This window comes from Candidatus Zixiibacteriota bacterium, from assembly GCA_019038695.1.
Taxonomy (GTDB): Bacteria; Zixibacteria; MSB-5A5; order GN15; family FEB-12; genus B120-G9.
Genome location: JAHOYZ010000010.1, coordinates 115,344 through 173,014 on the forward strand (window position 1 = coordinate 115,344; position 57,671 = coordinate 173,014).

The 57,671-nt window shown below is 51.2% G+C and carries 48 protein-coding genes and 1 riboswitch (1 of these 49 only partly in view); of the genes, 15 read left to right on the forward strand and 33 right to left on the reverse strand.

The window, feature by feature from the left end:
• Window positions 1–10 precede the first annotated feature (10 nt).
• From KOO62_04560 to groES, 14 genes are all read right to left on the reverse strand, one after another.
• The gene (locus KOO62_04560; GenBank protein MBU8933259.1) at window positions 11–2,518 is read right to left on the reverse strand and encodes a TonB-dependent receptor; all 2,508 of its coding nucleotides are present in this window, start codon (window positions 2,516–2,518) and stop codon (window positions 11–13) included.
• Window positions 2,519–2,601: 83 nt separating this feature from the next.
• Window positions 2,602–2,698, reverse strand: a riboswitch (TPP riboswitch).
• Between the two features lie 191 nt (window positions 2,699–2,889).
• Window positions 2,890–3,474, reverse strand: a complete 585-nt coding sequence (locus tag KOO62_04565) for a hypothetical protein (GenBank protein MBU8933260.1) — start codon at window positions 3,472–3,474, stop codon at window positions 2,890–2,892.
• 233 nt (window positions 3,475–3,707) lie between these two features.
• Complete coding sequence (locus KOO62_04570; protein ID MBU8933261.1) at window positions 3,708–4,673, reverse strand: tetratricopeptide repeat protein; 966 nt, start codon at window positions 4,671–4,673, stop codon at window positions 3,708–3,710.
• A 146-nt stretch (window positions 4,674–4,819) separates the two neighbouring features.
• On the reverse strand, window positions 4,820–8,209 hold the full coding sequence (locus KOO62_04575) for a hypothetical protein (protein MBU8933262.1): 3,390 nt from the start codon (window positions 8,207–8,209) through the stop codon (window positions 4,820–4,822).
• 4 nt (window positions 8,210–8,213) lie between these two features.
• On the reverse strand, window positions 8,214–8,591 hold the full coding sequence (locus KOO62_04580) for a BlaI/MecI/CopY family transcriptional regulator (protein MBU8933263.1): 378 nt from the start codon (window positions 8,589–8,591) through the stop codon (window positions 8,214–8,216).
• 329 nt (window positions 8,592–8,920) lie between these two features.
• Window positions 8,921–9,883: a DNA adenine methylase gene (locus KOO62_04585; GenBank protein MBU8933264.1), complete on the reverse strand. Its 963-nt coding sequence runs from the start codon at window positions 9,881–9,883 to the stop codon at window positions 8,921–8,923.
• Entirely contained in the window at window positions 9,849–11,195 is a 1,347-nt protein-coding gene (locus tag KOO62_04590) for a ParB/Srx family N-terminal domain-containing protein (protein MBU8933265.1), read from the reverse strand. The genes KOO62_04585 and KOO62_04590 overlap by 35 nt, the downstream gene beginning before the upstream one ends.
• Window positions 11,196–11,584: 389 nt before the next feature.
• A complete protein-coding gene (locus KOO62_04595) occupies window positions 11,585–13,708 on the reverse strand; it encodes an STAS domain-containing protein (GenBank protein MBU8933266.1) in 2,124 nt (707 codons plus the stop codon).
• A gap of 298 nt (window positions 13,709–14,006) precedes the next feature.
• On the reverse strand, window positions 14,007–14,657 hold the full coding sequence (locus tag KOO62_04600; protein MBU8933267.1) for a redox-sensing transcriptional repressor Rex: 651 nt from the start codon (window positions 14,655–14,657) through the stop codon (window positions 14,007–14,009).
• A 221-nt stretch (window positions 14,658–14,878) separates the two neighbouring features.
• Window positions 14,879–16,030: an alanine racemase gene (gene alr, locus KOO62_04605; GenBank protein ID MBU8933268.1), complete on the reverse strand. Its 1,152-nt coding sequence runs from the start codon at window positions 16,028–16,030 to the stop codon at window positions 14,879–14,881.
• Between the two features lie 624 nt (window positions 16,031–16,654).
• A complete protein-coding gene (locus KOO62_04610) occupies window positions 16,655–17,260 on the reverse strand; it encodes a GNAT family N-acetyltransferase (GenBank protein ID MBU8933269.1) in 606 nt (201 codons plus the stop codon).
• 253 nt (window positions 17,261–17,513) lie between these two features.
• A complete protein-coding gene (locus tag KOO62_04615) occupies window positions 17,514–18,269 on the reverse strand; it encodes an FAD-binding oxidoreductase (GenBank protein ID MBU8933270.1) in 756 nt (251 codons plus the stop codon).
• 148 nt (window positions 18,270–18,417) lie between these two features.
• Window positions 18,418–20,064, reverse strand: coding sequence for a chaperonin GroEL (gene groL, locus KOO62_04620; protein ID MBU8933271.1), 1,647 nt, complete (start codon window positions 20,062–20,064; stop codon window positions 18,418–18,420).
• 25 nt (window positions 20,065–20,089) lie between these two features.
• Window positions 20,090–20,383: a co-chaperone GroES gene (gene groES, locus KOO62_04625; protein MBU8933272.1), complete on the reverse strand. Its 294-nt coding sequence runs from the start codon at window positions 20,381–20,383 to the stop codon at window positions 20,090–20,092.
• Window positions 20,384–20,752: 369 nt separating this feature from the next.
• Between groES and KOO62_04630 the strand changes: the two genes are divergently transcribed.
• Together KOO62_04630 and KOO62_04635 are read left to right on the forward strand one after the other, a co-directional pair.
• Window positions 20,753–22,153, forward strand: coding sequence for a metallophosphoesterase (locus tag KOO62_04630; protein ID MBU8933273.1), 1,401 nt, complete (start codon window positions 20,753–20,755; stop codon window positions 22,151–22,153).
• Between the two features lie 51 nt (window positions 22,154–22,204).
• Window positions 22,205–22,582, forward strand: a complete 378-nt coding sequence (locus KOO62_04635) for a hypothetical protein (GenBank protein ID MBU8933274.1) — start codon at window positions 22,205–22,207, stop codon at window positions 22,580–22,582.
• Between the two features lie 29 nt (window positions 22,583–22,611).
• Here KOO62_04635 and KOO62_04640 read toward each other — a convergent pair whose 3' ends face one another.
• Window positions 22,612–23,289 carry a class I SAM-dependent methyltransferase gene (locus KOO62_04640; GenBank protein MBU8933275.1) on the reverse strand — a complete coding sequence of 226 codons (678 nt, stop codon included), beginning with the start codon at window positions 23,287–23,289 and terminating at the stop codon, window positions 22,612–22,614.
• Window positions 23,290–23,646: 357 nt separating this feature from the next.
• Between KOO62_04640 and KOO62_04645 the strand changes: the two genes are divergently transcribed.
• From KOO62_04645 to KOO62_04655, 3 genes are all read left to right on the forward strand, one after another.
• A complete protein-coding gene (locus tag KOO62_04645; GenBank protein ID MBU8933276.1) occupies window positions 23,647–25,077 on the forward strand; it encodes an alpha/beta fold hydrolase in 1,431 nt (476 codons plus the stop codon).
• 97 nt (window positions 25,078–25,174) lie between these two features.
• On the forward strand, window positions 25,175–25,666 hold the full coding sequence (locus tag KOO62_04650; GenBank protein MBU8933277.1) for an AAA family ATPase: 492 nt from the start codon (window positions 25,175–25,177) through the stop codon (window positions 25,664–25,666).
• A gap of 176 nt (window positions 25,667–25,842) precedes the next feature.
• Entirely contained in the window at window positions 25,843–26,721 is an 879-nt protein-coding gene (locus tag KOO62_04655; GenBank protein ID MBU8933278.1) for a serine protease, read from the forward strand.
• Window positions 26,722–26,939: 218 nt separating this feature from the next.
• On the opposite strand, the gene KOO62_04660 is transcribed toward KOO62_04655, so the two are convergent.
• Window positions 26,940–30,605 (reverse strand): vitamin B12-dependent ribonucleotide reductase, encoded by a 3,666-nt coding sequence (locus tag KOO62_04660; protein ID MBU8933279.1) that lies wholly within the window; start codon window positions 30,603–30,605, stop codon window positions 26,940–26,942.
• A gap of 671 nt (window positions 30,606–31,276) precedes the next feature.
• Here KOO62_04660 and KOO62_04665 point away from each other — a divergent pair.
• The 7 genes from KOO62_04665 (at window position 31,277) to thpR (ending at window position 36,741) form a co-directional block, all read left to right on the forward strand.
• Window positions 31,277–31,912 (forward strand): DUF2975 domain-containing protein, encoded by a 636-nt coding sequence (locus tag KOO62_04665; GenBank protein ID MBU8933280.1) that lies wholly within the window; start codon window positions 31,277–31,279, stop codon window positions 31,910–31,912.
• An 11-nt stretch (window positions 31,913–31,923) separates the two neighbouring features.
• Window positions 31,924–32,160 (forward strand): helix-turn-helix transcriptional regulator, encoded by a 237-nt coding sequence (locus KOO62_04670; GenBank protein ID MBU8933281.1) that lies wholly within the window; start codon window positions 31,924–31,926, stop codon window positions 32,158–32,160.
• A 319-nt stretch (window positions 32,161–32,479) separates the two neighbouring features.
• Window positions 32,480–33,067, forward strand: a complete 588-nt coding sequence (pgsA, locus tag KOO62_04675) for a CDP-diacylglycerol--glycerol-3-phosphate 3-phosphatidyltransferase (GenBank protein MBU8933282.1) — start codon at window positions 32,480–32,482, stop codon at window positions 33,065–33,067.
• 9 nt (window positions 33,068–33,076) lie between these two features.
• The gene (locus tag KOO62_04680; protein MBU8933283.1) at window positions 33,077–33,538 is read left to right on the forward strand and encodes a phosphatidylglycerophosphatase A; all 462 of its coding nucleotides are present in this window, start codon (window positions 33,077–33,079) and stop codon (window positions 33,536–33,538) included.
• A gap of 33 nt (window positions 33,539–33,571) precedes the next feature.
• On the forward strand, window positions 33,572–34,825 hold the full coding sequence (locus KOO62_04685; protein MBU8933284.1) for a competence/damage-inducible protein A: 1,254 nt from the start codon (window positions 33,572–33,574) through the stop codon (window positions 34,823–34,825).
• A gap of 18 nt (window positions 34,826–34,843) precedes the next feature.
• Complete coding sequence (locus KOO62_04690) at window positions 34,844–36,154, forward strand: HAD hydrolase-like protein (protein ID MBU8933285.1); 1,311 nt, start codon at window positions 34,844–34,846, stop codon at window positions 36,152–36,154.
• A 2-nt stretch (window positions 36,155–36,156) separates the two neighbouring features.
• Window positions 36,157–36,741, forward strand: a complete 585-nt coding sequence (thpR, locus tag KOO62_04695; protein MBU8933286.1) for an RNA 2',3'-cyclic phosphodiesterase — start codon at window positions 36,157–36,159, stop codon at window positions 36,739–36,741.
• Between the two features lie 5 nt (window positions 36,742–36,746).
• On the opposite strand, the gene KOO62_04700 is transcribed toward thpR, so the two are convergent.
• The 5 genes from KOO62_04700 to KOO62_04720 all read right to left on the reverse strand — a co-directional run bounded on the left by KOO62_04700 (window position 36,747) and on the right by KOO62_04720 (window position 40,270).
• Window positions 36,747–37,226, reverse strand: a complete 480-nt coding sequence (locus KOO62_04700) for a GNAT family N-acetyltransferase (GenBank protein MBU8933287.1) — start codon at window positions 37,224–37,226, stop codon at window positions 36,747–36,749.
• A gap of 119 nt (window positions 37,227–37,345) precedes the next feature.
• Window positions 37,346–37,984, reverse strand: coding sequence for a LysE family translocator (locus tag KOO62_04705; protein ID MBU8933288.1), 639 nt, complete (start codon window positions 37,982–37,984; stop codon window positions 37,346–37,348).
• 66 nt (window positions 37,985–38,050) lie between these two features.
• Window positions 38,051–38,824, reverse strand: a complete 774-nt coding sequence (locus KOO62_04710; protein MBU8933289.1) for a class I SAM-dependent methyltransferase — start codon at window positions 38,822–38,824, stop codon at window positions 38,051–38,053.
• 127 nt (window positions 38,825–38,951) lie between these two features.
• Complete coding sequence (locus KOO62_04715; GenBank protein ID MBU8933290.1) at window positions 38,952–39,734, reverse strand: enoyl-CoA hydratase/isomerase family protein; 783 nt, start codon at window positions 39,732–39,734, stop codon at window positions 38,952–38,954.
• 68 nt (window positions 39,735–39,802) lie between these two features.
• Window positions 39,803–40,270, reverse strand: a complete 468-nt coding sequence (locus KOO62_04720) for a GNAT family N-acetyltransferase (protein ID MBU8933291.1) — start codon at window positions 40,268–40,270, stop codon at window positions 39,803–39,805.
• Window positions 40,271–40,427: 157 nt separating this feature from the next.
• Between KOO62_04720 and KOO62_04725 the strand changes: the two genes are divergently transcribed.
• The gene (locus KOO62_04725; protein MBU8933292.1) at window positions 40,428–40,616 is read left to right on the forward strand and encodes an acyl-CoA dehydrogenase family protein; all 189 of its coding nucleotides are present in this window, start codon (window positions 40,428–40,430) and stop codon (window positions 40,614–40,616) included.
• On the forward strand, window positions 40,550–41,629 hold the full coding sequence (locus KOO62_04730) for an acyl-CoA dehydrogenase family protein (protein MBU8933293.1): 1,080 nt from the start codon (window positions 40,550–40,552) through the stop codon (window positions 41,627–41,629). Before KOO62_04725 ends, KOO62_04730 begins: the two co-directional genes overlap by 67 nt.
• A gap of 318 nt (window positions 41,630–41,947) precedes the next feature.
• Here the strand turns inward: KOO62_04730 and KOO62_04735 are convergent, their stop codons facing one another.
• From KOO62_04735 to KOO62_04745, 3 genes are all read right to left on the reverse strand, one after another.
• A complete protein-coding gene (locus KOO62_04735; protein ID MBU8933294.1) occupies window positions 41,948–42,838 on the reverse strand; it encodes a caspase family protein in 891 nt (296 codons plus the stop codon).
• 181 nt (window positions 42,839–43,019) lie between these two features.
• A complete protein-coding gene (locus tag KOO62_04740) occupies window positions 43,020–44,432 on the reverse strand; it encodes a T9SS type A sorting domain-containing protein (protein MBU8933295.1) in 1,413 nt (470 codons plus the stop codon).
• Window positions 44,402–44,980: an RNA polymerase sigma factor gene (locus KOO62_04745; protein ID MBU8933296.1), complete on the reverse strand. Its 579-nt coding sequence runs from the start codon at window positions 44,978–44,980 to the stop codon at window positions 44,402–44,404. The genes KOO62_04740 and KOO62_04745 overlap by 31 nt, the downstream gene beginning before the upstream one ends.
• Window positions 44,981–45,140: 160 nt before the next feature.
• On the opposite strand from KOO62_04745, the gene KOO62_04750 reads away from it, so the two are divergent.
• Window positions 45,141–46,001, forward strand: coding sequence for a CPBP family intramembrane metalloprotease (locus tag KOO62_04750; GenBank protein ID MBU8933297.1), 861 nt, complete (start codon window positions 45,141–45,143; stop codon window positions 45,999–46,001).
• Between the two features lie 138 nt (window positions 46,002–46,139).
• Here KOO62_04750 and KOO62_04755 read toward each other — a convergent pair whose 3' ends face one another.
• From KOO62_04755 to KOO62_04795, 9 genes are all read right to left on the reverse strand, one after another.
• The gene (locus KOO62_04755; GenBank protein ID MBU8933298.1) at window positions 46,140–47,030 is read right to left on the reverse strand and encodes a DMT family transporter; all 891 of its coding nucleotides are present in this window, start codon (window positions 47,028–47,030) and stop codon (window positions 46,140–46,142) included.
• Between the two features lie 72 nt (window positions 47,031–47,102).
• A complete protein-coding gene (gene glmS, locus KOO62_04760; protein MBU8933299.1) occupies window positions 47,103–48,929 on the reverse strand; it encodes a glutamine--fructose-6-phosphate transaminase (isomerizing) in 1,827 nt (608 codons plus the stop codon).
• 15 nt (window positions 48,930–48,944) lie between these two features.
• Window positions 48,945–50,303, reverse strand: coding sequence for a phosphoglucosamine mutase (gene glmM / locus KOO62_04765; GenBank protein MBU8933300.1), 1,359 nt, complete (start codon window positions 50,301–50,303; stop codon window positions 48,945–48,947).
• 184 nt (window positions 50,304–50,487) lie between these two features.
• Complete coding sequence (locus KOO62_04770; GenBank protein MBU8933301.1) at window positions 50,488–51,498, reverse strand: hypothetical protein; 1,011 nt, start codon at window positions 51,496–51,498, stop codon at window positions 50,488–50,490.
• Between the two features lie 178 nt (window positions 51,499–51,676).
• Window positions 51,677–52,024 (reverse strand): hypothetical protein, encoded by a 348-nt coding sequence (locus KOO62_04775; GenBank protein ID MBU8933302.1) that lies wholly within the window; start codon window positions 52,022–52,024, stop codon window positions 51,677–51,679.
• A 73-nt stretch (window positions 52,025–52,097) separates the two neighbouring features.
• Entirely contained in the window at window positions 52,098–52,841 is a 744-nt protein-coding gene (locus KOO62_04780; protein MBU8933303.1) for an inositol monophosphatase, read from the reverse strand.
• 54 nt (window positions 52,842–52,895) lie between these two features.
• Window positions 52,896–54,710 carry an ABC transporter ATP-binding protein/permease gene (locus tag KOO62_04785; GenBank protein MBU8933304.1) on the reverse strand — a complete coding sequence of 605 codons (1,815 nt, stop codon included), beginning with the start codon at window positions 54,708–54,710 and terminating at the stop codon, window positions 52,896–52,898.
• Entirely contained in the window at window positions 54,707–56,476 is a 1,770-nt protein-coding gene (locus tag KOO62_04790) for an ABC transporter ATP-binding protein/permease (protein MBU8933305.1), read from the reverse strand. The genes KOO62_04785 and KOO62_04790 overlap by 4 nt, the downstream gene beginning before the upstream one ends.
• A gap of 46 nt (window positions 56,477–56,522) precedes the next feature.
• A protein-coding gene (locus KOO62_04795) for a hypothetical protein (protein ID MBU8933306.1) crosses the window boundary here: on the reverse strand, window positions 56,523–57,671 show its 3' portion. It continues 1,107 nt past the right edge of the window; the window shows 1,149 of its 2,256 coding nt (coding positions 1,108–2,256); its start codon lies off the right edge, out of view; it ends in the stop codon at window positions 56,523–56,525.

Consider the following 57,671-nt stretch of genomic DNA (forward strand, 5'->3'; position numbering starts at 1 on the left):
GCGACGCCTGCTAAAACATCTCCAGCTTCACCTGCGCATAGAACGACCGTTCCGGAGCCACAAAATACGCCGCCCAGCCTTCCATTGTAGGTTGCGATTGGCCGACATCGCGCGTAGCCCAGTTCTCGGCATAGGAAGCAATAGCTTCGTATTTCTTGTCAAACATGTTATCAACTCTGCCGGAAAACGTGAGCCGTCCCAGATCAAGAAATTCGACCACAGTCGCAGAGATCGACAGCGATGCCACGAAGGTTGGATCAATAGACAACTCCTGACTGTTCCACAGGTCGGCATACTGGCGTCCGATCAATTGTCCGTGCCATGTTAACCGCAACCAATCGTGCTGGAAATCGGCCGTAACGTTGCCCAGGTACTCCGGGAAATTGGGCAACTTGCGATTCTTGTAGTTCACTACCCACATTTCGGTGATGGTCGGTTCAGAGTCAACATCGACTTCTATAGTGTCGGGGTAATCCTTGATGCGGTTTCGATTGTACGAGAAGTTACCGCTGATAGTAAATTCGTCCATCGGTTTGACAGCACCCGCTAGCTCTATACCCGAATGATAAGAACCATTAATGTTGATCGTCGCTTCACGGCCTTCGTGATTGCCGGCATACTGGACGATCTCATTTTGGAAATCCATGAAGAATAGATTGACGCCAAACGAACAACGCTCTTTCTGGAAGTGTCCGCCAAGCTCGAAATCGTAAACTCGTTCCGGATCGGCAACGGGATCACCAAACTTGTAGATAGTATTCGCGGACGTTCCCATCGAGTCGAGCACTTCCAGCGAGGGAAACTTACCGGGATCATTGGCATCATAGATATCGTCATCGGTCGGTGTCCGCGATGCAACGGCGGCATTCGCATACAAGCTAGCTTGATGGTTTAGCTGATAGGTCAGACCAATTCGTGGCGAGAAGAACAACCAGTCCACATCAAACGAATGTCCCACGAACTGACCAATCTTATCCTGATCAAGAGAATACCGGTCATACCTGATCTGGGCCGTTAACTGAGCAGCGAGCCGATCAGTCAGCCGGTAATACTCTTGCGCGAAGAACGACGCTACTTGCTTATCAGCCGCATGGCGGTAGTATGTATGCTGCGGGACAATAGCACTGGTGACCTGCTCCGCCCAAACAACCTGACCCCAATGTTCCGAATTGAACAAGTAGAATGATCCGCCCAGCGAATGCGTTCCGCGTTCGTGTTCGATATCCAGACGTGGATTCCAGCCGTACTGACTTTTTCCTACCCACTTCTGAAGCACTATGTCGCCGTACTCCACACCACCGGTAACGGACGCATCAATGTTGTACTCTGCATACTCGCGCCACAGCTTGAGTTGTTCATAGTAGCCGTTGCCACGAATGTAATACAGGGTGTTGGTCAGAGTAATGGCGTCGCTAATCTCATACCGGTTGTGCAGTTGGTAGTGCGGCTGGTTGAAATTGTCGGTGTAGTTGTTGTAGGTCAAGTCATCCCAACCAGCGATACCGAAGTTCGCTCGTCGGTCCTCCTCGAGTGTTTCACGTCCTGCACCATAATAAGCCAGGTGCGCGCGAACCGGACCGCCGTAGAAATGCAGCTCGGTGGTCATCCTCGGATCCAACCGTGCCACCGAGAAGTAGTAGGACCAGCCCCTATACCAACTGTTGTGCCGATAACCGCCTGTTTTCTGTTTGGAGAACCGCCCCCCAAACAACCAGCGACCATCAACAAGACCAGATGAGTACTCAAGGCTCTGTTTGTAAATATCGCTGACCGATTTCCCTCCAGAAGTGTATTCTCCATAGCCAGCCGTCATTGTTACTTTACGTTCACGATTAAAACCGGTCGTAACAATATTGATTGCTCCGCCAAAGGAGGCGTCACCGTACAATGAGTTCCCGACCCCACGCTGAACCTGAACATCAGTGATATTGGCTGCCAAGTCCGGCAGATCAAAGAAATACGTCGCGTGGTCTTCCGGATCGTTAAGCGGGACACCATTGATGTAAGTGGCAATGCGTTTGTCGTCAAAGCCACGTATCCTTATTGATGAATACCCCAGCGAAGACCCCGCCTCGGAATATGTGTAGAGGTTAGGAGTCATCTTCAGAAGCAGAGGGAATTCCCCAACTGTATAGTCGCGGTCGATTTCTTCCTCGGTCAGGTTTTCAAAAGCAATCGGTGTTATCCCGACTGTTGCCCGATCGGCCGTCACTATGATTGAGTCCTGTCGGTAATACTTCCTTTCCAGAACGACTGTGGCCGGGACTTCGCCAGCTTTGAACTGGCGCGACTGATAACCCACCGACGAAAACGTCACATGCTCTATCATTGGTTCCACTGCCAGCTCGAAAGCTCCCTCGGAGTCGGTGATTGTGCCAACACTTGGCACATTGGTGGAGACAGAAACCCTTGCCAGAGGATCGCCATCGGAATTGGTGACTTGCCCTGAGATAGTTTCTGCGGCGACGGGTGAGGTCAGTACGCCGAGCATTAGTAAAAGAAGAAGCTTGCTTCTCATGACAGTAACCTCGCGTTAAACATTAACGTTTCAGCAAGATTCCGTCCTGAATCGAAAGGCGTGTCGATTTCGACACTGGGATGCGGTCAACATCGCCGTTTCCCTACGCCGGTATTACCCGGATCAGGTCGAGGGGGTATGTTCTCAGGCCGTGGCTTTGGGCCACCCCCAACGGAACGTCTATTTCAGGTGGGAATATCGCGAAAGATATGAAGGAAGGCAAGGGGTTTTGTGGATCACAGTTCAACACGGAGCGAAAGAGCAATCGGTCATTGGACTCGCAGAAAATAAAAACCGCCGCTGCGTATAGCAGCGACGGTATCGCACACGGGTGTCACACAAGGAAGTACACCAATGGAGAGTGGTTGCTGTCACTCTCCGGGAAGATTATCCTGAGCATCGCTGGTTTCCTCGGCCAGTTTAGGCCGTTCCAGATCAAGCTCACGACGCAGCAATTCCTGGTAGTCACCGAAAAGACGGAGTTTGTTGCTAAACGCCGTTGAGCGTGATATCGTCCCGGCAATACGCTGCTTGGCCTTGATGAGGGAGCGAGTTTTCTGAAGATTGGTTGGGTTTATAGGAACCTCCATGCTCGACTGGTGTATGCCATCAATTTCCAGGGGATGGCTTAGCCGCTCCTGGTTCGAATGAACAGATTTTTCTTCACACTCATCAAGGTACTTATATGAACGCCCAAGATCGGACATAATTATGGACATCAATTCCTGCTCCCGCTGAAAAACCAAATCCCGGCGTCCCTTCAGAGTGGCATCGTGCCAGAGATCGACAAAGTGAGTCAGTTTGACTATTGTAGCGGCTGAAGGTCGGACATCCTGCCAATCCTGATTAATTTGCTCCAGATCGTTCCGGTCTTTATCTGACTTGTCATTCGCCAGGCCACCAGTTGCAGCCAGTAAAACCACACTGCCTATGATTACTGCCATTTTCCAACTCATGCCGTCTCCTTTCGAAACGTCTATTACTGACATCTATCAGATCAATATGCGTGCCGATAGGTGATATCCCGCCGGTAGGGGCGATGACGGAGCCCGGCAGGGTGTGTCGTGATAATGAATATGGGGGAGCCAGAGATACTATGGGGATTTTCCCCTAGTAAATTTCAATCGAACTCGATAATGAAAGGGGGATGAATCAGTCCTCGGCTGTAGCTTTCTGCTGAAGCCTATGACTATTCGTTGCTTTGATCCCGGGTGGCTTTACGCTTGGCCTGTTCCTGGCTGATGATCTTGAGCATTTGAAAACCAAGAGCGGAGTCAACGGCCATCAATCCAGACAGTACGGTGTCGGCCTGGGGCGTCATCTGCGACAACGAATATGAAGCACCCAGTCCCATCCATGCCGGATAGTAGGTCGAGTCGGTTTCGATAGTACGACGGAATTGCTCAATTGCCTCAATGTACCGACCGGTCGCAAAATAGACCAATCCCAGAGACTGTAGCAAAGATGTGTGTTTAGGCGCCAGGGTGATCCCCTTCTTGAACCAGGATTCGGCTTCAACTGGTTTGCGCAACATATTCTTGACCGTACCCAAATGATAGAACAACTCGACCACATTGCCGCCATTCTCCGCAGAGTGTTCGAAGTAAAACTCAGCACTGTCGAGATTTGCAGTGGCGGCAAAGCAGGTTCCCAAGTGATAGGAAACTATCGGATTGTCCGGCGACAAAGCGAATGCCCTGTGCAGCACCGACATAGCCGTGTTCATTTGATTGGCGCTTGCGTATTCCTGTCCCAGATTGGTTAGATGGAGAACATTGTTCGAATCAAGCGCGACTGCTTTTTCGTAGTACTTGATCGCTTCAATGGAATTGCCTTCTCCACTATAGAGAGCACCCAGATTGTTAGCTACCGATGAAGCCGTCGAGTCCATCTCAAGTGCTCGCAAATACCAGTTTCGGGCCTGGTCTCTCATACCCATTGATGCGCAGGCCACGCCGGAATTCTTGGTAGCCTCAAAGTTATCGGGGTCCAATCGTAACACATGGGTGTAGGCGTCGAGGGCACGACGGTACAACTTGTTATTGAGAGCAACACCCGCTTTCTGGGTGTACACCTTCACGGAATCAACCGCCGTCACCGAACTGGTAGTTATGGCAAGGGCAATCGCTACAGTCAATACAATCTTCAGTAACATATTTCTCATATCGGTCATACAATTTCGAAGATAACGAGTTCCAGGGATTAGGGGAAGGGGAAAGATAGGTTAGCCCTCATACAAAACGGGCAGCCATCCAATGATGGCTACCCGCTCCAAGATTAGATAGGCTTGCTAGTATTCCTCTACCGGTCGCTCCTTGAGCGGTCGGAGCGGCGGTAGAGCTTGGAATACAACTGGTCTATTTCGTAGTCGGACTCCATCGTCTCAACAACGTCAACAAAGGCATTCTCAAGTTCATCATCTCCCCGACAGTACCGTACCAGCATTATGAGTACCTCACTTTTTTCATAATCAGAATCGAGCAGTTCGATTGCTGGGAGTACTTCAAAAACCAACTCACGATCAATATCGCTCTCCTCGATCAGCTCAACCAGTACCCGTTTGGTCTCGTAGTCGGAGTCCAGAGTCTCTGCCGCCGTAAGGTAAGCCTGCCGTATGTTTTTGTTCTCAGCGGCACATTCGGCCAATCCGACAAGCACTTCGGCTTTTTCATAGTCGGAATCCATCTTGACCGCCAACGATAAGAGCAATTCGATTGATTCCTCTGATAGTTTCCTCTTGTTTCCCAACGCCGATATGACTCGGCGGGTCTCGTAGTCGCTGTCCAGATCGGTGACAGCTTCTATGTAGGCTGTACGCGTTTTGGACTCGCCATCGGAGTAGCGTGCCATCTCAATAAGCAACTCCGCTTTCTCGTAATCGGAGTCCATACCGCCTGCGATCTCAAGAATCATCACGAGCACATCGGCAGATACATCTTTGCTCACGCTCATCTCCGACAGAACCCGGCGTGTCTCGTAGTCACTGTCCAATGTTGCGACGGCGTCAACGTAGTCATCCATCAGATTAGGATTGGTATTGACGACATCGACAATACCGATCAATAGTTCTGCTTTCTCATAGTCGGAATCCAGTGTGCGTGCAGCTTGACGAAACACGAGTGCGAAATCATCCTCACTTAAATCATCAACATTCAGCAGGATGGTGAAGTATCGGCTTTGAGTGAAGTCGCTGTCGATCTCCTTGATTTCATCGAGAACAGCGTTAATGCCACCCTTGGCATAGATTCTACCAACCCGTTTCTCTGCTCCGATACCGCTGACACGGATAGCCTCGATCAATACTTCGCCGAACCACTCACGAGCATCGTCATCCCAGTCGCGCGCCTTGCCGTTTTCGTAGTAGTCATAATGAAGCTCACCATTTCGGTCGGGTTCAATCTCTACTAAGCGCTTTGTGCGACCACGCTTTTCGAGAAGGTTGAAGTAGCCACGTTTGGATATTGCGGTGATATCACGGTCGCTGTCTGCAAACTCAATCTCGCCCCGTTTTTCCACTTCGTAGCGATGGCCCCTTTCGCCCCATTTGATGACTGTCTTGCCATTGCTGTCAATCCACAAATTGGTACCCGTTGAGAAATCGCCGAGCAGATTCCCGGCCCAATTGACAATACCGTGAAGAAAGCCATCTGACTCATCGTCGTAGTCTGATATCCTATAGGAATAGGATGAAGAAGGAAAATCATCGTCGTCGATTTCGATCACTCGATAACTGCCCCCATTACCGAACATGATCAACGGAGTTTCCGGTATCTCGGGGATTTCCGGTATTTCTGGCATTGCGGGAAGGCTCGGTATGGATGGTATAGCTGGTATGCGCGGAATATCGACAATAGAGTAATCATCGTCGCCGTCATATGAATAGGTGTAGGCCGATCTGGCCCTCCGGTAACTATCCAGGTCTCTGCTTCTTGATAATCGTGGAGTGTAGATCAGGTCCATCGGTCCCATTTTCTTGAACACCCTCGACATCCATCTACTTGCTTTCCTGTCGAACTCCTGTGAGGTTCCATTTTCGAAGAACGTGTACTTCGGTTTGCCACCCCTACCGCGTGTTATGTCCAGTTCGCGCCAGATAGATCCGTGCTTTTCCCTGAGAGCAAGGTAGGCATCCTTGTAAACGCGGCGAACATCTTTGTTATCGGAACTGAATTTGATCTCGCCCTGACTGACTACCCAGAGATCCCCCCTACCGTCACACCAGACAATGTAGGGTTCTTCATCGTCGTCCGAGGGATGAATTATCCCGGAGATACAAGTGGAAAACAGGTCGCGATTCCAATCAAGAACGCGATCACGAGCGGTCTCTTGTTCAGATTCGGATGCTGCTCGTAGTGTAGATTCGGCTTCATCTGCCAATGAGCTACTTTGTGAGATTTCGGAGATACCCTCGTCGGATGCAACATCAGTATCATCGACATCTTCGCTGGAAGTCTGCTCAACGGCATCGTCACCCGGCATCATAGAGGCAATCGAACTGACTGTATCCTGTAGTTCACTATAGGTAACAGCATCGAGTGGGACTACAATCGCGGGGGCCACACGCACAGCCACAATCAGCATTGCGGCCACAAGAGTCGTCACGGCCAGAAAACGTGAGCCTGACATACGGATCTGTCGTGCTGTCCTGACGCCCAGCAAACGGTCAAAACGCTGGAATATCTGTTTGCGTGAGGTAAGCACCCCCGGCACCAAAGTCATGGCCGGCGTTGTTGACAGTTGCGCTACGCGAGCCAGACACTGGGCATACTCCTTTGGCTGTCCGGTCCGCGCGACAACCCGATCATCACAGGCTACCTCGCGTTCGAGATCAAGGCGGCGCCCGATCCAGTAAACAGCCGGATTGAAGAAAGCCAGTGCCTCTATCACGCGTTGGAACAGTTTTGTCCAGTCGTCCCACCGCTCAAGATGAGCCAACTCGTGCAGTATGATCGACTCCATGTCCGCCTCGGTCATTTCACCCACCAGACGAGCGGGAATCAGAACGGTTGGTCTGCCAAGACCAGCTGCCATAGGAGAGTCGACCTCAGATGAAAGGAACACTCTCACCGGACGTCTTGTCCGGACCGATTGCAGCGCTCGTTCGACCCGGGTCAGCCCGGAGATATCCAGAGGTACTGCTCGACTTTTAACTGCTATCATAAGGCGACAGGCGAGAGCCAGACGCACCAGCAATACGAGCACAATACAAATCCACAAAGACGCCAGAGAAATTGGCAACAGGCGAACCAATGTCGCCAGATAGTGACTGTAGTCACTGTCCGTTGCAGCAAACGATTCGTTGCGTGGCGTTATAGCATGACTCTGGTTCGGGGTTGATCCAACCGCACCCTTCAATCGAATCGGTGTTTCGGTTGTAGTGGGAATACTGCGACTCGTTGTTGCGGATATCCCTTCCACTGAGGACGCAATCGGCATGGCCTGTGCCTCTGGTTCAGGGGATGACACCCGGTAGCCACTCGGTCCGGTGGCAAGTAGCGGCAACATGACCACCATCGCCAACACGGACCACCATATCGCGTATCCGGTTGAGGCGTTGGTTCGTTTGGCGTAGCGCCAGACAAGCCACACGACTGCAGTCAGAAGGACACCCAGCCATAGTCCATTGAGAACCATCTGCACGCCATCCAGAGATGCGCTACTTAGAATATTGAACACACTTTCCATTGTCATATCCTCACTCGCGGTTATCTATCATCTGTTTAAGGCGATCAAGTTCAGGCTGGTCCAACTCTTCATGTTCCAGAATACTGAGCATCAGCGCTTCCGGCGAGTTGTTGAAAAACCCTTTGACCATATGCCGGACGGCGTTTTGACAAGCCTGATTTCGAGATACAATCGGACGGAAGACATGCGCCCGACCATCTTTCTCGTGGCGTAAGTATCCCTTTTTCTCAAGGATGCGCAGGGTAGTCAGGACAGTGTTATAGGCCAATTCATTGCTGCTGGGCAGCGAGGCCAGAACTTCGCTTACAGTAGCCCGGTCCTTCTCCCAGACCACTTTCATCAGGCGTAGCTCGGCCTCGGTCAGTGTGGGGTTTTTCTTTCTTGCCATATTGTTTACCTTGTTTCAACTCTTAAAGAATTAGGACTTCATATCTTCTATATACGCAGGTTCTGGAAAAAGTTCAAACTAATTAATTAGTTTTTCGTGATTTTTTGGGGTGAAGGTTATGTAATCGTCATGTCCAAGAGTCTGTCACCCCTGTGAAAACAGGGGTCCAGTATTGTAGCTTCGTATATGTGCGCAGGGTGCCATGCTCAAACTTGTTTGGGCATGATTATTCTTGTAAGGCAAGAACCCTGTGCTCCTACCACAGTTGCGTAGATCGAAATCTGTCTTCAGTTTCGACAATCTTGCTTCCTGTTTCCAGTGGAATCGAACTAACTAGTAGAAGCGCCTCGTTGCCCTATACGGTTGCGAGATGCTTGGGTGATCACCGGATGTGGCACATCAGGGATTCGGAGATCATCACTGAAGAACATGATTTCCTTGCCTGAATAGCGAGCCTGTGCACTGTAGCTCAGATTGTAGCACAGCTTGCGTCTGTTCTCATACAAGGATGCAATTTCCGGCACTGAATCATAGGACACTACCCAAGGCTGGCAAATACTACCTTGGATTGCCGAAGCCAGACTTTCATGATCGCTGGGCACAAAGTGGTTCTGATACAATTCACTGCCTTTGGCGTAATAGGGTGGGTCCAAGTAGACCAGCGTCTGCTTGGGTAGCTTTGGCAACTCTTGTCCAATGAAGTCTCTTGCGTCAAGACGATATACTGAAATCCTACTTCTGTATCTTGCTATTCGCTGAATTCGACTGATCAAGTCTCCCTTGTTGAACCGTGCGTCAAGCTTCCACTTCCCCGTCTGGTTTTTTCCGCCTATCACACCTCCGCCTATGATCCCCGATCTGTTCGTGCGGTTTAGGTAGAACGTGGCAAAACCGAGTTCAAGTGGGCGGTATTGATCAGGATCAGAGTGAATAGCTTTTTGTCGGTGCCATTGAGACATCGAAATTCTAGTATCGTTGATCAAGCGACATAGGTCATCCGTGTTATTAAGCACAGATATCCAAAAGGAGTGAATGGCCCTATCAAGATCATTAATATGCACATGTCTGACGTACTCGCCAAGTAGCATTGACCAGGCTACGCCTGCTCCTCCTGCAAAGACCTCAACATAGTGACCATCCTGCAAGTTGTTCTCGGTAACGACCATTCTCAGGTACTTAGCCAGCATTCCTTTTCCGCCCGGATACCGCAGCGGGCTGATGAAAGCGTGGTTTTGGGGTGCTACTGCAGCCAATTGTTTAAGCCCAGATATTCTCGAAGAACGGCTGAACATTGTCCCAGTCTCTCATGAGATTATCCGAAGAAGGATTATAGTCTGGGTTGTGAACATATGCGTGCCAAGTGTCTATTGAAAATACCTCACCTTTGGTATTGGCCAGCGTGCGAATGCCATGCAACTCGTTCCTGCCACATGTTCCCTTCTTTTCCAAGAAATCCGCCACTCGTTTGACCTTCTGCCTCAGCGTCAACTCTCGTGGAGGCGATTTCTTTGTGTCCTTCCAAGGGATACTGTTAGCTCTTCTGAACTCCTCCAGACTCATTTCGAGGAAAACCCGCAATAGCACAGAGCCTGAGTTCTCAAAATCCTTCGTCAAGGGTAGGCGCTTCATCTCGTCGAAAATCCTCGCAATTCGCTTGTGTCCGATACTCAGTTTCAGAGATTTCGGAACCAGCGTCTTTCGATTTCTTGCCGCATTCACCTTTGACTTCCTCTTGACCTTGGTTGGGGGAAACTGTTTGGTGATGTCGGTAGGGGTGATCTTCTTGCCCGCCTGCGGCAGTTTCCTGGCTGCAACAGCGTTTGCATAGTCAATCCGCTGATCTTTCGAGTCAAGCTGAGTGACCTTGATATGCCTATGTGCAATGTCGCTTACGACAATTGCCAAACGCCCCATTGTAGCGGAGGAGTCACCTGACAGGAAAATCAGTTGTCCCTTCACTACGTCGATACCAAGAGTGCGTCTCGCCTCAGGCGTTTTGAGCAACCTTTGAAGGTTAGTGACCGCCATCTTCTCCAACCTGTCCAGTGTCTCATCGTGAAGCAAGTGGCTATCCTTCACGCCCTCTATCATCTGTATCTCAGGCTCCTCACCTCGGAACCGCGACGTAGCCATCCCGGTCCAAGGGATGATACCAACGCCTTTATTCCGACCGGTGTGCCTAAGCTCAATCCAGGGGTTGGCCGTCGCGCGACTTTCAGCCACGTAGCACTTAACGACTTGAGGTAGTTTGCTGCCGCGTTTACCATTAATCGCCTTATAGCGCTTGGCAGTACTGCTGGGGAGTTCCAAGGAGTCGACAAGCTTCGGCTCGGTGCCAAGCTTGATGGCTGCGATCCGTCGATTACCCTCAAGGACGATGAATTCGTCCCCGCTACCTTTACGAATCACGATTGGTACTTCCGTGGGATTCAACCCATTACTGCCGATATGCTCCGCCAACTTAGCTAATCTGGGTCCTTGCTCATCCACCATTTTCTGAAGTGCGACCCGTTGCCCCTGTTGCTTCGGGAATCTGGGATTCTCCGCATCGAGCAGCAGATCTACAATTTCAATGTCCTTAAGGCCTTCAGCTTTGGCAACCATTCGCATTTCCCCTTTTTAGTTTTCAGAATTGTCCACTAAGAAACATTATAATGCGAGCTTCCTGTGCATACAGTCCTATATTTTAGACATGATACGATGCGTAATTGGACTACGCAAGGGCTGAAATGTCCCTCTCCTCGAAACTGCACCCCCCACATTCCCCACAACACTTCCCCTGAATCTTGTCTCCAACCCTTGTGTATGAAACGTTCGCCGGCAACAACCACAGATTCAATACCGGAAGACTACAATAAGTGCCCCAGATTCACTACAATTTCACCGCTTGAAACTATAAGAGAATTCGCCTTATCCACTCGATACCACGGAGTTACACCAAAAACGCAATATGTAGATTACCAAACAAAGCCATTTTGGATAGGACTGGATTCCTACGATGGCTTCTGTTGGGAGTCCTCGACGACTACGGGCAAATTGGCGGCGCGCCAGGCGAGAATTCCGCCCTCCAACCCTACCACCATACTGACTCCCATATCCTCAAGCACAAACAGGGCGCGGGATGTCCGTCGACCCGACCGGCAGGAAATGAGCAACAGCCGGTCGGAAGGGAGCTGCTTGGTGTTTTGCAACAGCTCCCGCAGCGGCATGAGGTGGGCGCCCTCAATGTGAGCCCGTTGGTATTCTGCCGGTTCCCGTACATCCAGCAGAAAAGCTTCCGGATCGACCATTAACCTCGAGAACTCTTCTGGTGGAACCTGAAGGTGGTGCCCTTTCGAACCATGCGGTGCTGATGGAACATGGTCTCCATAGGCATGCTTCGCGATAGTTTTGCACTCGGAAAAGATTTCATGCTCACATTCGTAAGTACAAATATGGGGATCAATGTCGTGTTCAAACAGATATTCAATAGCACCCTCCTGTCGCAATATGTGGTCGCGACCAAGAGTGTTTTCAATAAATCCGGACTGTTCCAGCACCTGTAGTACGGGCTGGCGCAGACGGACCAGAAAAACATCGCCGCCTATCTTTCGGTAGGTCTGGACGGTCGATTCGAGCATCTCAATACCGCTCATGTCACACTGATCCACGGCGTTCATTCTCAGGACGAGCGTGCGTTGACCCGGATAGCGTTTGTAATTGAGCCGCAACTCTTCTTCGATGTGGTATACAGCTCCAAAGAACAGCGGACCACGAATATTCATGAGTCCCATTTGCGGACAGACCGGTTGGTCCGGGTCGTGAATCAGATGGCGAAAGGTCTTATCAGGAACCACCGGGTATACTCGTGGCAGACTTGATTTCACGATGAAGAGAGCCAGAGAAAACAGTATGCCACCGATAATCGCGAAATCCAGAGGCAATAGTAGTGTAGCCACAAACGTCACTGACATTATGATCGTCTCCATTCGCGATGTCTGGATGACGCGTCGGATAGCCTTTCGGTCGACCATTCCCCAGGCAATCACGAGCAAGACTCCGGCGATCGCTGCCCGAGGAATTACTTTTGCATACGGAGCCACCACCAACATTGCCAGCAAGATCGTTAGGCCGGTGAATACTCCGGTCAAGTGTGTCTTGGCACCGGACTGCTCAGCGAGTGCAGAACGCGTAAACGAACCCGAACAGGCATATCCGGAAAACAAGCCCGAAGCTATATTGGCCAACCCTTGTCCGAAGAATTCTTGGTTAGGGTTCAGGCGATCACCGGTTTTCCGAGCCAGTGTTTGAGAAGCTGCTACAGCTTCGATCAAACCAAGCGCGGCTACAGCCGCCGATCCCGTTACAAGTGCCCTGACCATGTGAAGGTCCGGGACCATTCCGGTAGAAATCCAGGTTGGCGGAGGAAAAGAACGCGGGATGTCACCAATGACCCGGACGCCGTATTCCTCCAGCCCCAGGAAATACACGACCAGAGCAGAGCCAGTGATGACCAGCAATCCGGCTGGAACGCGGCTGCTTGCCCGGCGCAGGATAGCCATCAGCATCAGCGCTCCCACACCCAGCATGGCGCTAATCCCATGTATGTCGGATAAACGATTAACTATAGCTCGAATTATCTCGTACAATTCTGGTGATGCCGGTAATTCCAATCCCAGGATGTGTCGGGTCTGACCTACCGCAATGTGCAGTGCTGCGCCAGCCACAAAACCAAGCAGGACAGATCGAGAAGCCAGGGTGACCATCGCTCCAATATGCAGAAACGCCATAGTCATACTGATTATCCCGGCGATAACGGCAATCAGACTGGCCGCAAGCAGATACTGGGCGGTGCCGGGAACAGCGACCGATAACAGTAGTGGCAGAACCAATAATGACAGAGCGTTGACAGGTCCGGTAGCCAGAAACCGGGATGATCCCCACAAAGCCCCGACAATGGCGGCCACCGCTGCCGTATACAGTCCCATGTGGGGAGGTAGTTCCGCAATTGAGGCATAGGCTATTGCCTGCGGAATAGCCACCGCTGCGACCGTCAGCCCGGCCAGAAGATCGGAGGGTAAGTCCTGACGATTAACGCCACGGAGAATCCCCAAGGGTCTCAGTATGTAATCCCTCATATTCCGCAACATCTGCCCTGAATGTTGGTCCAAAGAAAGTTGTGTGTGTTTAAGCCACGACAAGATCGATTATACTCCCTGCCCGTTTCACAGACTCCCAGTTACATACTGGAGTGGACTGGGGCGCAGTCAAAGTTACGTTGCCCTCTTGATCATATCAATCCCTTTTCGAGATCGCGGGCGTGCATTCGCGTCGGTCGCCGGTTAGCATAAAAAACCGGCCCGTTGGCTACGGGCCGGCGCGTCCTTAGGAAGACGCTCAGAAGAGGTATCCTCCGATCATTCCATGACTGGAGGTTTATGTTTTTTCTTCGTCGGAATCCTTATCACTGTTTTTGAGATTGAAGGACAAGTATTCCAACTCCATTGCCATATTCTCATTGCAAAGGTACACATCGTCCGGCACCCGCAGGTTAATCGGTGCGAAATTCAAAATTGCCTTCACGCCGGCTTCGACCACATCATCGACAATGTACTGAGCAACTGTGGCCGGTACTGCAAGAATAACCATCTGGATGTTGGCCACTTTAAGCTCATCCCGGAGGTTCCCTATGTCCGAAACAATGATTCCCTTGTGGTTGGAACCAATCTTCCGTTGATCATTGTCAAACAGCCTGACAATTTGGAATCCCTGTTTCAAAAACTCTTTGTAGCCGACCATCGCGGAACCGATATTTCCGATTCCGACCAAAGCCACTCGCCAGACACGGTCAATACCAAGGATCGACGCTATCTTTTTTCTTAGCTCACTGACGGGGTAGCCAAGTCCTCGGGTACCAAACGAACCAAAGAACGAAAGGTCCTTGCGAACCTGAGCCGGAGTGAGTTTCTCACGTCGAGCTAACTCCTTGGACGAGATCGTCTCGCAGTTCTCTTTTTCCAACAACGAGAGCGCTCTATAATAAAGCGACAAACGATGTATGGTCGATTCTGAAATCTTCCTCTTCACAGCCGTCTCAGATGCCTTTATCGTACATGCCAATCAGCGACAATTGATACCAAACTCAGTCATGTGAAAATCTTCACAAGAAATTACATACTATGGTATTGGCTGTCAACCAAAATAACACCCCGACACGCGGGTTATTCTGCCTATCTATTGTTTTAACAATGGTTTAAGGGAAGTCTGGCTATGTCTGAAAAATGTCGTCCGGGTACGACTTTGTACCCCTATTTCACAATCCGGAGGAGATTTCGGCCGATGCGAGCAAGAATCTCATAGTTGATCGTTCCTGCCCAGGCAGCCAATTGCTCGGCTGTAACAGTCTCGGCCGAGGAAGATCCGATCAGTGTTACTTCATCATGGAGTCGTACGCCTTTGATGTGAGTAACGTCGACCATCACTATATTCATACAAACTCGCCCACGGACAGGAGCGCGGCGACCATGTATCAACACGTGAGCAACATTAGACAGAGAGCGATCATAACCGTCGGCGTAACCAATCGGCAACACCGCCAATCGGGAAGGTGTCGTCGTGCGATAGGTACAGCCATACCCGATAAAACTATCGGACGGGACTTTCTTAAGCTGGGTGATACGTGTCTTCCAACTCAACACCGGCGTAAATAGATCGTTGCCGCCACCGTCCAGACGATACGATAGATATGTTTCCTTCGATGACCAGTGACCGTAGGCTGAGATGCCCGGACGCACCAAATCAAACCGCGTTTTGTCGAAAAGAATCAGTGCCGCCGAACAAGCCGTATGGCGCACGCGCGGTTTGATTCCCAGTTTGGTCATCCGACGCACCAGCTGGTTAAAAAGCTTCAGTTGATACTCGGCGTATTCGTGATTGGTAGTGTCTTCGATATTGGCGAAATGCGATGATGCTCCGTAGGGCAGTTGCAGCGACGCGTGCTTCTTATAAACAGCGGCAATGCCGCCCAATTCATCTGAAGAAATACCCTGACGATTCGTTCCCGTCTCCAACTTCAAATGTGTCCGAAGCCGTATTGCGGCTTTATCTCCGAGTTTTCCGAGACGTGACAAAGTGGAACGGTCACAAATCACCGGTTCAAGGTTCAATTTCAAAACGGACTCAAGACGATCATGCGGGATCGGACCGAGAACCATGATCGGTCGCAACCATCCGGAATCGCGGCATACCTCCGCTTCCTCAAGCGAGTGAACCGTCAGACAGTCAACTTGATTTGTGTCTGTGAGAAGCTTGACGATCTCTGGCAGACCGTGACCATAGGCATTGGCCTTGACACATATTGCCAGTTTGCGACCACCGGCCAATTTGACAAGGGAGGTGATGTTTTTTTTCAACGCCTTCCGCGACAGTTCAATCCAGCTCAGTTCTTGTGGCTTGTTCATAGTGTCAGTTATACTCTGATGCGTCGGCGAAGACAACAAAAGAAATCACAGGCATCGCCTGTTATTGGGCATAGCTTGTTAATAAGTGCATGGTGTTTCTGTCATTCCTGCGAAAGCAGGAAACCAAGTTTCGCGAAAATGGATTTGTTTGGTAATACACGTATTGCGTTTTCGCGTAACTCAATGGCATTGTGTGCGTATGGCGGATTTGCTTATTGTTTCAAGCGGTGAAAACGTTGTGAATTTGGTGCACCTATTGTAGTTCTCTGGTATTGAATCTGTGGTTGTCATTTGTAAACGTTTCATGCACAAGGATTGAAGACAAGATTCAGGGGAGGTGTTGTAGGGTAAGTGGGGGGCATGCCTGTTATTCGTTAGATGTCACCGTGAGCGGAGTCGAAGGGCGTGAATGTCATACTTCGACTTTGCTCGTATGACGGGTTAGGGAGAGACAAGCAGTCCGGCCCAAACAAGTTTGAGCCGGGCACCCAATGGCTGACGAGGGCGTCTGCCGCCCACGGAGTATGACGGGTTAGGGGGAGACAAGCAGTCCGGCCCAAACAAGTTTGAGCCGGGCACCCAATGGCAGACGAGGGCGTCTGCCGCCCACGGAAACGTTTCAAGTCAGCGGCGTCTATGGCGTCCGGGGGACTTGGATGTTAGCAAATCTTTGTACCACATTAAGCATATCTCGCTTCGCAAGTCGGGATAGGCAAATGTATTGATGGCCCCCAGAACGCATCCTTGCTTTTGATAGAACCGGCAGGCAGGCACATTGACGTTTTGAGTTTCAATCTTCAGGCATTGACACCCTTTCCCAATGGACCAGGCTTCAGCAGCCTTAAAAAGGTGGCTTCCCACACCCTTTCCCTGGTGCTCGGGGTGAATGCGAATGTCCCAAAGAACCGCTAAATCCTGGCGGCCCTCCAGCATAAACACACCAGGTGTATTCCATGCCACAGCAGCCCCACCCAACCGTTTATCACTTGAAAAAGCAGAAAGGAAAACCCAGTTGGAAAGGTCCCATCGGTCGGCCCACGTTAATGGCCCTTCTCCAGGGCAGGCATCATAATCTTTTGTATAAGGCGGATCGACTTTATGCTCTTTCAGGATTATGCCGCCCAACCCCGTTTCCTTTATTGTTAGCATGCTATTAACGGTGAAGGCCATGGGCGTTTCTGCATACTCGGTCAAATTAGAACTGTCTTCTTCTCTAATATGAATGTTCATGTGTTTTCCTATGGCTAACATAATATTACACAGCACCTATTAATGGTAGTCATACTTCGACTCCGCTAAGTATGACGGGTTAGGGGGAGACAATCACCCCGGCCCAAACAAGTTTGAGCCGGGCACCCAATTCGAATATGTACTGAGGAATCCCACAGCAAGCTGTGGACCACCAATAAGGCTGCATACATAATCACTAAATAGGATTGTCGAAACTGAGGACAGTTTCAACCTACATCAATAATATGAATTACTATCGTACGAGGGGGAGGATGTTGTTGGGGTCGAATTTCTGTTTGATCTTGCGTGAGTAAATCGCATCGGCGGAATCGTCGGCATCCCCCAACGCCGCCAATACGCCAGCCCGCGAGATTTCCTTTTGGATCATCGTCGCGAAATCATCCGCGCCGGTCGATGGCATCACCCTGAAGGTTGCCGAGACAATCAACCCCAACAATCCCCACGACCCGGCATAAAGCTTCACGATATCATATCCCGAAACCGATTTGAAACAGGCGGAGCCGGGTTTGATAATCTCTCCCTGTGGGGTGACTATTTCAGCTTGAATGAAATACTTGGCAAGGGGTACGTCGTGGTCATGCATGAACCCGGTCAGACCGGTGCCAACGGCACCTCCTATAGAACCGACGTAAGGTAGTGCAGAGTGAGGCAGGCACAGGTTATGACTACGTAGATTGAGATTGATCTCCCGCAGAGGATAACCCGACCCGACCACGACATAAAGATCATCCGGGACAATTTCCAGTAGGTTGTTAAGACGATCCGTGCGGACGATAATAAGGTCTTTGAAGGTCTCGCCAATAGGATCGATATGATTTCCGAAACCGGAGATATAGAGCCGTTGGCTCTTTTTGTTGGCAAGCTTGAAAAGAGTGGCTGCTTCTTGGGAGTTTTCGGGGTGAAATGTTGGGATCGATTTCTGATAGGTTAGACGATCATCCGGGAACTCGGACTCAATGATCTTGATAAACGAACTCGGCCTGGTCATGGGCGGAAGATAGGCATTGCGGCCGGGGTGTCAATGATAAGGTGTTGATGATACCTTGCATTCCATAAAAGATACTTGTGTCCCCTCCACAAAAAAGCCCGGCCGAGAACGGCCGGGCTTATGTATTCAAAGTAAGAGCGTAGTTGGCTTAGTACATGCCGGGCATGCCGCCGCCCATACCACCCATGCCGCCACCACCCATATCAGGCATCGGCTTGCTCTCTTCGGGCTTGTCAACCACAACGGCTTCCGTGGTCAGAAGTAGTCCGGCTATCGAAGCAGCATTCTCAAGAGCAGTGCGCGTGACCTTGGTCGGGTCCATGACACCGGCTTTGAGCATGTCTTCGTAAGTATCGGTCTGAGCATTGTAGCCAAAAGCACCAGATTCTTTGGCAACCTTGTTGACTACCACCGAACCTTCGGCACCGGCATTGGTAGAGATCTGACGAATCGGTTCTTCGAGCGAACGGCGAACGATATTTACACCGACCATCTCGTCTTCATCAACCTTGAAATTATCAAGGACCTTCATGGCCCGCAGGAAAGCCACGCCGCCACCGGGCACGATACCTTCTTCGACTGCAGCGCGGGTAGCATGAAGAGCATCCTCAACGCGAGCCTTCTTTTCTTTCATTTCGGTCTCGGTGGGTGCACCCACATCGATCACAGCCACACCGCCAGCCAGTTTGGCCAGACGTTCCTGCAGCTTCTCGCGGTCGTAGTCGGAAGTAGTGTCTTCGATCTGCTTGCGGATCTGACTAATGCGAGCCTTGATCTGATCCTTCTCACCGGCGCCTTCGACGATCGTGGTGTTGTCTTTATCGATCGTCATCTTTTTGGCGGTGCCGAGATCGGCCAAAACGGTGTTTTCGAGCTTGAAGCCCTTTTCCTCGGAGATGACATTAGCGCCGGTCAGAACAGCGATGTCTTCGAGCATAGCTTTACGACGATCACCAAACCCCGGAGCCTTGATGGCGGCCACTTTGATCGTGCCGCGCAGCTTGTTGACCACCAGCGTAGCCAGTGCCTCGCCTTCGACATCTTCAGCGATAATCATCAGCGGCTTGCCGCCCTGGGCAACCTTCTCCAGAAGCGGCAGAAGGTCTTTCATGTTTGAGATCTTCTTGTCGTAGATCAGGATCATCGGGTCTTCGATAACCGCTTCCATCGAATCCGGATCGGTCACGAAATACGGCGAGATATAGCCGCGATCAAATTGCATACCCTCGACCACTTCCAGAGTGGTTTCGGCGGATTTGGATTCCTCGACCGTGATGACACCGTCGTTGCCAACTTTTTCCATCGCTTCGGCGATCAAATCACCTATCTGTTTGTCATTGTTGGCTGAGATTGAACCCACTTGGGAGATCTCGTCTTTGCCGGAGACCGGCTTGGACATCTTCTTGATCTCTGTGCTGATGGCGAGGACCGCCTTGTCAATGCCGCGCTTGATGGCCATCGGGTTAGCTCCGGCGGTAACATTCTTGAGACCTTCGCGATAGATAGTCTGGGCGATCAGAGTCGCGGTGGTGGTTCCGTCACCGGCGTCGTCGGACGTCTTGGAAGCAACTTCCTTGACCATCTGGGCGCCGATGTTTTCAAATGAATCTTCCAACTCGATCTCTTTGGCCACAGTCACGCCGTCTTTAGTGACGGTCGGTGAACCGAACTTCTTGTCGATAACAACATTGCGACCCTTGGGACCAAGAGTCACCTTCACGGTGTCAGCCAGCTTATCAATACCAAGTTTGAGCTTGGCGCGGGCTACCGTATCAAAATCAATCAATTTTGCCATGATAATTTCTCCGTCTTCTTCTCGATTAGCTCTCTGCGATTATCGCAAAGATGTCGGACTCGCGCATGATGAGGTACTCCTCACCAGCGATTGAAACTTCGGTGCCGGTGTACTTGCCATAGAGGACCTTGTCGCCCTTCTTGACTTCCAGCGGGGTCTTCTTGCCGTCTTCATTGGTGCGGCCGGGACCGATTTCCATAATTTCACCCTGCATCGGCTTTTCTTTGGCCGTATCCGGGATGATGATTCCACCCTTCATGGTTTCACCCTCATCGAGGGGCTTGACCACTACGCGATCTGCAAGCGGTTTTACCTGCATGTTCTTACCTCCTGTTAGTGAGGGGACATCCCCTCCCTAAGTTAACTATGAAAGAGTCTTTTGTTTGCTTTCGAATGCGATCTTTATTGGTTCGCATTGCTAAGTAATCTTCTTACAATCCTTTCGGTCTTGTTAGCACTCATCTTCGTTGAGTGCTAACAGCGTGTCGAATATAGATTGAACGCGTAAACTGTCAAGAAGTTTCTGAGAAAATGAGCAAAAAAGTGAGTATTGTGGTCGATAACGGCAAAAAAACTGCCATTGTGGCAGGCCAAACTTCCGTCCCTCGTTTTTATATATCAATCATAAGCAGAATTAGTGGTATAGGAAGTATTGTAGACAGAATTGAAATATCAGGATAGGATTTGCATGGCTAACATAATTTACCCGGAATACGCACATAACCGGGGACCGGGTTATTGGTTGCGCCCTGGAAATTTGTGGGCTTCGCGGCGTAAACTTTTTCGCCCCGATCACTCTATCGAGTGGCGTCAGAACCACACCGCTGCATTTGCCGCCGATCAATTAGACTACTACAATGATGACGCCCGCTGTTCGGTCCCTTTTTCAGCTCTACTCGATAGAGACCCTGCCGCCAACAATGGCTTCCGCTTCATTATCATGGGTGATACCGGGGAGGGAGATCGTTCACAATACGGTCTGGTTCCATTGCTACGCGCTCTTCGTCCGGAGTTCATTCTCATCGCCGGTGATATTGTTTACCCGTCCGGGAAAACTGGTCGTGATCGGAATTCCGATGACTACCTGGCTGGTTTTTTCGAGCCGTACGCAAACCTCGGTATACCTATCTGGAGTATACCAGGGAACCATGAGTACTATAGCAAGGACAATGGTGGTGGGTATTTTGAAACATTCTGCGGAACCGGCTATGCTAAACGATGGCAAAATTTTGGTCTCAGGTTAGTGCGCCAACCGGGCTCTTTTTGGGAACTGAGAGAACCCTCAGGAAAGACCGGGGATTTGGTTGTAATCGGAATTGATACCGGTCTGCATGGAAACATTGATGGCCACCGTCGCAAGTGGAACAATCACCGGACCAGGAAATTCGATACGCCGGACAGCGAGCAGCTTAGTTGGCTACACCAACGCCTGAAACATGCCCAGCGGATGGACAATAAAGTGATAATAATGTTCCACATTCCATCGCTGGCCGATCAGGAACATCGGAGTGATTGCCATCTGAATGAACTCTATCGCACAATTGCAGCTTTCCCTTGTGTCAGACTGGTAGTTGCTGGCCACGTTCACAACTGGCAGTGGTATTCGCCGGACACATTTGCCCGCTATTTGCAGGAGGAGTATTCTATCGAAACTGAGGTAAAGCCCTATTACGCCATCTGTGGCGGCGGCGGTGCCTATCTTACGACTACCGATTTTGACAAGAGAGACTACCCGTGCGAAACCGCCTTTCCCAGCCGGGACGACTGGCGCAACAATGTGGGAAGATGGACCAGTATAGTGGAACGACTTGGTTGGTCCAGAACCATCATCGGTCGGATCGCGGGAGCGTTGGACAAAGGTCCTCTGAGCGACGCCGATTTGCCGGCCTTTCTAAGTGTGCTATTGGTGGAAGTAAGGTGTGATGGAGGTAGAAATGATATTGTCGTCACACCTGTATTCCTAAGACATGTCAACGACCTCTTTGCCCACTTACCTAAGGACCAGATCGTGAGGCTGCAGGATGACACCAACGAGTTGGTCTCTATGAAGGCAGTTAACAACTGTCTTCAAGAGCCTGTGTTTTTATAAAGAGCCTGGGTGCCGGTCCTTGGGGATATGTGAACTTGCATAGTGAATTCGATGGGAGGTGCAGGAGCAGATGTCGAAACAGAGGACAGTTTCGACCTACTCAGCTGGCGTAACAGTGTGGGAAGATGGACCAGTATAGTGGAACAACTTGGTTGGTCCAGAACCTTCATCGGTCGGATCGCGGGAGCGTTGGACAAAGGTCCTCTGAGCGACGCCGATTTGCCGGCCTTTCTAAGTGTGCTATTGGTGGAAGTAAGGTGTGATGGAGGTAGAAATGATATTGTCGTCACACCTGTATTCCTAAGACATGTCAACGACCTCTTTGCCCACTTACCTAAGGACCAGATCGTGAGGCTGCAGGATGACACCAACGAGTTGGTCTCTATGAAGGCAGTTAACAACTGTCTTCAAGAGCCTGTGTTTTTATAAAGAGCCTGGGTGCCGGCATCGGTACCGCGTTAGGCCAGATTTCTCACAACGAAACCCCAAAATGAATACGAGAACGGATTGACCCTTGGCGTGTTCTGCGATCTCTCTTTGTAGGAAACCACCTGTTCGGCAAGGACAAGGATTTCCCACTTTTCAAGCAGGTTCCGCAGACGATTCTCGTCGAAGAAGTGGTGTGGTATGCCGGCTTCATGCCCGTCGTCATTGACAAAGGTGTGTGGTTCGATTTCGCGCCCGGTGTCGTGATGACCCATCGACCTTACTGATATCACATTCGCCATGAACATGCCGTTCGGAACCGTATGAAGGCGGATTTCCTCGACAGTTTTCCTGATGTTGTCAATCGTGTTATGGTGCAATGAATCCCAGCATATAACACCATGGAACGAAATCTCCTTCCACGGGCAAACCGTCATTTCTGCGACAGCAGTCTCTGCTGAGTGTCCTGCCTTCTGTAGCCACAGGCGTGTGAGATCGATTCCCTTGACGGAACCATCGCTTGCATAGACTTCATGACCGATACGAGCCAACGCGATTGTATGGCGACCGGCTCCACAACATAGATCCCAGATACGCAACGGACGCGTGTCGATACACTTCTCCAGGTCAGCGGCAAACTCGCAGACTTCCACCTGAGGGATTCGGGATATATCATCCTCATCCGCGAAGTAATTATCCCATTGAGCCATTACGATCACCTCCTTAGTGACTGAAGCTGACAGATAGTCTACGATTTCATGGCAGGTGTGCTAACAGGTACCCGCAGGGTGACTCGAACACCCGACCAGTGGTTTAGGGAATCGCTGCTCTGTCTCTTTCTGTATTTTGAATATGCAAATAGTCTCCTCCAATTGGCAAGAATCTTCTCGTTCCTCTGAGCGATCGCTTCTATTAGCACAAAATCACCGGAGGACTGAAGAGGAAACTAAATACTTTGACAAAACCAGGACAGAATCACTAATTTGCAACTGGACCCAATAATGGGGGTTAATCAATCGGGATCCTATGTGACATGGAATGCTAAACACTGATGGGAGGTTGAAGGGATGAGAGGGAAAGGATTCATTGCAACATTGCTGGTGCTGCTAATTACCATGAGCGGCACAGTAATGCCAGCAGAACAAAGTCCAACCGATATCAAGGGTGACTGGCTAGGCGCGCTGAAGGTGGCTGGCATGGAATTACGGCTGGTAATCAAAATCAAAACCACTGACCAGGACAGCTTGACTGCCACGATGGACAGTCCGGACCAGGGAGCTACCGATATTCCCATTGACAAGGTGACCTTCTCGGGCGACACGCTGCAATTCGAGGCTGCAGCCCTGATGATATCTTACATCGGGACAATAGACTCAACCCGATCCACCATCACCGGTATGTTTACACAGTATGAACAGAAACTGCCGCTGACCCTCGAGCGTACTGAACAAGCGCCGGAGGTCAAACGACCACAGGAACCAAAACCTCCCTTTCCGTATGACGAAGAGGAGGTCCGCTACGAAGGCACCGAATCAGGGGTATCACTAGCCGGAACCCTGACCCTGCCGCCATCGGAGGAGCCGGTGCCGGCGGTGTTGCTTATCACCGGTTCTGGACTACAGGATCGAAACGAAACCATCATGGGCCACAAACCATTCCTGGTGCTGGCCGACTATCTGACCCGGCAGGGTATTGCCGTCCTGCGTGTGGATGATCGCGGCGTATTCGAGTCAAAGGGTGACATCTCTGCAGCTACCACCGAGGACTTCGCCAACGATGCATTGTCCGGGGTACGGTTTCTCAAGACCCGACCAGAGATAGATACTGCGAAGATCGGCTTGATTGGCCATAGCGAGGGTGGACTTATCGCTCCCATGCTGGCGACGCAGAATGTCGGAGTGGCGTTCATCGTGATGATGGCCGGACCGGGGCTGCCCGGCGAACAGATTCTCTACGAACAGGGCCGACTAGTACTGGAAGCAGAAGGCGCCGATGAGAACGTGCTCATCCAACAACGTCTACTGCAAGAGAAGATATTCCACTTGATTAAGGAAAATCCTGGCGGCGCAGAACTGGAAGAGAAGCTGCGAGAACTCCTGAACGAGGAGGTTCAGAACCTTTCCGAGGAAGAAAGGGGGGTACTCAACCTCTCCGAGGAGGCTATGGATGTACAGGTAAAATCGGTATCGTCGCCGTGGTTTCAGTTCTTTCTGACTTATGACCCAGGTCCGACCCTGAAAGAAGTTCGCTGTCCGGTGTTGGCCGTAATCGGCGAGAAGGACTTACAGGTGCCGCCAAAGGAAAACCTGCGGGCAATCAAGGAAGCTCTGGCCGCCGGTGGGAATCAACAGTTCATCGTCAGGGAAATGCCGAGATTGAACCATCTGTTCCAGACTGCCGAGACAGGTGCAGTCTCGGAATATTCTAAGATCGAGGAGACCTTATCACCAGACTTCCTCAAGCTGGTCGGTGACTGGATTATCGAGCAGACGAAATGAAACGTGAGTAGAGGCGGTCTAACAAGATGGTTTCCTTTGTCGTTCCGGTGCCCCATAGCTACGGGGTACCGGACAGATTCTCTACTGTAGTGTGATCATGTCTACAAAACTTGTGTTCATAGGTGGTCCCCCTGGCGTGGGCAAGTCAGAGGTAGCTGGAAAGCTGTTTACACGGCTTCACAACTGTGTGTGGCTTGAGGGCGACGACATTTGGAGAATGAATCCTTTCTTGGCTAATGACTGCACCAAAAACATGGTCGAACGCAATATACGCTTCCTGCTGGGTTCCTATATAGAATCTGGGTTCTCGTATGTCCTCTTCACATGGGTTTTGCACTGTGATGAAGTTGTCAATTCTCTGCTGATGGAGCTTGGTGAACACAAATATGAATTCCGCCATTTCACTCTACTATGCGATGAAGACACGTTGAGAGAACGCATTGCTGCTGATGCTGAACGCACTACTGATGTGAATCTGGCTCTTCAACGACTTGTACAAGCACGACAAGTAACTTCCAACAAGATCAATACAACTAACAAATCTCCCGACCAGATAGCTAAGACATTGATAGCAGAGCTAGTTGTATAGACGGGTGGCCATAGCTTGCTATGGGATCTATGGATTAGTATCCTGAATTTGATGGTGGGTGTCTTAAGCTATGGGGCACCGGAGCGGAAAATTGGATTGCTGATTTCGATCGTACTGCCTAACATGATGCATGGGAATGTACTGGCACATGAACTTACAAAGGGAGAGGTCGAGTCATGATTCAGGACTTTCGGAAGGCAGTCGCTGGGATCGAGAAATCGGTCTTCGGTATTGGAGATCACACGGGACCTCAGTTCAGAATCTTCGGGACGGGTTTTGTTATCCGCGAAGATGGCTGGCTAATGACCAATCGTCATGTTCTCGAACCTCTCCTCTTGAAGGATGGGGATGGCAACATTAGCATTTCACCAGCCTCCCGTGCGCTTCAGTTCGTAGTCACCATAAGAGATCAATCTGGTGCTCGACAAATAGGCTGGGCGAATTCGAGGATTGTCGAGTTGGTCTGGATGAGCCAACCAAACATTGCTACGCCGATGGACGTTCGAGATGACATTGAGATTGATGGCCAGAAGGCAGACTTGGTTCTTGCCCCAGAGCCTCCAGACATCGGTATATGTAAAATCGATCTGAGCCTTCTGCCCCCTGAATGCCTACCTCTAAAACCTGTTCGATTCAAGAGATCCCTAGATCTGCTCATTGGGACTCCGGTTGGTTGTCTCGGATACCCCCAAGGAATCCAAGGTCCAGTATCTACTAAGTCAATCATGGATTTACAATGCTGCCCGATACTTCAGACCGGCTGCATATCAGCGATACTACCACATCCGGACTTTCCCAATCCAACCCAGTTTCTTCTTGATATTTTCGTCAACGGCGGCAGCAGCGGATCGCCATTGATGAACAGTGACGGTGAGATCTTGGGAGTAGTGTTCGCAGCTCGTCAGCAGTTCACACAACTCCAAGAAATGCTTCCGGACGGAAAACTGAAACCCGACAAGACCAAAGGTGTGTGGTCTGGAACCGCGATAGGTTGCGCAATACCAAGTTCCGCGTTCATCGACTCTCTGAGTCGGGTATTGCCGGGTGCCCCATAGCTTGGGGCTTGTTGAAAAAGTGGTAGACTGTGGACGGCGTACGTCCTCGTGCGCCGTCTGGTGCTGTGATATCGGCAAACGAGGACGTCTGCTGCGCACGAACTGGTCGAGGCAATGCTCCCCCCAAAAAGAGTGAAGGGCTCCGGCCCATCCTGGACTCGGAACCCTTCTTCTCTTTCATCCTTGAAAGGATTTAATTATTGATGCCGATACTTTCCTTAGCTACAGCCGCTGGTCCCTCCGCAAGTATCGCATTTGAGGCACGTACCATTACGAACCATCGTAAACTGCCCGCATTCCGAACACATATCTCCTTCGTATCCTTTGAGGCGTGCGGTTCGAATCTCCTGCTGGAGCCGATGGCTCCGCCCCCCTTCCGAAGATTGAGTTGCCGGTGCTGCGACATACTCAAGCACCGCCTCCGCCGTTGCATGACCCGCTGACGCAACTTCGTACTCCACCTGATCACCATGGCCATCGCCTCCTTGCTGGCTCATACTGTCCGTGATACTTCCGTGTCCATTCCCATTCCCGTTTCCCTTGCCGTCCGGTTCGGTTCCAACCGTCAGATGATCGGTCCGAATATCCTCGGCACCCCGACTGGCGGCAACACCATGTTTGACTGTCTCCTCGGCCACGTATTCGATTGACTCATCGGACGGCGCACCCAGCGCATCGTGACGCAGGTCGTCGTCGGAAACCTGGGCCAGGTCGGTGCGGTCGAGATAAGTGATGGCCAGTTCGCGGAAAATATAGTCAATGATCGACGTCGCCCGTTTGATCGAACGATTGCCGCTGACAAAACCGTTGGGTTCGAAACGACTGAACAGGAACGCTTCGGCGAACTCCTCCAACGGCACCCCGTGCTGAAGACCGAGTGAGATGGCGATGGCAAACGAGTTCATCAGGGAACGAAACGCTGCTCCCTCGCGGTGCATGTCGAGGAAAATCTCGCCGAGCGTACCGTCAGTATATTCCCCTGTGCGCAGGTATATCTTGTGTCCCCCGACCTGTGCCTTCTGAGTGTAGCCGCCGCGACGGGAGGGCAGCTTGCGACGCTTGGCAAGGTATCGATAGACGAGCTTCTCCGACATACTCTCCGCGACGTTTTCAATCGTGAGACCATCGGCATCGGATTCATCCTTAATCAACTCTGTCATCAACGGCTGGCTGAGCTTGGAGCCATCACGGTAGATTGCGATCGACTTGTTCATGGTCTCCCAGGCCGTTCGGTAGGCGCGCTTCACGTCATCGACAGAAGCTTCACTCGGCATATTGATCGTCTTGGATATGGCTCCCGATATGAACGGTTGGGCCGCTCCCATCATCCTGATGTGTGATTCAAAACTGATGAAGCGTTTACCCTTCTTGCCGCAACGGTTGGCACAATCAAACACGGACAGGTGTTTCGGGTCCAGGTGTGGCGCTCCCTCAATGGTCATCGTGCCACAGCAGAATTCATTGGCTGCTTCGATCTGGTCGGCCGTAAATCCGAGTTCATTCAACAGATTGAAATCAAGCGCGTTGATGGTGTCATCGGACAACCCGAGTGTTTCTTTTAAGAATTCGTCATCAAGATTGGTCTTGCCGAAAGCAAGCGAAACATCAAAAGCATCCGGCAGCGAGTCCTCGACGGCATCCAGCTCCGTCTGGGTGAAACCTTTGGCTTGCAGGGATTCGTGATTGATGAACGGCGCCTGTTTGAGTGTCCGGTGGCCGGTGGCATAACGGACAATTTCGTCAATTTGGCTGGATTCATAGCCGAGTTTCTCCAGCGCGATTGACACCGAATTATTCATGATCTTGAAATAGCCGCCGCCGGCCAGTTTCTTAAATTTAACCAGGGCGAAGTCGGGTTCGATACCGGTGGTATCACAATCCATGATCAAACCGATCGTGCCGGTGGGGGCAATGACCGAAACCTGGGCGTTGCGGTAACCATGCACCTCGCCCATCTCCAGGGCTAGATCCCACACCTGACGAGCCGCCGAGACAAGTTCCTCCGGGGCATAGTTGGGATTGATACCAGTCGGCTTGACGGTCAGGGCTTCATACTCCGTACGTTCAGTATTGAAGGCCGCACGGCGGTGGTTGCGAATGACCCGCAGCATGGCATCGCGGTTGCGGAAGAAAGTCGGGAATGGTCCCAACTCTTTGGCCATCTCGGCCGAGGTCACGTAGGACTGCCCGGTCAGTATGGCGGAAAGAGCTCCTGCCCAGGCATACCCTTCGGGCGAATCGTACGGAAGCCCCATTCGCATCAGGAGTGTCCCGACGTTGGCAAAGCCCAGACCGAGCGTCCGGAATTCGTAGCTACGTTGGGCGATCCGTCGGGATGGATAGGAGGCCATCAGCACGGAGATTTCCAGTACTATCGTCCACAACCGAACCGCATGAAGAAAGCCCTCAATGTCGTAGGAGCCATCTTCGCGAAGGAACTTGGCGACGTTGATCGAGGCCAGATTGCAGGCGGTGTCATCAAGAAACATATACTCGGAGCAGGGATTGGAACCGTTGATGCGGCCATCTTCGGGGCAGGTGTGCCACTCGTTAATAGTGGTATCAAACTGCACTCCGGGATCGGCACAGGCCCAGGCGGCATAGGTGATTTTTTCCCATAGCTCGGCGGCTGGCAGTGTTTTCGAGACCTCACCATCGGTACGACGAATGAGGTTCCAGTCGCCCCCCTCTTTGAGTCTTTCAAAGAAACTGTTGGGAATTCTGACCGAGTTGTTAGAGTTCTGACCGGATACGGTAGCGTACGCGTCACCCTCCCAGTTGGTATCGAGGGTGATAAATTCAATGTCGCTGAAACCCTGATCGGCCAGGTCGAGAATCTTCTTCACATAAGCACTGGGGACAGCATATCTTCGCGACCGCTTGATAGCCTGCTTAAGAGCCGGGTTCTTTTCAGGGTCAGTCTCGAAAACTTCGTCGCCATTGTTGTCAGCAACCCTGGCGGCGGAAACAATCGCTTTCAGATGATCGCGGATAATACGCGACCCAGCAACCATAGCGGCGACTTTTTGTTCTTCGACGACCTTCCAGGCCACGAAATCCTCGATATCGGGATGGTCCAGATCGAGCGTCACCATCTTTGCAGCCCGACGGGTTGTACCACCAGACTTGATCGCCCCGGCAGCCCGGTCGCCTATCCGCAGGAAGGACATCAACCCAGATGAGTTTCCACCGCCGGATAGAGTCTCACCGCAACCACGGATGCTGGAGAAGTTAGTGCCTGTACCAGAACCGAACTTAAACAGGCGAGCCTCCCGTACCCAGAGGTCCATGATGCCGCCTTCATTGACCAGATCGTCGTTGATCGACTGAATGAAACAGGCGTGCGGCTGGGGACGTTCATATGCATTGCTCGACTGGGTCAGAGTGTGCGTGTCCGGATCAACATAATAATGTCCCTGGGGAACACCCTCGATACCATAAGCGTAATGAAGACCGGTGTTGAACCACTGCGGGGAATTGGGTGCCGCGATCTGCGACGCCAGCATGTAGCACATTTCATCATAGAAATTCCGAGAATCGTGCTCAGAATCGAAATAACCGTACTTTTGTCCCCAATGTTGCCAGCACCCTGCCATGCGGTGGAATACCTGGCGCGCGTCAGTTTCGCCGCCGGTTACAACCTGGCCGGCATCATCTTTGATAACGTCGCCGTGCTCATCCTTCTGAGGAACACTGGCTTTCCTGAAATACTTCTGAGCCAGAATATCCACTGCCACCTGAGACCAGGTTTCGGGAACTTCGACATCATTGTGTTCAAAGACAACTGATCCATCCGGATAAGTAATCTTCGAGGAACGCTTGGTGAAATTGATGCGGCTATAAGGGGACTCCCCCTCATGCGTGAAAAACCGCTGAACTTTCAAGTAATACCTCCTGCAACCTTACTTAGAGAAGACCGCTCGTAAACCGGCTATCCGTGCCGCGAAAACTAACCCAATCTCAGTCCCAGTCCTCTTCCTATTCATTAGTCAGAAACGACCATAGCTAATACAACCGAATCCTTTGCCGGTCACCACAACAGTAGCTGAGCGTCGCAGGCACAAGATATAGTGGTTCGCATTGTTCCACCCACAAAAAATTGTGGTTTTTCTTGAATTTTCGCTATTTGGTTGCCTTGCAAAACGCTACACCAAACATCCAAATTGGTCACAGTTGCGAATCCCCGCCGTTTGTGGTCGAAGGAAAAACTCTCCATCGCTAAGCTGCTGATATATAATACCATACAGACCCCACAATTCTTGACTATACCAAAGAGGTTAGTGTTAACAGGATAATAATACGCAATATCTTGGTACTCAAGAAGATACGCAGATACTAACAGGATGCCCACAGCTTCTCCACAGAAATTGTGGATATCTTGCGCTGTGTGTATTCTCCGGATTCTACAGGCTGGGCTACATAAGAGTACAATTCATCTGTCTTTGGAGATTCTTAATTTCATATAGTTATCGAATATCGATATATATTACTTGACAAATGATAAGATATTGTCGATCATCAATATGATATTACATTTATGACGATGGAGAAGCATATGTCAAACCATGATCAGACTGAGCAATCTCGTTCTTTGAAGGTTGCCTGGTTCTTTGTAAATGTTGTCTACTGGCTGGGTTGGGTGGCTGCAGCGCTTCTTGCGGTGATGGTGATCGCGATGTGGGCAATGGATTTCAACGTCAGATACGCCACATTACCAGTGGATGTGAGTCTGGTGGAGGGTAGTACAGGCGAGATTCTGGAACCCATACATGACAGGGGTTCTCTACCTGTGGCAGGGTTCAGCAATGTTAGAGTGCGGACTGAGAAGATGCCGGGATTGCAGTATATGATGTTGATGCCAATTATCCTGCTGGCTGGGTTTCAGTGGATCGTACTGATGCTCCGCAAATTCCTGCAAAACGTTCGGGACAAATCTCCTTTTGTTCCAGAGAATTCGTTGTTACTCAACAGGATAGGTTGGTTGGTAGTCGTCGGAGGGCCAGTCTATGGTATGTTCAATCACATTTATGCCAAAGTTTATATCAACCTTTTGGACATACCCGGATCAAGTATCGAGCCGATGCAGAACGCCGGTGGAATCACTATTCTAGCTGGTTTGATAATCGTTGTCATTGCTCAGGTTTATGATGCTGCCGTCAAAATGAAGGCGGATGCGGACCTGACTATCTGAGGATTTGATTTATGCCTATAGTCGTAAATCTCGATTTTCTGCTGCTGAAGCGGAAAATGTCGCTTACCGAGTTGTCCCGGAAAGTCGGATTGACTCTGGCTAATCTCTCAATCCTGAAGCAGAACAAAGCACGAGCGATCCGATTTTCGACTCTGGAGGCAATTTGTAAAGCTCTTGATTGTCAGCCAGAGAACCTTTTGGAGTATGTTCCTGAGGATCAGGCTTCACTCAGAACGGGGCGAAAATAAGCTCCTACTGCGGTCAACAACAATCAAGCAAGAAAAAACTGTCAGTTTTCTCTTGACATAATATACATATTTGCTATCTTAGTTGTGCAATCGGAAAGTGTTACTCTTTCTGTGGATTACCTAATATCGTCCGCCCAGGCAGGCGCACCCGCCCTGCTTGGGTTTTTTTTGTTCTCGTCCACAGTGACGATCTCCTTACTACTCCGAAGTTAGCAGTGCAGCGAGCGAATGTTTCGCCGAATCTTGAAACGGTGACGTTGGCATCGCTCTCTCCAAATCTCAATTGACACCTTCAATTCTGATCCCTACCTTGCCATCCATGAACACCCCGAATAAATTGACACTGTTGCGGATTGTTATCGCTCCGATTTTTATGTACTTCTTTATTCTGGACAACTTCTATGCCAAGCTGCTGGCGCTTGGGCTTTTCATCATTGCTGCTTTGACAGATCTGGCCGACGGGTATTATGCTCGCAAGTATGGCATTGTGACGGGGTTCGGGAAGTTCATGGATCCCCTGGCCGACAAGATACTGGTCTCTTGTGCACTGATATCATTCATTGCGCTGGGGATTGCTTCGCCGCTGCCGGTTATGTTGATCGTTGGACGTGAGTTTGCTGTCACAGGATTGCGGCTGTTGGCCGCCTATCGATCTGTTTTAATTCCATCGAGTGGGTTTGCCAAAGTCAAGACGTTCCTTCAACTCACGGTAGTCGGGGCAGTTCTGGCCTATTTAAATCTTATTATGGTGCTTGAGCATTACAACAGCCCAGCGGTTGAGATGCTCACCTTTGACTACCCGTTCTACTTCGATCTGGCCTTGTGGATCACGGCGGGAGTTACACTGTGGACGGGTATCAGCTATGTTGTTAAGTACTTCTATATGGTCAAAACGGTCCTGAAGTAGAAGGGTAGCATGAAACGAATCGCCATCAAGATGATAGCTTCCGGTTTCTATTCCGGCTACTCGCCTCTCATTCCGGGGACGACAGGTACGATTCCGGCCTGGCTGATTGCTTACTATCTGATCGCCGGAAACCTGTCCGTATTAATCGCTGCTACCGTTGTTACAACTGCTCTGTCGATCTGGGTGGCAGGCGAGGCGGAATCCTATTATGGTCACGACTCCAAGAAGATCGTGATGGACGAGTGGGCGGGAATGTTCATTGCAATAATCCTGGTGCCCTTTTCGTTGACTAACTATGCCATTGCCTTTGTCGCCTTTCGGATATTTGACGTAATAAAGCTTCCTCCGGCGGCTCAGGCCGAACGGCTTCCGCGCGGATGGGGCGTAACTATGGATGATGTGGTGGCTGGTATCCAGGCCAATATTGCGACTCGGGTTGTGATTTTCGCCATGGGCTACTTCGGTGTCTGAGGCGTCGGCCATCGGTATTGTGAGAGAATGAAAATGAATTGTGAGATAATCACTATTGGCGACGAGATAATGACCGGCCATCGGGTCGATACCAATGCCGCATTTATCGCCCAGCAGTTGACTCGAATTGGTCTCGACGTAAGATACCGTAGTTCGGTGGGTGATTCGCTGGACGGGATGGAAGAGTGCTTTCGGCTGGCGCTGAAACGGGCGCGGGTGGTTATCACTACCGGCGGACTGGGACCGACCGACGATGACATTACCAAGCGCGCTATCGTGAAAGTCTTCAAGCGCAACCTGATCTTCCACGAGGAGATCCTCAACGACATCAGTCAACGTTTTGCCGAACGCGGACTTGAAATGCCGGCAATCAATCAGAACCAGGCACTTCTGCCTCAGGGAGCGACGCTCTTCCCCAATAAGCATGGCTCGGCATTGGGAATCTGCATTGCGGAAGAGGGCCGGATATTCATTGCTCTACCCGGGGTTCCATTTGAGATGGAACAGATATTGCGCGATGAAATCGTTCCGTACTTACAGCGTATGAACATCGGTGCGCCGATGAACGTGGTTAGTCTGAGAACAATCGGCCTGGTGGAATCAAAACTGGCTGAATTGATTACCCCTGAGTTGAGTCTGACGGCTGGAGTTCAAATGGCTTACTTGCCTGCTCCGAGTGGAATTGAATTACGCGTTTTAGCTACTGCCAACACCGAGGACGAAGCCAGGGATAAAGTTCAGGGAGTTATCAGGTCCATCGAGAAAGTGGCGGGGCGGTATATTTTCGGACGTGACGATGACACTCTCGAAGGAGTAGTGGCGCAACTTCTCGTGGACAATGATCGCACTCTGGCCGTAGCCGAATCATGCACCGGCGGACAATTGGGTCAACTCGTGACCTCTGTTTCTGGATCGTCAAAGTATTTTCTTGGCGGAGTGATTTCGTACGCCGATGAGGTCAAGATCGATCAACTAGAGGTCAAAGCAGATACCATTGAGAAACATGGGGCGGTCTCCGAAGCATGTGCCATTGAAATGGCAGAAGGATGTCGCAAGAAATTCGACTCCGACTATGCTCTTTCGATTACCGGTATCGCCGGCCCCGAGGGGGGGAGTGAGGACAAACCGGTGGGAACTACCTTCATTGGGTTGTCCTCGCTTCACGATTCCTATGCTCGACGCTTCAGCCTTGGAACTCTGCGCGGCATTAACCGCACCCGCGCCGTCTATGCTGCGATCGAGATGTTGCGACGAGAGATACTGGACATTAAGCCAGACCACCATTAATGTGGGACCGGCCGACCTATGAAATTGGTCATATTCGACCTCGACGGCACTCTTTTCAAGACTGAAATCACGCTTCTTGAGGCGATTCGTCGTGGAGCCGATGAGTTTAGTTTATCTCCTCCCAATCAAGAGACTCTCCTATCCTTTATTGGCTCACCTACTGAGGATCTCTGCGATCAAGTAGCGGGGGCATTGGCGCCGGATGACCGGAAGCGCTTTCGCGATCGCCTTCGCTTCCATGAAAGACAGCTGATCCCGCAGATTGGAGAGTTGTTTGAGGGCGTAGATGAGTTACTTGGCAGACTTACCGCGGAAGGATTTGAGATGGCGATCTGTTCCCATGCGAGTCGTGAGTATATCGAGATCGTGTTGTCGGCGTGCGGAATAGACGGGATATTTACCGACATCGTAGGACGAGCGAACGGCCAGAACAAGCAAGAAATGGTCAACGACATTCTAGGGCGACTCACGCCGCAAACGGCCGTCATGGTTGGCGACAAAGACTTCGATATCACTGCCGCTCGTGTCAATGGACTGCCGGCTATCGGTGTTTCCTACGGCTATGGACCGGGGGAGTTGCAGCAGGCTGATTTTGTCGCGCACCTGCCGCTGGACTTGTTCGGCCTCATTCTGCAGGGACATGTACTCAACCTGATTGAGCGACAGATCGCAGCGCGACGCTCGGACCGAGCATTTGTAGTTGGTATAAATGGGATAGACACATCCGGAAAAACTTTTTTCGCCAAATCATTAGCAAACTATCTCCGTGCAAAAGGGTACACAACCCAGTTGATCCACCTCGATGATTTTCACAATCGCCGGGAAGTACGAAACCGAGGCACTGATGAAATTGAAGCCTATATCCGCAACGCCTTCGATCTCAATCGGCTAACCGATGAATTGCTCAAACCGATAGTACGTGGTGAGGCGATTGAGAAAGAGTTGGTGTTGCTGGATTTGGATAGTGACTCCTTTGAACGGCGAGAGCATTTCAGCTGTGACCAGGAAACGATTGTGATCGTAGAGGGTGTGCTGTTGTATCGGGAGCCACTGGACGTCTTCTTTGACTACCGCATCTTTCTCCAGATCGATTTCGACGAACTGCTCCGTAGGGCCGAAATTCGTGACGTGCCAAAGTACGGACAGGAATTTTTGAGACGGTATCATGAGAAGTACATCCCAGTTCAGGAATGGTATATCAATAAGTGCTCCCCGATGGAGCGGAGCGACCTGATCATAGACAATAATGACTACAAATTACCGAGGATCAGGCAATTGAAAACGAACAGGAACAAGATGGGGAATGGATACAGGTCAGGAGGAAATTGACTATGCTCAGACTGTTTATCGCCCTACCTCTTACCTCGACAGTCAAACAGAAGCTTGAACAGGTATCATCCGAGTTGAGGAAGCATGGCGGCAAAGTCAAATGGGTGGATCCGAAAAACATACATGTCACTCTCCGGTTTCTGGGCGATACGGAAGAACGAATAGTCGACGCCATTGGCACCTCTTTGAACACCATCGCACGTAATCATAATACTATCGAGTCGACTATTGACCGTTTGGGCGGTTTTCCAAATCTACAAAAACCACGTGTGGTCTGGGCTGGTCTGTCGGGAGAGCGAGAGATTGAAGCGTTGACGAAACTTGCCACCGAAGTCGAGCAGGCTATGTGTGACCTTGGCTTTGAGCCGGATAACAAACGCTTCCGGCCACACCTAACTTTGGCTCGTGTAAAAGCCCCGCAGGAGCTTGAGCCACTAGTGGCCGAATTGAAAAGCTATCAATTTGATCCGACACCATTGCGATTGGATCGTCTTGTTTTGTTCAAATCAACGCTGACACCCCAGGGGCCGATTTACGAACGCCTGCATGAAGTACCGCTTGGCAAACAGGAGCAGTTTGGGGGGTGAAGGGCTTATAGCCTCTTCTCAAACTCGATTTCGTCGCGAAGGGGGATGTTGTGATTTCCGATCTCCGCGATACTCGGTTTGATCTTGCGTGATTCGTTGATTGCGCCCACATGCACCGCCGCCCACACAAACCCGCGTCGCTGATAGAACCGAATAGCATCAAGATTGTCATTGGTCGTAATCAACCATAACCGCTTGCATTCGCGTTCTCGGGCAATCTCAATCACTTTCTCAGTCAAGGCGGAACCAATGCCACTGAATTTCTCGAAAGCATCGAGTGTGACCAATTCACACTGGCCTCCTATAATCTCATATGTCGTAAGTCCAACACGTTGGCCGTTGTTGTCGATGGCATAGAAACCGTCGATCTGGGCGGCGTACACTTTGCGACCGCGACTAACAATGAAATCCGCTCCCCAACCACGGACGATTTCCAATACCCAAGCCCTGTCGCTGTCGGTTATAGCATGTATTGTGAAACTCATTAACGAACCTCTCTATCTGACATCTTGTGTTTCTGAAGATTATGACACCTGAGGCGATTGCGCAAGAAAGTGTCGTCCTTCGACTCCGCTCAGGACGACACGAATTGGTGTGGTACCGTTTAGAGCGTGCCTCGAACCCCGTCAATGATGAAAGTTACGCCCAGCCAGAGCAGGAAAGCAGCGCATATCAGGATGAGAACTTTGAGTCCGGTGCCGACCATCAGGCTCTTGCCTTTCCACACAAGAATTGAAACCACCGTGTACCATACGAAGTCAGACATGATGTGTCCGAAGTAAAACACGACCGGTCCAGCGATGCCGAACTTCAACGATTTGGTAACGAACGCCAAACCTGTCGTTGCCCACCAGACAAACCAGAACGGATTTGAAAGAGTAGCTGTGATTCCTTTGGCGGCCAGACGGTGATGCGCGGTTGGGTTGGTTGTATCGGCGTCGTAGGATATGTTGCCCCTGAGAATATCCCAGGCCATTTTGGCTCCCATCCACAGCAATGCTGTGCCGCCGACCACACCGATTATCTTAGGCACAATAGAATTGTCGGTAACTGCGACCAGACCGATGGCCAACACCAGCACGACACCGATTTCAGCTATAGAATGTCCGATTGAGATTATCACTCCGGTCATCCAGCCGCTACGGGGTGTTTCGGCGATGCCGACGGCCAATAGCGGACCGGGCATCATGGCACCAGAGAATCCTACGCCGAATGAGAGTAAGAATAGCGAGATCAGTTCCATAAAATATGTAACACCATAATACGGTGTCGGGTTTCTCGTTTGTTAGTCCGTGACGGTGGACCAGACTCAATCAGAATACTGAACCACAGATCTACTTTTCATACCCACTAGCAGCCATGACTGGCGGTCATCATCGTGGACCGGGTAGTCTCTTGTTTCAATAGTAAACCCGGCCTCTTCGATCAACCGCAACCAGGTCTCCAGAGGAAACAATCCAGTGGTATGGCGATCAAGTTCTATCCGGGTTTCGTCTCCCTGGCGAATGATATAGGACATGATCGTTTCCGTAGTGGTGTCGGTCGGATCGGGATCAAACATGTACTCCACATGGGTAAGCTGGGAGAGACCGTCGCTAAATGTCGAATGATAAATGGCACCATCGACGTAGTTCTCTCGCACATGATCCGGCGATGTCACAAAAACACCCCCCGGCCGCAGGTGCGCCGCGGCGGTGACAAAGGTGGCTTTGAGGTCTTCTTCTGTCTGGAGATAAGAGATAGCATCATGAATAATGACCGCATCGAATTTCACACCCAGCCTGACACTACGCATATCGCCGACGTGATGCTGTACGGTCGGGTTGAGTCGTCGCGAATGCTCAAGCATGCCCTCCGAAAGATCGACTGCTACGGCATCGAAATACGGTGTCAGGTGCGACATGTTGTTGCCGCCGCCAACGCCGAGTTCCAGCAGGCATTGTCGCTCGCCCCCGAGTTTTTCCTGAAGAACCTCGCGCCAGCGTCGCGCTTCTTTGGCATAGTCCTCCGGCTGGCTGACCAGCGGCCACAGGTGGGCGAGATCACCATAGAGACGGTTACTGGGGATGTCATTGAAGTTCATAGAGCATCCTAGAACGTTGTTTGACAATTACAAAACGTATTTCGGCAGGAGTGCGGGGCTTTTGCCCTACAAGATGTCAGGACCGCAAGGGGTCCTTACCTACTCCCTGGGGTGACAGGCGCCAAACTTACTCGCCGGTGAACTCGGCTTTGCGTTTTTCGAGGAACGCACCGCAGCCTTCGTTCTTGTCCCTGGTGCTACAACTCTTGCCAAAAGTATCGCGCTCAAGATCGCAACCAGCCGCCAACGTCAGGTCCAGCCCCTTGCCAATACACTCCTTGGAAAACTGAACTGCCAATGTGCCTTTCGAACAAATCAAGTTGGCCATCTCCAGCGCCTTATCCATTAACTCTTCCATTGGATAGACTTCATCGACATATCCAATCCGGTATGCTTCCTGGGCGTTGATCATCGCCCCGGTGAGAATCAGCTGCATTGCTTTGCCGCGTCCCACCAGTCTTGACAGACGCTGTGTTCCGCCAAAGCCGGGGATAATTCCCAGATTGACTTCCGGTTGTCCGAGCTTCGCCTTTTCTGATGCCAAACGAATATCACACGCCAGCGCCAGTTCGCTTCCACCACCGAGAGCGAAACCGTTGATTGCGGCAATCACCGGTTTGGGAAAATCGGAAATAGCCTGCATCATCTTGAGGCCATCGGCAGAGTATGCAATTCCGGCATCGGTGTCGAGTTTGGCAATCTCCGTGATGTCGGCCCCGGCAACAAACGCTTTACCAGCGCCGGTGATAATCACACAGCCGAAACTGTTATCGTCATGGCGTTCCTGAAACAGACTCAGCAGTTCGGAAACAGTTTCACAATTGAGAGCATTCATGGCTTTTTCGCGGTTGATGGTTACCACCAGCACTTTGCCCTTCTGCTCAACTTCCAGATTCTTGTAATCACTCATGATCAATTCCCCAGTCTATGTACTCGAATTTATTTTGCATATTATAAAAACGGCGGTGGCCCTGCCACTCATTTGGCCATCCTTACCATTCTCAATCCCGGCAGGCCGGGCATAGTGCCGACCAGCTCAAATCCTGCCGAAAGGTAACACCCCAGCGCCTCGGCATTGTCAGTCAACAGGTGCAATACAACTTTTGCTACTCCAGGGCGTTGCGCTGCACGATCAAATAGAAGATTCAGCATCTTGGTGCCGAACCCCCGTTCTCGTCGAAATGGATCCACCAGCAGGTGTGTGATTTCGATCTCCCGCTCCAGTCGGCGTTCCCACAGCTCGGCATAGGCTACCGGTTGGCTCTCCGAAAACAGCAGGTACGGTGTGACATCCTTACGTTGCCAGCTTTCGACGACATCCGGTGGTGGTGGGAAATCCTTGCCCCGGCACAGATTGTAGAGTGTTTCTTCGCATTCGATCCACGACCGCACATCGCGCGCGTACTCTGTTGTATAGGGAACGATGTCGGCCTTCACTTGTGACAAATCACTCAAATCGTCAACCTCTCTCTATGCAGGTTGTGAAGTATACAAAATCCGCTCAGTCTGCACAAGTAGACTGCGACCGACCGATTGACTCACTAGCTCAGATACCCTATATACTGGCACATATGATAGAGCACGAAATGGAGATTGGCTGCAAATGATAGATTACACACTCACTGAGAATCATCGGATGGTTCGCGACATGGCTCGCGAAGTGGCCACGAAGGTCATTGCCCCGACCATTACAGAGTTTGATCGGGCGCAAAAGATGAATCCCGAATTGCACTGGCTTTGGCCAAGGCTAACCTGCTTGGATTCTGTATTCCCGAGCAATATGGCGGGTTAGGAACCGATTATATATCGTTGGGTCTGGCCTCCGAGGAACTGGAATATGGCGACACTGCCGCCCGGGTGATACTCTCGGTACACATCGGTTTGTATTCGCTACCGATCCTGACCTGGGCCAACGAAGATCAGAAACAGAAGTATCTGATCCCGGCGGCTAAGGGAGAGAAGGTAGGCACCTTTGGACTAACCGAACCTGCGGCGGGGTCCGATGTGGTCGGGCTTCAGAGCACAGCCATCAAAGACGGAGACGACTATATTCTCAACGGCGAGAAGATGTGGATTTCGCTGGCTGATGTGGCCGACTACTTCCTCGTCTTTGCCTGGACTGATCTGGAGAAAAAGAAAACCCGTGACCATAGCGGTATTACCGCTTTTATCGTCGAAAGGGGCTTTGAAGTCCTTACGACGGGCAGTATTCACGGCAAGCTCGGCGTTCGAGCCGGTAATACGGGTTACATTTCGTTTCAGGATGTTCGCGTTCCGAAGGAGAATCTTGTTTACAAAGAAGATCAGGGTTTCAAGATCGCTATGTTCTGTCTTGATCAGGGACGCTACACTGTCGCGGCCGGTTCGTGCGGTCTGATCAGAGCCTGCCGGGATGCATGCATCGAGTACTCGAAAGAACGTCAGACTTTCGGACAGCCGATCGCGGATCATCAACTCGTCAAACAGATGATTGCCAATATGGAAGCTGGCTACGAATACTGCACTCATCTTTGGATGAAATCGGGGTGGATGAAAAACCAGGGGCTACGTTCTACCCGTGAGACATCGTTGGCCAAATGGATAGCATGTCGTGAAGCAGAAGCATCGGCTGCGGATGCAGTGCAGGTTTTTGGAGCGTACGGTTTCAGTGATGAATACCCGGTGGAACGATTCTATCGCAACGCTAAGGGGGCGTCGATTTACGAGGGTACGCGGGAGGTTCACACGCTGATGCAGGCTGATTATGCGCTGGGGAATCGGATTGACAAACAGCTTGAGCGTGACCTACCGATGGTGGAGCAGTGACGTTGTCACGTGTTTGAAGTCTTGTGGTGTGAAGGGATTGTCGAAACTGAAGACAGTTTCAACCTACTCAGCTACCAGTGGTGGAGCAGTAGAGCATCGCATCGGTAAAGCAGGGACCTGGTGTTCCGGTCTACATTAGTCACCCTGAGCGGAGTCGAAGGGTGACGAGACACTTCGGATTACTGTCATGCTTCGACTCCGCTCAGCATGACTGACTACATTGTTCTTAAGCTTGTGCGTCCGACTATCCCAGATACTGAAGAAGAAAAAGCCCGCCAATCCCGGCGGGCTTTTCTATTCAGCAAGTTGGGGCAGGAGCTACATGTCCATGCCACCATCATAATCATCGGAATGTTTAGGATCGACTCTCAGACGATACTGAGCCGCCCAGGCTTTCATTCCATCTTCGGCATAAGGGGCAGCCTCTTCGGCAAAAATCAAGCTCTGGTCTTCGACACCATTGAGCCAGTACCAAGTCCAGGCACCCTGCTGAAGATCGGGGGCATCGTATGAGTTTTTGCGGTTTGAAGCCGTGGCCATGAACGTACCGGCCTCGACGTCATCGTGGAAACCACCGATAACGCAAGCATCAATCGTGACCAACTTCTTTGTGCAGTTAGCGGCATTGAAATATGACATTACATAGCCGTGCGTTACGTAGTACAGATCGCTCGAAATAAGAGCGGAACCGGCTGACGACTTCCCACCGTGACCGCTGTAGCAGAATGCGATTTCATCGCCCGGATCAGCGTTGTCAATCAGCCACTGCAAACCGGCGGTAATGTTATCACCCGTGCACTGCAGATCAAGATCCATCCGAACAGAGAAACCTTCACCTTGTAGCCAGGATTTCATTGCCCGGGCATCATCATCACAGTAGTTCAGATCGTAGGCTGTTCCCTCGTAGTTGGAAATGCCGACGACATAGGCATACTTGTGAGCAGGGCTCGGATTCGGATCTATATATTCCTCGGGTTCCGGTGGTGGTTTCGGCGGCTTCTTCTGAGCCATGGCTGAGTAGTCCAAAGGTGCTTTTAGCGTGGCTGCTTCGATCTCCGCAGCCGGTCTGGTATCTACAAACTGCGGACGTTCAACCAGAACGTAGGCCGCATGGTCGATACCAGCTGATTGGGTGGGCGGGGTCTGGTCACAGCCATAGACAAGCAGCAATGCTGCGATGGCCATTACCAAGGTTAGCAGTCGCTTCATGAGATCCTCCTCAATCACCGTAGGGTTGACGGTTAGTGATTCTGCAAGGTACCTTTTAAGATAGCAATATGGAGCTATTTGGCAATAAAAAACTTAGCTACACAACGACCAGTGCGAAAGAAAAAACCCGAATGGCCTGGGCCATCCGGGTTATCTTATCCGTGTTATACTTCTCTACGGATTACTTCAACAGGGTCATTTTCTTCGACTGGGTGACATCACCAACAGTCAGGCGATAGAAATACATCCCCGAGGCAACGCGAGAGCCGGAAGTGGAAGTCGCATTCCATTCAACAGAATGAGTTCCAGCACTGACGACATCATCAACGAGCGTTTTGACCAACTGACCATTAACGTTGTAAATGTCCAGCGTCACATGGTCGGAAGTTGGGACAGTGTAGTCAATCGTTGTGGTGGGATTAAATGGATTCGGGTAATTCTGCGAGAGTTCAAATCCATCCGGGAGGGTTTCATCAGCTTCCTGCTTGGCGGCACCGTCATCGCCGTCCTGATTGCAGATGATCATCTTCTTGACAATGAGATCCGCTTCGCCTTCACCCAGATCACCGATGCCACCGACAATCATGTTTAGGCCGAGTTCTTCCAGCCTAGCTGCCGTGGCGGGATCGCTGAGGTCCAAGACTTCAACCGTTCCATCCGGAAGAGTGATATGGGCAATCATGTTGCCGTCTTCATCAGCGGTAATCTCAAGCTGTGTCTCCATCACAACACCGCTGTCGCCGCATCCGCCAACACCCTCTCCGACGAACATGAACGCGCCGTCAAAATCATCTACATTCCCGATCTGGACATCATAATCGATATTGCCGTCTTCATCGCTGACCCAGACGGTGTATTCACCCGTTTCGCTGGAATCGAGTTCGCTCAAACAATGTAAAACGATCTGGCTGATCATTTCGCTCTCGCAGGATTCGGCATCATCGCCATCAACGACAATAGTCCGGGCCTGCATAAACAGGGTGGTATGCTTGTCACCGAGGATTTCCGAAACATCCTCGACAACACAATTACCTATCTCGTCAAAGGCAGCCAGCACAAGCTGGACCTCTTTATCTGTCTTCAGTTCCGAAATTTTGACTTTGCAGGTCGCTTCACAGTCACCGACATCAAAAGAGGCATCCTCGACACCAAGAGCATTAAGAAGCTTTGACAGCCGATCCGAATCGAGGGCCAGGTTCCTATCGACACCGGCAAAGGCGACCTCGTAGCCGACGGTCTGTTCGAACTGAAACGGGACCAATGTACATAGCAGCAACACTACGACGGCAACACCGAGGGAGACGCTATAGCGTGGGATTCTGAGCTTGTTTACTATCTGAGTCATGATTGAAGTTTCCTTGGTTACGGTGCGCTTGTTTAGTGCTACCCGGGACTCAACGCGGGCCATTTGCTCGGACCACGGAATGGTCTCGGCATTGTCTGAGGCGGCGGCCGCCTGAAGCGTCTGATGCAGTTGCAACGCGGCTTTCGCCTGTCGGGCACATGCCGGGCATACCCGGAGGTGGTCCTGCAGGTTCTGATCTTCGGCGAACACCGATTCGGTTAGTCTGCGTCTGGCTTCATGACAACGCATATCTTGTCCTCCGTCAAGGCAGGTTTCACAGTTACGATTCGGGCGGCTCGTGATTGAAACCTGGCCAGCGTTTCTCTCATCTTCCGCCGGGCTCTCAGCAGCCTGACTTTGATCGCTCCTTCCGTCTTGCCGGTCAAAGCGGCCAACTCGTTGGCTGTCCAGCCCTCAAGTTCGAACAAGGTCACCAACGCCTGATCTTCAGTTGAGACAGCCTCGAAGGCTCGCTGAAGATTCCGTCGCGCGGCATACCCGTCCGTCGGATCAAATCCGTCGAGGGAGTCCTCGATCTCAGCTGTCATGTGGATTACGCGTTTCCACCATGGTCGCCGAATACGGTTCTTGAAAGTGTTGACTACAATCCGATAGAACCAGGGTCGGATGGCGGTCGTGTCGCGCAGAGAGTCGAAATTGGTCACGGCAGTTACCAGGGCGTCCTGAAACAGGTCGTCGCCGTCTTCCCGATTTCCCATCAGCTTGCGACAATACGCGCGCGCTTGTTGATGCTGGGGCTCAATGAGCTTCCAGAAAAGGTTCCTTGTTCTGTCCATCTACTACTTAGACACACTAATAGGGGCAAAAGTTACGGGCTAACCCACAAAACCTCAAGTTCCACTTGTCCACCAGTGACCTTTGTGTTTCCTTAAAGCTGCTCCAAGAGAACCTACAGCATCGAAGTACATAGCCACGCTATCGACACGAGGATATTGTATGTTCGGTATTGACGAAACAAAACGTCCGAGGTGGTGGCCTTCCGTGGCAGTGGGGGCTGGAGCCCTTGTATTGGCAGGGATTGTATCCAATGTAATGCTATACCTGATAGTCAGTCCAACACTGGGACCAGGACAGGAGTTTGGCCCTGAAGCGATCGACGCCTGGATGCAGCAGAACATGGCGACCCCATCAGGCTTTTTCTCGATGCTCATCCCTATTCATCTCTCAATTCTGCTGCTAGCCCTATTGGCTGCAAGTCGCTCAAGAACGCCTCTGGCGCAGAGACTGGGATTGGTTCGCGGTACAGCAACACTGTGGCAATATCCGGTTCTGATGCTCAGTAGCCTGGGTGCAGCTGCAATCAGCGGCTGGCTGTTTCTGGCCCACATCTCTCCGGGTCAAAGTGACATGACACTGGCCCTGGCGTTTGCTCAGTTGCGTGGGCTGGATGGCGCTCTGATTATTCTCTACACCGCAACTCTGGCTTCGTTCTCTGAGGAAATGCTGTTCAGCGGATTCGTACTTAGAGGGCTCCTGCGACGGTGGAGACCATTCCTCGCTATTGGTTTGGTCGCTCTTCTCTTTGCCCTGATTCATCCCAGTCCGTTCTTCATGCTCCATGCGTTGCCCATCGGCATTTGGGGCGGCATTATTGTGTGGCGTACAGGTTCTATCTGGCCCGCCATTGCCTGTCATAGTTTCTTAAACATTGCCTTGGCGCTGCTCAATCGATGGTACCCAGAACCGACCGTGGCCTTTTTTGGAGAACTCACTTTCTGGCCAATAACCGTGGGCATCTTTGGGGTGTTGATGATGGTGATTTCGATCCGGCTGCTCTTTCGGAGTGGAGAGGCATAGCAGATCAATGAGGCTGAAAAAGACGGCCTCAATATGGGTGCCCCTCAGAGTTACTCCTTTTGCTGCTATGCGAATAAGCAGCTTTCCCCCCACAGCTAATACGTCGTTGCCGGCCGAGCCGTTGAGGGCGAGAGAGATTCATGTCGGGATGTCGCGCCTAAGTCCAAGACTGTTCACCAAGCCGCCAGCAACAATGCACACTAAACCGAGGCTGTACGCCAATAGGAACGGTTCATCGAAAAACACCACCAGATAGATGGCTGATAGAACCGGAGTGATCAGAGTGAATGGTGCTAAGTACGAAGCTTCTGTCGATTTGAGCGCGATCAGCCATATCAGATATGAAAGTCCATTCACAAACAGTCCGTTTATCAGAATTGGTATGATTTCATCAATTGTTGGATAGGCAAATTCAGAGAAGAACAACATTGATACGAACGATGCGATGCAGGCACAGAAAAAGTATATCGCGACAACCAATAGAGGGTCTTTTTTTACATTCTTGCTCAATACGGAGAACAGTGCAAAACAGGCCGCACCGAGGCCAACGAGGGCGATCACACCGGGGTTACTCAGCTTGACGCTCTGGAACTCTCCTTTGGTCAATACGGTGACAACACCAGCGAATCCTAAGGTAAGAGCAATCAGTTTTCTGATGCTGACCCGTTCTTTCAAGATGACAATGGAGAACAAGACCATTAGTATTGGCCAGGTGTATTGGAGAACCAGCACTTCCATGCCGATTGCGCGGGAATAACCCAGGTAGAGCAATAGATAATAAACATAAGTTCCGAGAAGACCCAATGCCAAGAGGTGCAGCCAATCTTTCGGGCAAAGGCATCTCACCTTCCGGATACGTCCGGTGAAGATCGCACTGGTCGCCAGGACAGTGAATGAAACCAGACTTGACCAAAACAGAAACTGGTGATGGTCAAGCGTTTTCTGTCCGAGACTGGCAACAACAGGTATTAGCGCCCAGAAGGAGACACAGACCATAGCCAGTATCGTTCCGCGTGTCCTTGGAGTCATAACGTCGATCCCTTCAGTCAGCAGGCTGAGGGTTTGTGCCTTGCCCCAACGCGAGTGGGGATTCTATGCCCCCTACTCCACCGTCACGCTCTTGGCTAAGTTGCGGGGTTGGTCAACTGAGCAACCACGCATCACCGCTATATGATACGCCAGCAACTGCAACGGAATCACCGACAGAAGAGGTGTCAGTAAACGGTAGGTTTGAGGGATATAGATGACGTGGTTTACGCGTTCGGCAATCTCGGTGTCGCCTTCGGTGGCGATAGCGATAACGCGGCCATTGCGCGCACGAACTTCGGCGATATTGGACATGACTTTGTCGTAGACCGAGTCCTTCAGAGCAATCACCACCACCGGCATTTTTTCATCGATTAGAGCGATGGGTCCGTGTTTCATCTCGGCGGCAGGGTAGCCCTCAGCGTGGATGTAGGAGATTTCTTTGAGTTTCAGCGCCCCTTCAAGCGCGACGGGGAAATTGATCCCGCGGCCGAGATAGAGGAAATTGTTGGCCTTGTAATACTGAGCAGCAATTTCCTTAATCTGATCACTGAATCCGAGAATCTGTTCGACCTGACTGGGAATCTTGATGATACTGTCGATGATTTCCTGTCCCTGCTGCACTGACAGGTGCCGCATTCGGGCCAGCAGAGTTCCGATCAATGACACAGCCATGACCTGGGATGTAAACGCCTTGGTCGAAGCGACCCCAATTTCCGGACCGGCATGGATATACACTCCACCATCGGTATCGCGGGCAATCGTAGAGCCGACCACATTGACAAGCCCGAGCACAGTCACCCCGCGATTCCTGGCCTCTTTCATTGCTGCCAGAGTATCGGCGGTCTCACCAGACTGGCTGATGACCAACATGATAGTATGGTCGTCAAAGATGGGGGCGCGATAACGAAACTCCGAGGCATACTCGACCTCGACAGGCAAACGAGCCAACTCTTCGATGAAGTACTCAGATATCAACGCCGCGTGCCATGATGTTCCACAGGCGGTAACGATGATTCTCTTTATGTCCCGTAGTTCGTTATGCTGAAGGTTAAGTCCGCCCAGATTGGGGATACCTTCTTCCCATTTCAGTCGTCCTCGAATCCCATTGCGGAGAGTCGTGGGCTGCTCATAGATCTCCTTGAGCATGAAATGGTCGTAGCCTTCTTTCTCAATTTTGTCGAGTGTCCAGGAAATTTCCTGGATAATGGGTGTGATCTCAACGTTCTGAATAGTTGTAATATGGAAATCATCAGCCGTGATGGTGGCTATTTCGCCGTCTTCGAGATAGACTACTTTATTGGTGTACTCAAGCATGGCAGCGACATCGGAGGCAACTAGATTTTCTCCCTGTCCGTTACCGACAACCAACGGTGAACCCATGCGGGCAGCAATGATCTGTCCGGGATGTTGCAACGAAATTACAGCCACGCCATAAGTGCCTTCAACTTGATTGAGAGCAGCACGAACGGCTTCGGTGAGGTTGTCTTTGTAATGGTAACGAATAAGATGGACCAGGATTTCCGTATCGGTGTCAGTCTTAATATCAAAACCATTACGCTTGAGGAATTCCTTGAGCGTACGATAGTTTTCGATGATGCCGTTGTGAACCAGGGCTATCTCACCTTCAGCGTCAGTGTGTGGATGAGCGTTCAGCTTAGAAGGTTCGCCGTGAGTAGCCCATCGTGTGTGGGCGATGCCGTGATTACAGTCGGAACTAGTATCTCCGAGGGTTGCTTCAAGGTTGACAATTTTCCCGGCGGACTTGGCTACCATAAGACCATTGTCGGTCAACATGGCAATCCCGGATGAATCATAACCGCGATACTCCAGCCGTTTGAGACCCTGAATCAAAATAGGCTGCGCCTGTTTGGGTCCGACATATCCGACTATTCCACACATTGGTCGCTCCTCGTCTTATTTGAAGTACCGCAGTATCTGACGAGTCAGTCGTGCAGTGAGCTTCGTATCATCCGTCTCCACAATCAGTCGAAAAATCGGTTCCGTGTTGGACGACCGTACCTGCGCCCAGCCTTCGGTAAAATCAAACCTAAGACCATCGCGTCGGTCCACCCGGCAGGAACCAAGAAGTTCGGCTGCTCCTTTCTCGAACTTGGCCAGCCTCGTTTTGAAATCAGCAGGGAACGAGGCTTTGGACTTTATAGTAAAGTAAGTCGGCAGAGTTTCAACCAGTCCTGAGAGACTCATCTTTTCTTCTGCCAAACAGCTCAGGACCAGGGCTGCCCCGATCAGAGCATCCCGTCCGGCATGGAAGGATGGATAGATGACACCACCGTTACCTTCCCCACCAATAATGGCCTTGGCGCGATGCATTGCCTGCACAACATTGGCTTCGCCAACTTTCGAATATATCACTTTTGATCCGGCCGCCCGTGCGACATCGGCTGTGGCTCGCGAAGTTGACATATTGATAACCGTAGTCCCTCGACGTTTCTTAAGGACTTCCATAACCGCAATTGTCAGTGTTAGCTCTTCGCCAATAGGGCGACCTTTCTCATCGACAAGGGCCAGACGGTCAGCATCGGGATCACAGGCCATTCCCAAATCAGCCTTGTGGCGTCGTACAGCCCGTGCGAGCTGAGATAGATTGGCCGGAGTCGGTTCTGGCTCGTGGACAAACTTACCGTCATTGTTGCAGTTCACTTCAAACACGGTAGCACCCATCCTGCGCAGAAGTTTGGGCAAGGCTACACTACCGGCTCCGTTGATGGCGTCCACGACAACTTTGAAGCGATGACGACGCACAGCGGGAACATTCACAACCTTGACTGCCAGAGTCTTGCCAATATGTTTCTCGACCCAATCGCTCTGACACACGAGCTTGCCCAATTTGGAGTACGGTTGATATTGGAACTTGCCGGATGAGAACAACTTATCGAGTCGTTTGTATTCGGCAGGAATGATGAACTCACCTTTACGATTGAAGAATTTCAGGGCATTCCATTGAGACGGATTATGAGAAGCGGTGATACACATTCCACCAGCCGCCTTGAGTGTCTTGACAGCGATCTCAACTGTCGGGGTTGGTACAATGCCGATCTCAACCACATCTCTTCCGGAGGCCAGCAAGCCGGAGATGACCGCTTTCATAATCATGTCACCGGAAGGCCGACTGTCGCGCCCTACAACAACCTTGCCTTTTTTCAACATCGTTCCAAAGGCGGCTCCGTATTTGGCGACCAGAACCGGATCGAGTCCCCGACCAATAACCCCTCGTATTCCTGATGTAGATTTTACCAGTATTTTCCCGGGCATACTATTCTGTTCCTTGCAGAAAAAGGCACATTGCTATTCTGCTGGGAGTATAGCTGTTTTGATATAGCCAAGATACAAAAAGGTGTAATGTGTTTGCTCTTGCTCCGTACCCGACAGTCGTCAATATCAAGCCGACAGGCGGCTTGACCTACATGACTAAGGCTGCTCCAACGTCTCCAACCACCTACCAGCCAGGGTCGCCGATTACGACTGTCTCCACCCCAACCGTATCGCACGGTCCACCCACAACGACAGGACAGATGCCAATCAGAGTGACCGTCCATTCGCCGCTGGGAACGTCATATATGGTAGACCGGAGGTTGTAGTAGCATAAACAAAAACATCCGTCGGTAGAGTCGATTTCGGTCACCGTGATATTGTTGCCGTCGAACTGGTAGTCAATATAGAACTCTGGACAGCAGTATGTCATCGCACTCATGTGGTGGATATGCATGTCGTTCCCAATGACATCAATATACATATATGAACTGTCCGAGATGACCAGAGTATCGACACCTACCGTATCGCCGTTGATTCCGACCAGGGTTACGACATATTCGCATGGTGTGCTGATTAACAGATCGGGGAGCACGGCTTCGAGGTTGAAGTAGCAGTAGCAGTCGCATAGTTCGCCAGTGTCCGATTCGAAAGCAGTAATGGCGTAGCCATCAATCTCAAATGTCACGGCGTATTCCAGGCAGCACTGGTAGTAGGCGTTCATGTGGTGTACATGAAGGTCATCCCCAATCAATTCTACCCACATGTATTCGGTCGAATCGTTCGCGGCCCGACCCATTTCGAGGCAATCTGATGACAAAGAAAATGGAGATGCCGGCTCGGTTGGTGGTTCCATGTCACCGCCGTAGCATTCTCCGAATAGCTCCGAGTGACTCCACTGTGTGCAACTTGGAGGTGGACCGCCGGTGAACAGGAACGAAACCAGGTAGGTGAGATCGGCCACATTGAAACCCGGCTGACCATCCAGATCGGCCGCGGCCGAGTCGGGTGGGGGCAAAAATCCCTGAAACAAGTACCCCACGCAATAGGTTAAATCGGCGATATTAGGACCCTCGGCGTCCCCGTTGACATCGCCGCAAATGAACTCCTGCGTATCGGCAACAACAGTAACTATCGCAACCGTGCCCAGACAAACGAGCACCAGCGCAATAATCATAATATTACGAATTGAAGACATGACTCCCTCCTTGGGATACGTTCAAGTTTTTTCAGGTCATGTTGCTCGACTTGGTGTATATAGATAGTATAGCGATGGGTCCATTATGTGTCAAGAGATGATTGGGGGGGCATCGCGTACGGCGAGCAAAGAGGCATAATCAATACTATGTAGCTGTATATCCGGGACGTTGTTGGTGTTATTCCGGTGAAATCGGATCGTCTTCCGATTTGACCGAGGCAACCTTCGCTTCGTCGGGCTTACTCTCAATAAACCTTCTGAGAGGAGTAAACATAAACATGGCCAGGATGAGCCCCGGAACATAAATCGGCAGGTAGCGAAGCAGTAGTGGTACGTTCATGCTGGGGCTATCCGGTGCGATAGAATCAGGGATTCCGTGCGCCATCCAACCCCCATCGCCATCGGGAATCCAGCAGTCCTCGCCGGCCAGAAAGCCAAACGATGGTCCGTAGACTACGTGCAGAATCAGCGAGAGAGCCAAATATAACCCGATAAGGGCGACTAGAAGTGTCAGAGAGTTCTTCATGACTAAATAAGGTATACGACAACCACTGCGATTGTCAATCAACTATGATGTCTATATAGCCGCAAGATGGCGACTATCGTCTCGTCAACACTTTCTGCATTGTACGACGGAGTTTAGGATTGGCGGCAAGGATGTCCGGTGCGAAGATCGAGTAAGGTTCACCATCCAATTGAGTGACTTTCCCGCCCGCTTCCTCTACGATGACCAACGCTGCGGCGGTGTCCCACGGATGCAATTTCAACTCCCAGAAACCATCAATACGCCCTGCCGCCAGCCAACACAAATCAATCGCGGCCGATCCAAGACGTCGGACCGCCTGGGCGTTTTTCACCATACGAGCAAACAACCCGAGGTTGTTCTTTCTGGCTGTGGCAACATCGTAGGCGAAGCCAGTGGCAAGCAAAGCTCGATCCAGTCGTTTCTCACTTGATACGCGTATTCGTTTCTTGTTCAAAAAAGCACCTCGGTGCTGGGCAGCACGGAAAAGCTCGTTCCGTTCGGGATCATACACAACCCCGGCTATCATTTTCCCTTCGTGTTCCAATCCTATCGAGACACAGTAGATGGGAAAACCATGAGCGTAGTCAACGGTGCCATCTAACGGATCAATGATCCAGCGAAATTCAGCCTGCTCACCTTTGCCGCTGCCTTCCTCGGCCAATATCGCGTGATCCGGGTATTTCTTGGTAATAAGAGACACAATGTGTCTCTCCGACTTGAGGTCATATTCGGTCACAGGATCAATACGTCCCTTGTACTTAACACTGATGGCGCGATTGAAACCGGCTTTGAGAATTCCTCCAGCCCCAATGGCCATCTCGGCTGCAAAAACAACCAACTCGTTGGTCTGTTTTTTCGAGAGGTTCAATTGTTATCTCCGTGCCGTTTTACCAGCCACGCCGGGGTCCTGGTGTCTTCGATATTGCATCTGGTACAAGGTATGGTAAATGCCCTTCTTCTTCAACAACACCCGGTGGGTGCCTATTTCACGTAACTCACCACGGTGTAGTACTATGATCTTATCTGCTTTCTCGATGGTTGACAGTCGATGGGCGATGACAATTGAAGTACGTCCCGCCAGTAGTGTCTCCAGTGCTTCCTGGATCAATTTTTCCGTAGCGGTGTCAACCGAACTGGTAGCTTCATCAAGAATCAGGATATCGGGATCATAAGCCAGCGCCCGGGCAAATGACAACAATTGTTTCTGCCCCGTTGATAACGTTGCGCCGCGTTCCTTGACTTCGGTATGAATACCATCGGGCAAATCCTTCAGGAAGCGGTCAAAGCCGACCCGCTCCAAAGCTATACGCACTGCCTCATCGGAAATATCTTCGTTGCGTAGACGAACATTGCCGGCATAATCACCACTGAATAGAAAGACATCCTGAAGCACCAGAGCCAGGTGAGAACGCAGGTCGGATAGTGACATTTCCGGGATGGGCACGCCGTCGATCTTGATTGCACCCTGCCGACAATCATAGAAGCGATAGAGAAGCGATACGAGTGATGTCTTACCGGCTCCCGTAGCACCAACGATGGCTACCCGTTGGCCCGGTTCAACTGAAAACGAGACATCCTTTAGGACCCAGTCTTTGTCTTTGTAGGCAAACCAGACATTCTCCAGATCGATCCGACCACGATACTTGCTAATCGGACGAGGGGTCGGCGGGTCGACAATGTCTGGTTCGGTATCGAGCAGGTTGAAGATACGCTCCGAGGAAGCCATTGATGATTGCAGGACGTTGTATTTTTCTGACAGGTCGCGGATAGGGAAGAAGAATCGCTCCACAAGGAATATGAAGGCGGTCAGTTCGCCGTAGGTCATCTCGCCCCCGGTGATGCGCACACCGCCGTAGTACATCAGCAGTCCGATAGAGATGGCTCCAATAATCTCAACCGTCGGATAGAACATAGCATAATATATTACTGCGTGGTGATGTCCGGCCCGGAGGTCGTCGTTGATCTCCTCAAAATTATCGGCAACACGTTTTTCCTGTGTGAACAACTGCACCAGAGTCACGCCTGTGAGATGTTCCTGCGTGAAGGCGTTTAGTCGCGCCAGTTTCAGCCGCACCAGGCGATACGCCTCGCGCGCTTTGGCTCGGAATACAAAAGTCACTACGACCAGAGCCGGTAGCACGCCAAATGTTATCAGGGCTAACTGCCAGTTAACATAAAGCATTGCCCCCACGATGAGGAGCAGCATGAAGATGTCGCCAATTATGGCCACCACACCGCTGGAGAACAATTCGTTGAGCGTGTTGACATCGTTGGTAACCCTGGTCACCAGCCGACCAACCGGGTTACGGTCAAAGAAAGTCAGGTTCAGTCGCTGGAGATGACGGAATATCTGTATCCGCAAATCGTGCTGAACCTTTTGTCCCAGCCAGACGGTCACCATGATCTGTCCGTAACTGAAACCAAGGATGAGGACAATCACTCCCAGGTAGAGCAGGGCGACTTTCTCAAAGCCGGTTGATATTCCCTTCTCAATGAATGAATCAATGCCGTACTGGGTTACAAAAGCCAACGAGATCTGGGCGGAAGCACTCATAAAGAGAAGCAGCACGGCGGTTACCATCGCCAGCCGATAGGGACGCATGTAGGTCAGCAAACGTTTCATCAGGCGGGCATCGTAGGCTTTACCCAGAGCTTCTTCTTCGTGATAATTCTCGGCCGCACTCATAACTGGTCCAGTTCCATTTGAAGCAGTTGGGCCTGGTGGAGCCTGGCGTAGTGTCCATTCAGACGCACCAGTTCATCGTGTGATCCGCGTTCGACAATCCGCCCCTCGTCAAGATAGACAATGAAATCGGCATCCTTCACCGACGACACCCGGTGCGATATAATAATCGAGGTTCTGTCTCTAAGAACATCCCCGATCCGCTCCTGTATTTCGTGTTCGGTCTCCGTATCGACAGACGAAGTAGCATCGTCAAGGATGAGCACAGCCGGGTCGGACAGAATAGCTCTCGCGATGGCCGCTCGTTGTTTCTGACCACCGGAGAGAGTGATCCCGCGTTCGCCAACCATCGTGCGGTAACCTTTGGGGAACTCCTCCAGATCTTTGTCCAGCGCGGCAATACGAGCGGCCTCGCGTATATCGGCTCGTTCGTGGTCTGTACCGCCAAAGCCGATATTCTCCTCAATTGTACAGGAAAACAAGAAAGGCTCCTGCGGTGCAAAGCCGACCTGACGGCGTAGACTACTCAGTGACCAATCGTTGATATCCCGACCATCGATGAACAACTGTCCCCGGTCTACGGGATAGAGTCGTGCCAGCAAACTCACCAGAGCCGTTTTCCCTGATCCTGTAGCACCTACCAGACCAACCGTCTGGCCGGCATCAATAGTAAGGTCGATACCGTCGAGAACGTTCCTGCTATTAAATCCAAACCGGAGATTCCGAAACTCAATTTTCCCTTGCATTTGTCCCGCATGTAAGTCCGGTACAGTGTCAGCGATATCCGGCTCGGTGTGAAGGATACGGTTGATTCGTTCCAACGAGGCTGTTCCCCGCTGATACAGGGACACGACCCAGCCAACCGCTATCACCGGCCAATGCATAAGCCCGAGGTAACCAAAGAAGGCAATGATCATTCCGAGCGAGAGACTACCATCCATCACGGCCAAACCGCCCAGGTAGAAAACGCTGAGATACGAAACCGCCGCCACCAGTCGCATCATCGGGATAAACACGCCCTGGATCTTGGCCAGATCGAGATTTAGTCCAATGTATTTGGCCGACATAATCTCGAAATGGCGCACTTCCGGTTCCTCTTGCTGGAATGCTTTAACGACCCTGATTCCCGCCAGGTTCTCTTGCGCTGCCGCCGTTATGGTTGCGAAATGTTCCTGAATCCGAGTCAGGCGTTTGTGGAGCAAATTACCGATGCGATTGACGGCAATGGGCATCACTATAAGCGGTACCAGAGCATAGGCGGTCAGTATTGGTGACAGGTAGAGCATTAGCGAAACACCAATTACCAGACTCACAACGGCGTTGGAGGTGTACATGATGGCTGGTCCGGCCAGTTGTCTGACTGCTTCGAGGTCGTTAGTCATGCGGGCCATGATATCGCCAGTACGGTTGTTGTGAAAAAACGAAGGCGACAGCTTCAACAGATGATCAAACAGCTCGGCACGGAGGTCATACTCAATATAACGTGACATCCAGATGATCGTGCGACGCATAGCAAAACGAAACAAGCCGGACAGGATAGACAGTCCCACTGCCAGGAGAACATAGTCGCGTATTTCGTCCATAGGTGCCCCCGCCCGAAGACGGTCAACGATGCGACCGGTAATGGCGGGAATGAGCAGGATCAGACTATTGGCTCCGATTACCGCCACGCCACCGAGGATCAAGTACCATCGGTATTTGCGGAAATATTTCGTCAGAGTATGAAAACGACCCTGGGAAGAGGATTTGATCGAGGAATTATCTATCACAATGTTGCCGTCGTCTGTTCCGCCTACAGTTAAACAACGATGGGAGCTAGTAGTTCACGATATTAGCCAGCAGGTGAATCGCGTCTATATTTAGCCTGCCGACCAGATCCAGTAAGGGCAACCCGCAGTAAATAAGCTGTCCCTCTCCGATACGAGAAACCGATAGCAGCGTGGCTCCCGAAGGTGTAACGAGAACTCTCTCAGCCGGAGCAACTGCTGCCGCAATGACTTCCCCCTTTTTGAAAAACGACGAAAATAGACTCTTCTCCGATATCTTGTACGGCTGCGATAGAATCTTCGCCTTTTCAATGCGGTTTGTGATGTCGTTCCGGTCTACCAATTCCAGTACTGGTGCCAGCGAGACCGGGAAAACGCCCCCCGGCCAATCTTCAGGCTGGCCAAACACAACCAATGAACCTCCCTGTCGCATATATGTTTCGAAGCGATCCTTCATCTTTGCCAGGGACGGGAAAGATCGGTGCGCGCCGGAGCCAACTACCAGTACGTTGTAGGCATTAAGGTCAGCGGTGATCAGACCCCTATCGGTCAAAGGACGGAACGTTGCGCCGGTCATTTGCAGGATATCCTCAAAGGCGCCGGAAGTGTCGGCCAGAAAACCAATCTTAATTTTGTCAGAAATGCGACAGGATGCAATGCGGACAATAGCCGAGTCGGCAGCCACCAGACGACCATCTTGTGACAACTCGATAACCAGTGGCTGTGTGCCCAACTCGAACAGCTTTGATATCGAGAATCCCAGGCGGACTATCTCCTGGGTAGCACCGGGTCTCAGATCGAGGGTCTTGTTATAAGCCCCGGCGAATAATCCTCTCGGAGTGATGAACTCGAAGTTTACCTTACCGACGAAATCACTTGGTTTGGTGATCACGGCTCGAACCGTCGCCGAAGATACTACCCGGTCAATATCCAACTCCGCCGGCGACGGAACAAAGTAGAAGTCCGGTTCAAAAGTAATTCCTAATTCCGGTCGCTCCCAGATGGGCAGCGTGCTACGGACGGTCATTGGTATGGGGCCATATTCCATCTCGGTAATAAAGACCAGCGAGTCCGGCTGCTCGGCTTCAAGATGGCGACGGTCGATGTCGATCAGATATTCGCGCGCGAATGTCTGGTGGGGTGTGACCTTCACCGACACTGTGTCCACAGCTACTCGCGCGTTGTCCCAGTAGGGAAC

Excerpts from the sequence above, each read along its gene's own strand:
- KOO62_04560 (MBU8933259.1), bottom strand. The coding sequence starts at position 2,518 with ATGAGAAGCAAGCTTCTTCTTTTACTAATGCTCGGCGTACTGACCTCA.
- KOO62_04565 (MBU8933260.1), bottom strand. The coding sequence starts at position 3,474 with ATGAGTTGGAAAATGGCAGTAATCATAGGCAGTGTGGTTTTACTGGCT.
- KOO62_04570 (MBU8933261.1), bottom strand. The coding sequence starts at position 4,673 with ATGTTACTGAAGATTGTATTGACTGTAGCGATTGCCCTTGCCATAACT.
- KOO62_04575 (MBU8933262.1), bottom strand. The coding sequence starts at position 8,209 with ATGACAATGGAAAGTGTGTTCAATATTCTAAGTAGCGCATCTCTGGAT.
- KOO62_04580 (MBU8933263.1), bottom strand. The coding sequence starts at position 8,591 with ATGGCAAGAAAGAAAAACCCCACACTGACCGAGGCCGAGCTACGCCTG.
- KOO62_04585 (MBU8933264.1), bottom strand. The coding sequence starts at position 9,883 with ATGTTCAGCCGTTCTTCGAGAATATCTGGGCTTAAACAATTGGCTGCA.
- KOO62_04590 (MBU8933265.1), bottom strand. The coding sequence starts at position 11,195 with ATGGTTGCCAAAGCTGAAGGCCTTAAGGACATTGAAATTGTAGATCTG.
- KOO62_04595 (MBU8933266.1), bottom strand. The coding sequence starts at position 13,708 with ATGAGGGATTACATACTGAGACCCTTGGGGATTCTCCGTGGCGTTAAT.
- alr (MBU8933268.1), bottom strand. The coding sequence starts at position 16,030 with ATGAACAAGCCACAAGAACTGAGCTGGATTGAACTGTCGCGGAAGGCG.
- KOO62_04610 (MBU8933269.1), bottom strand. The coding sequence starts at position 17,260 with ATGAACATTCATATTAGAGAAGAAGACAGTTCTAATTTGACCGAGTAT.
- KOO62_04615 (MBU8933270.1), bottom strand. The coding sequence starts at position 18,269 with ATGACCAGGCCGAGTTCGTTTATCAAGATCATTGAGTCCGAGTTCCCG.
- groL (MBU8933271.1), bottom strand. The coding sequence starts at position 20,064 with ATGGCAAAATTGATTGATTTTGATACGGTAGCCCGCGCCAAGCTCAAA.
- groES (MBU8933272.1), bottom strand. The coding sequence starts at position 20,383 with ATGCAGGTAAAACCGCTTGCAGATCGCGTAGTGGTCAAGCCCCTCGAT.
- KOO62_04630 (MBU8933273.1), top strand. The coding sequence starts at position 20,753 with ATGGCTAACATAATTTACCCGGAATACGCACATAACCGGGGACCGGGT.
- KOO62_04635 (MBU8933274.1), top strand. The coding sequence starts at position 22,205 with ATGGGAGGTGCAGGAGCAGATGTCGAAACAGAGGACAGTTTCGACCTA.
- KOO62_04640 (MBU8933275.1), bottom strand. The coding sequence starts at position 23,289 with ATGGCTCAATGGGATAATTACTTCGCGGATGAGGATGATATATCCCGA.
- KOO62_04645 (MBU8933276.1), top strand. The coding sequence starts at position 23,647 with ATGAGAGGGAAAGGATTCATTGCAACATTGCTGGTGCTGCTAATTACC.
- KOO62_04650 (MBU8933277.1), top strand. The coding sequence starts at position 25,175 with ATGTCTACAAAACTTGTGTTCATAGGTGGTCCCCCTGGCGTGGGCAAG.
- KOO62_04655 (MBU8933278.1), top strand. The coding sequence starts at position 25,843 with ATGATTCAGGACTTTCGGAAGGCAGTCGCTGGGATCGAGAAATCGGTC.
- KOO62_04665 (MBU8933280.1), top strand. The coding sequence starts at position 31,277 with ATGTCAAACCATGATCAGACTGAGCAATCTCGTTCTTTGAAGGTTGCC.
- KOO62_04670 (MBU8933281.1), top strand. The coding sequence starts at position 31,924 with ATGCCTATAGTCGTAAATCTCGATTTTCTGCTGCTGAAGCGGAAAATG.
- pgsA (MBU8933282.1), top strand. The coding sequence starts at position 32,480 with ATGAACACCCCGAATAAATTGACACTGTTGCGGATTGTTATCGCTCCG.
- KOO62_04680 (MBU8933283.1), top strand. The coding sequence starts at position 33,077 with ATGAAACGAATCGCCATCAAGATGATAGCTTCCGGTTTCTATTCCGGC.
- KOO62_04685 (MBU8933284.1), top strand. The coding sequence starts at position 33,572 with ATGAATTGTGAGATAATCACTATTGGCGACGAGATAATGACCGGCCAT.
- KOO62_04690 (MBU8933285.1), top strand. The coding sequence starts at position 34,844 with ATGAAATTGGTCATATTCGACCTCGACGGCACTCTTTTCAAGACTGAA.
- thpR (MBU8933286.1), top strand. The coding sequence starts at position 36,157 with ATGCTCAGACTGTTTATCGCCCTACCTCTTACCTCGACAGTCAAACAG.
- KOO62_04700 (MBU8933287.1), bottom strand. The coding sequence starts at position 37,226 with ATGAGTTTCACAATACATGCTATAACCGACAGCGACAGGGCTTGGGTA.
- KOO62_04705 (MBU8933288.1), bottom strand. The coding sequence starts at position 37,984 with ATGGAACTGATCTCGCTATTCTTACTCTCATTCGGCGTAGGATTCTCT.
- KOO62_04710 (MBU8933289.1), bottom strand. The coding sequence starts at position 38,824 with ATGAACTTCAATGACATCCCCAGTAACCGTCTCTATGGTGATCTCGCC.
- KOO62_04715 (MBU8933290.1), bottom strand. The coding sequence starts at position 39,734 with ATGAGTGATTACAAGAATCTGGAAGTTGAGCAGAAGGGCAAAGTGCTG.
- KOO62_04725 (MBU8933292.1), top strand. The coding sequence starts at position 40,428 with ATGATAGATTACACACTCACTGAGAATCATCGGATGGTTCGCGACATG.
- KOO62_04735 (MBU8933294.1), bottom strand. The coding sequence starts at position 42,838 with ATGAAGCGACTGCTAACCTTGGTAATGGCCATCGCAGCATTGCTGCTT.
- KOO62_04740 (MBU8933295.1), bottom strand. The coding sequence starts at position 44,432 with ATGCGTTGTCATGAAGCCAGACGCAGACTAACCGAATCGGTGTTCGCC.
- KOO62_04745 (MBU8933296.1), bottom strand. The coding sequence starts at position 44,980 with ATGGACAGAACAAGGAACCTTTTCTGGAAGCTCATTGAGCCCCAGCAT.
- KOO62_04750 (MBU8933297.1), top strand. The coding sequence starts at position 45,141 with ATGTTCGGTATTGACGAAACAAAACGTCCGAGGTGGTGGCCTTCCGTG.
- KOO62_04755 (MBU8933298.1), bottom strand. The coding sequence starts at position 47,030 with ATGACTCCAAGGACACGCGGAACGATACTGGCTATGGTCTGTGTCTCC.
- glmS (MBU8933299.1), bottom strand. The coding sequence starts at position 48,929 with ATGTGTGGAATAGTCGGATATGTCGGACCCAAACAGGCGCAGCCTATT.
- glmM (MBU8933300.1), bottom strand. The coding sequence starts at position 50,303 with ATGCCCGGGAAAATACTGGTAAAATCTACATCAGGAATACGAGGGGTT.
- KOO62_04770 (MBU8933301.1), bottom strand. The coding sequence starts at position 51,498 with ATGTCTTCAATTCGTAATATTATGATTATTGCGCTGGTGCTCGTTTGT.
- KOO62_04775 (MBU8933302.1), bottom strand. The coding sequence starts at position 52,024 with ATGAAGAACTCTCTGACACTTCTAGTCGCCCTTATCGGGTTATATTTG.
- KOO62_04780 (MBU8933303.1), bottom strand. The coding sequence starts at position 52,841 with ATGGCCATTGGGGCTGGAGGAATTCTCAAAGCCGGTTTCAATCGCGCC.
- KOO62_04785 (MBU8933304.1), bottom strand. The coding sequence starts at position 54,710 with ATGAGTGCGGCCGAGAATTATCACGAAGAAGAAGCTCTGGGTAAAGCC.